This is a genomic window from Psychrobacter sp. A3 (assembly GCF_028823565.1).
Lineage (GTDB): Bacteria > Pseudomonadota > Gammaproteobacteria > Pseudomonadales > Moraxellaceae > Psychrobacter > Psychrobacter celer.
The window spans coordinates 57,672-101,286 of the sequence record NZ_JAPEHS010000002.1 but is presented as its reverse complement, the minus strand read 5'-3'; the positions used below and the strand labels follow the sequence as shown (position 1 = coordinate 101,286).

Genomic DNA, 43,615 nt, shown 5'->3' with positions numbered 1-43,615 from the left:
TTTATGGAAGATGATGACGCGTTGACCAAAGACGGCATTATTCGCACCATTTATGACCCCACAGCAGGGACGGGCGGCTTCCTATCCTCAGGTATGGAATACGTGCTAGAGCTGAACCCTGACGCCGTGATGCGTACCTATGGGCAAGAGCTAAACCCTGAGTCTTATGCCATCTGTAAAGCTGATATGCTGATCAAAGGGCAAGAGGTGAATAACATTAAGCTGGGTAATACTTTATCCAGTGATCAGCTGGCAGGTGAGCAGTTCGACTATATGCTGTCTAATCCGCCGTTTGGGGTGGACTGGAAAAAGATATCAGGTGAGATCAAAGACGAGCACGAACAAAAAGGCTTTGACGGTCGCTTTGGGGCTGGCCTGCCGCGCGTGTCTGATGGTTCGCTATTGTTCCTGATGCACTTACTGAGCAAGATGCGTCCGATTACTGGTGATGATAAAGCTACAGATAGCAGCAGCATTCAAAATAGCAATCAAGGCAGCCGTATCGGTATTATCTTAAACGGTTCACCGCTATTCACAGGCGGCGCGGGTAGTGGTGAAAGTGAGATTCGCCGTTATATCCTAGAAGCTGACTTACTAGAAGCCATCATCGCCTTGCCGACTGATATGTTCTATAACACGGGTATCGCGACCTATGTCTGGGTATTAAGCAATAAAAAAGCAGCCGCGCGCCGTGGCAAGGTGCAATTGATCGATGGTAGTAATCTATACAGCAAGATGCGTAAATCACTTGGCTCAAAGCGTAATGAGATGAGCGATGACGATATCAAAACCATTATCAAAAGCTTTGGTGACTTTGAAGTGGTCGATGCGCGTGTGCTAGATAAGCCTGATGAGGTGAAGTCTAACCGTGGCCGCCAGTCTGCCAATCCTAAAGCGGAACCTGCTAAGACCTTTGCCAGTAAGATATTTGCTACTCATGAGTTTGGCTATCGCCGTATCACGATTGAGCGGCCGCTACGTCTCTCAGCGCAGTTATCTGATGATGCTATAGAAACGCTACGTTATGCGCCCAAGCCGTTCGATATGGTCATGCCAGCGCTATATGAGGCATTTGGTGGTAATTGGACGACTGACAACTATGGTGACCTGTCAGCGGTTACGACTGAGGCGCGTGCGATGATTAAGGCGGACTTCTCTGAGCTAAAAGAAAAGCAAATCAAAGACGTACTTGATTCTAAGCTTTGGCAAGATCAGCTTGAGATCATGAATAAAGCCAAAGCTCTACAATCGGCTATCGGTGATAACCAATTCGATGACTTTAATGAGTTTGAAAAAGTGTTTAAGCAAGCATTAAAAGACGCTGATGTGAATTTGGACGCTAAAGAAAAGAAACAGCTGATGGATGCGATCACTTGGAAAAATCCTGACGCCGAACCCGTCATCAAAAAAGCGGTCAAGGCTGAAAGTCCGCTTTATGGTGCGTTTAGCTATAAGTCTAGTCAATCAGACAAGCCAGCCAAAATCGTCGAGTTCCAAACCGATAGCGACCTACGCGATTATGAAAACGTACCACTTAATCCTGAGGTGACGACCACGGAGCTGATTGAAAGTTACTTTGCCCGTGAAGTACAGCCGCATGTGGCTGATGCGTGGATCAATCCTGATAAAACAGATGCTATTGATGAAGAGGTTGGCATTGTGGGATTTGAGATACCGTTTAACCGTCATTTCTATGTGTATGAGCCACCACGTCCACTAGCTGAGATTGATGCGGACTTGGATGCGGTCAGTAGTGAAATTATGCAGTTATTGGGTGAGGTGCATTCGTAATGGCAAAGTATCAACAATATGCGGAATATAAGGATACTCAGGATAGCTGGCTTTCGTTGATTCCAAATAAATGGGAAGTAGTCCCACTAAAGTTTTTGTGTTTGAACCCAGTAAAAGATGGTCCTCATGAAACCCCAGTATTTATAGATGACGGAATACCATTTTTATCAGTTGATGGCATTCAAAATAATCAGTTGGTATTTAACGGCTGTCGTTATATTTCAGAAAAAGACCATGAAAAATATTCCAAAAAATGCGCTCCAGTTCATGGTGATATTTTGCTAGGTAAAGCGGCTTCAGTGGGTAAGGTTGCTTATGTAGATACTTCAATAGAGTTTAATGTTTGGTCTCCTTTAGCAGTTATAACTCCTAAAGATGCTCGGTTAGGAAAGTATATTTTTTATGCTTTCCAATCAACGATGCTACAAGCTCAATGCGAAGTCTATTCAAACTCAAATACTCAAAAAAACTTGGGAATGAATACTATTGATAATCTTCATTTACCATGTCCGAGCTATAAAGAGGCTGAAAAAATCGCCAACTTCCTCGACTATGAAACCGCCCAAATCGATACGCTAATCGAAAAACAGCAAACCCTTATCCAACTGCTAAAAGAAAAGCGCCAAGCGGTGATCAGTCATGCCGTGACCAAAGGCTTAAACCCTGATGCACCAATGAAAGATTCGGGCGTTGAATGGTTGGGGGAAGTGCCTGAGCATTGGGAGGTTTTAAAGTTAGGTAATTACGCGATTCCATTGAATGGTGACAGAGGAGCTAATTATCCCTCAGGTAATGATTTTGTAGATGAGGGTGTTTTATTTATATCTGCTACTCAAGTAATTGATGGACGCGTTGAAACCAGTAATGCTTCTAAAATAACGTTGAAAAAATATAATCAATTAGGTGGTTTAAAAATAAAGAAAGGAGATATTCTTTACTGTCTAAGAGGTGCTGGTGTTGGTAAAAGCGGCATTTGCACTTTTGCTGAAGGATCTATATCTTCTTCACTTATGGGTGTAAGAGCCACTTCGATAGATCCTTATTATCTAATGCTGTTATTGAATTCATCGGTTGAGCTGCAACAAAGATCAGTGTTAGTAACAGGCTCAGTATCTCCGAACTTATCTGCACAAAACGTAATGGATTATAAGTTTGCAATTCCAAAAGACTCAGAACAACTTGAAATTATTTCTCACGTGAAGAACTCACTAAAGAAAATTGATATTTTATTGAATAAAGCCGAGCAAGCCATCCAACTTATGCAAGAACGCCGTACCGCTTTAATCTCTGCTGCGGTTACGGGTAAGATTGATGTTCGGGGTTGGACTGCGCCTGATATTGAAGTAGGAACTTAATCACTAAACTAACTGTAATGATTTGCAAGAAGGTATAAGTAATGCTTGAGTCTTTAAAAGCCTTAAGGGTATTAAAAAAAATTAATAAATTCAATGCAAAAGGTGACCATGAAGCTGCTCTAAAGTTATGTAATGAAGGATACGCGACCTATGCTAGTAGCAAAAAATTAGCAACTCGTCTCCATGCGCAGGCTATTTTGGCAGCGAAAGGTACCACCTTACTTTATCTCGATAGAAATCTTGATGCGATTTCAAACTCCGATAGCATCATTAGGCTAATTGCTGAGAGGGTAGATAGTGATCTTTGGTCTGCCTATGACAGAGAAGCTCACTGGACTAAAATAAGAGGGCTATACGCCCTAAAAGATTATGAAAAAGTCGTTCAGCTTATAGATTCAATCAGTGATGAATATACAACCTATACTGACAGCGTGACAGAATGTATAACAGCTAGTATGTTACTGCTAAAAACTGAAGTTCTAAAGGTAGAAGGAGGGTTTAATGCTGAGCGATTTGAGATACTTCGAAAAATAGTTAGCCGCTATCATCCCAGTAGTGAACCCAATGTGATAGCACAAGTCATAACAGCAATTAGTGAGATGTTAGTTACTTGTATTCAAGAAGATCATTATGAACATGCTTTTCAAATGTACCAGCATGCGGTGTCTCTGTATGGACCACATAGAATAGAAGTACAGAGAATGGAAGCTGCTTTACAGCCATTCAAAGCGTATTTAGATGGGAATGAATAGTTTTGTAGCAAAAGTTATATGCACCTAAAAGCCGTAAAAAGAAAGTATTGCTTTGTTCAGCTTGTAATGAAAACCCTTTAGATAGCAGTTTTGCTATTATTGATTTTACTTAATTTGCTAAAAAGACTGGTAAGTTAAATACGTCTTTTACTTAAATAATATAACCACAAGGACCAAAGTTGTGAAAGTATTTACCCTAGTCGCTATAGTAGCTGCCATGACCGTAACCAATACCGCACAAGCCGAAACTTATAAATGGGAAGATGATTTTTGCAGTATGCAGGGTGACTTTGATAGTAAAAAATATACCGCTAAGCAAATCAAGAATTCACATTTAGTATTAGAAAGCTTAACCAGATCAAATCTAGATAGCTTTTTTTCGCCTATGAGTATTGAGGCGTTAGACAAGTTATCGATGAAAGACTTAGATATACTAACCGAAGAATACAAGCAAGTTAAGCGCAATGTAGAACGACTTGACGTTGTGCCTGAAGCAAAAGGTTATAAGCAAGAGTTGGTCAAATCTATTGACGGCGAATATAAACAAAATAAATTGACGATTTTGGGATATCTGAATCCCAGTGAGGCACTCAAGCAAAGCCCGCAAATGTGTAAAACTTATATTGAGCCGTTATTAAAGAATGAAACGGCTGTGCAAAATAGATGGAAGCAGTTTGTTGAAGAGCACATTCAAGAACAAGCAGATATCACAGACGATGGTGGCAAGTATTACCGCAGTTTGGCTACCAAGCGCTATCAGGAAGAAAAAGCCAGCAACCCTACTAAGTACGCCAAGATAAACTTGGTTAGTTTTGGCTTTGGTAATTGCGTGAATGAGCAGGTCTATCATGCTGACTCTGAAGTGGTATTTAAAAATCAGCAAAAGCTCAATAAAACCTTGTTTGGTAAAAGCTTTAAGCAGATGTGCGATGAGCCGTAAAACTTGGATTACGTTTTTTTAATGAAGCCGAATAAACCGCCCAACTCGTGCAAGAACACCGCACCGCTCTAATATCTGCTGCTGTTACGGGTAAGATTGATGTGAGGGGCTGGCGGTCGCCTGAACATAAAAAAAGAATAAATCTATGAAACTATTTGTCCCAATACGAAGCTTTACCTCTAAAGCAAAACTCTTAAACTTAATCTCTGCAAGCCTAATATTCATAAGCGCAGTATTTGGACTTTCGCAATTAGTGCAGGCAAGTGAGTCGGCTGCCAGTCAGGCACCAATCGATGACGGCTCTATCGCCGCTCAATATGAGATAGGCGCGATGTATGCCGCAGGTGAAAAAGTGCCTCAAGATTATGCCAAAGCTGCTGAATGGTTTCATAAAGCTGCCGACCAAGGGGATGCAACAGCACAATGGAATCTAGGTATTCTCTATAATTCAGGTCTAGGAGTAGCCCAAGATAGTTTTAAAGCGTTCCGATGGTTTGAGCAGGCTGCTAACCAAGGCGATCTGATGTCACAATATTACTTGGGGGCTATGCACGAATATGGTCGAGGTACCAAGCAGGATTATGATAAGGCTCACAAGTGGTATAAAAAAGCTGCAGTCCAATCAAAAGCGACTATTCAAAATAACTTTGACTATTATTATGACAACGAGACCGCAGTCGACCAAGCCAATATTGAAGCGCTCGAATTATTACAAAAGTCAGTCGATCAAAACAATCCAACCAGCCAAAACAATCTAGGTGTGAGGTACTTAAAAGGTAATGGCGTAGCGCAGGACTACAAAAAAGCGTTTGAGCTGATCCAGAAATCAGCGGTTCAAAATAACAGGTATGCCAAGCGTAACATGGGGATGCTTTATATGGGCGGTGATGGTGTTGATCAAGATCGCGAACAGGCCATGAAATGGTTTCACAAAGCATGCGGGAGTGACGATCCTATGAGCTGTGATCTTTATGAAGCTTTGTTTTTGATGGATTATGAAGTTATAGCTTCTTTAGTCATGTCACAAGAGAGTTGAAATATACGATGTGCGCTACTTAAGCTACTAACGATTTTATAATGAAGTCGTTATCACTATACAAAACCCATATCCAATTTAAGAATTTATAGCGCTTTCGATCTAATTTTTTACGCAAAATAATAAAACCAAACGGACTTAACATGACCAACGCTCACGACATCACCTACGAAACTGTCTTTCAATCCGATATCGTCAGCCAAATGCAAGCGCAAGGCTGGCAATTAGGCAGTCCTAGCGGCTATCAGGCAGAGACCGCACTATATGAGCAAGACGTGCTGGATTTTGTGCAGACTACCCAGCCGCAGGAGTGGAAGAAGTTCTGCCGTACTTTTCCTATCGATTCTGAGCGCCACTTTATTACCGCATTAGTCAAGCAGCTTAACAAAGCGGACGCGCACGCCACCGATAGAGCCTCGCGCACCTATGGCACCTTAGGTGTATTGCGTCATGGTCTAAAGATTCGTAACGCGCGCTTCTCACTTTGTCAGTTTAAGCCTGAGCATAGCTTGAACCCTGAGACCATGGCCCGCTATGAAGCCAATATTTGCCGCGTCGTACCTGAAGTAGTGTATAGCCCTTATACCAGTATTAAAGACGGCGCTGACGCTAATGGCAAGGTCGCTAAGCGTAACCGTATCGATATCGTGCTATTCGTCAATGGCTTGCCTGTCACTACAATGGAGCTAAAGTCGGAGTTTAAGCAAGCGGTACAAAACGCTATTACTCAGTATAAGCGCACCCGCCTGCCAAAAGACCCAGATACCAAGAAACCTGAGCCGCTGCTGACCTTTAAGCGCGGCGCATTGGTTCACTTTGCCGTCAGTCAGTATGAAGTCTATATGACGACAAGGCTGGCAGGTTACAGTACCTACTTCTTACCCTTTAACAAAGGCACTAGTGATGGCGGTGCGGGTAATGACGTGCCAGCGGATAGCAGTCGTTATGCCACCGATTACCTATGGAATGAAGTGCTGACGCCTGATAATTTGCTCGCCATCCTCGGCCACTTTATGCACTTGCAGATAGAGGAAGAAGAGGACGCTATTGGCCGTAAGTCCAAAAAAGAGACCATGATGTTCCCGCGCTATCATCAGTGGGACGTGGTGACCAAGCTGGTCGATGCGGCCATTACTGAGGGCGCGGGACAAAAGTATCTCATTCAGCATAGTGCGGGTTCGGGTAAGTCTAACTCTATCGCATGGACAGCGCATCAGCTCTCCACCTTATACAACAGCGACGGCGATAAGCAGTTTGACTCCGTGATCGTCATTACTGATCGCACCGTACTGGACGACCAACTACAAGACACCATTTATCAATTTGAACATGCTGATGGCGTAGTCGGTAAGATCAACCGTAAAGAAGGTGACGGCTCAAAGTCTGAGCAGCTTGCCGAAGCACTGGTCAAATCGCAGCCGATTATCATTGTCACCATTCAAACCTTTCCCTTTGTGCTCAAAGCTATCGAAGATTCTAGCGTTCTAAAGTCGCGCCGTTATGCCATTATTGCCGATGAAGCGCACTCCTCACAGACAGGCTCTACCGCACGCCAGCTCAAAGAAGTGCTGGTCTCAGGTGATATAGACAGTAATACAGATGATGATAAGCCGCTCTCTAGTGAAGATGTTTTAGACGCCACATTAGCTGCGCGCCGTAGCAGTCCGAATCTGAGTTATTACGCCTTTACCGCCACACCTAAGCCAAAAACCATCGAGCTGTTTGGCCGTCTGCCTAACCCTGACTTGCCAGCCTCTAGCGACAACCTGCCAGCCGCTTATCATGTCTATTCTATGCGCCAAGCGATCGAAGAAGGCTTTATCTTAGATGTGCTAAAGAACTACACCAACTACAAAGTGATGTATCAGCTCACTCAAAAGCTGGCTAGCGATGACGATGAGGTCGATGCCCGCCGCGCGAAGATTAAGCTGAATAACTGGGTGCGACTGCATGAGCACAATATCGCGCAGAAAGTTAAGATCATCATTGAGCACTTTAACGACAATATTAAAGGCTTACTCGGCGGGCAAGCAAAAGCGATGGTAGTGACAGGCTCACGTAAAGAAGCGGTACGCTATAAGCTGGCCTTTGATAAATATATTAGTGATTACAGTTACCGCGGCATCAATGCCATGGTCGCGTTCTCAGGGGAAGTCACCTTTAACGATAATGACCCTGACAGCAGCGCACTACTTGGTGAGAAGTTCACTGAGCATAATATGAATATCGGTCTCAAAGGCCGCGATATGCGTAAAGCTTTCGATAGTGACGACTATCAAGTGATGCTAGTGGCCAATAAGTTCCAGACAGGCTTTGACCAGCCGAAACTATGCGCCATGTACGTCGATAAGAAGCTGACAGGCGTGGACTGCGTACAGACCCTTTCACGGCTCAACCGTACCTATAAGGGTAAGGCTGAGAGCGGTACGTTTGTGCTCGACTTCTTTAATGATCCTGAAGACATCCTTGAGGCCTTCCAGCCGTACTATGAGACCGCCACTTTAGTGAATGTGTCTGACCCCGATCAGGTGTATGACCTGTATGAAAAGCTACGCGCCAGCGGTATCTTCTTATGGCATGAGGTCGAGCAGTTTGTTGAAGCTTTCTATAGCAAGAACAAGTCTAACGCTGCCATTAGTAACATCTGTAAGCCAGCGGTTGAGCGTTGGCAGAAGCGCTATAAGCTAGCACGCGAACAAGCCCAGCACGCTAAGGAAATGCTTGAGCGTACCAAAGCGACAGGCGATGTGGTGCTGATGACCAATGCCGAGAATGACTACAAAGGTTTTAAGGCTGATCAAGACGCGCTGGAGATCTTTAAAAAGGATTTAGGTACATTCACCCGTCAATATGAGTTTATGTCGCAAATCGTGGACTATGACGATAAAGAGTTGGAAAAGCTGAGCTTATACGCCCGTAACCTGCGGCCATTATTACGCGAAAGTGTGGACAATGAGGATGATATTGATCTAACCAACATCGCTATGAGTCATTACCGCGTCTCAAAGCTGCACCAGCAGGATCTAAAGCTAAAGGAGGGTAGTGGTGAGTTAGAAGCTGGCGGCGGTGGCGGTACAGCAAAGCCAAAGGATCAGAAAGAAGAGCTGTTATCAAAGGTCATTAATCGATTAAATGAGGTGTTCGCTGGCGAGGACTTTACCGATAAGGACATGATCAACTTTCAAAACACGATTTGGGATAAGGTCACAGAAAATGAGATCGTGGTAAAGCAGTTTACTAATAACAGTACCGATCAGATTATGCTCGGCGGTTATCCTGATGCAGCGATGGATGCATTATTTGAGAGCCAAGAAGCCTACGAAGGTATGACCATGCACTTACTATCTAACCCTGATCAGTTTAAGAAATTTATTAAATTGATGCTTGATACGAAGCTGGGTAATGAGGTTTCGGGGTAGGTTATACAGAAAATCCAAGGTAACAAGGGGGTGGTATTCATCTAGGTGGATAAAGCCCTCTTTTTTGCTTCCTCTTGCTTCCTTTTCCATTCCATGATTCCGCTGTACGTATTGTACAATAAGCTATTGATGTGATTTCAATATTTTACAAAAGTCGTTTCTTGCTTCCTAATTTTCTTGCTTCCATCGACCTTGGCTCTAGATATTTGATGGATCTACTAAGGATAGTAGAAGTATGAATAATTAATATTATGTACCTATTTACCTGCCAGCCTATTCTGTTGAATTAACCATATTGGCTCTAACCTAAGCCTGACAAAACTGACAAAACTGACAAAACTAATTAATAGGCAATAAAAAAGACGCTATATCTCAATAACGTCTAACTATTGCACTGACATAACTGACGAAACTATAAAAGCTCATTTAATCTTGAGTTGATATAGTAACGCTTTGTCGGCCTGCCTCCCTGCACTGTGCTTGGTATCTCCTGACAGCTTAACCAGTCATTTTCTACTAATATTTCAAGCGCGTTCAATACGTCACCAGTATCAGTTAACCCTTTCCAACTTTTGCGGGTCAGCTGCCTAGCCGCAAAGCCATGACTGATCCAATCGGTTTTGTCGGTTTTGTCAGCTCCTTTTTTGACCATTTTCATTACTTTATCGGCTAGATAAGACGCTTTGATATTGGCGTTGTCGGTAACTATGCTATAAATGCGTATCATGTGAGTTTCTAACATGTCATGCCATGCTAGAGCTGCATTAAGCGCTGTTATACTGACTGCGCCTAATGACGCGTCATGCTCGATGCAATCGACTAAATGAAATATAAGCGCTAATGATGCTACGGTTTTAGGATATTTAGTCATATGCTCAGCCATCACACTATGCTCACACTCATCAGCTTTTGCTTTGTTTTCATCGTACCAACTCATAAACTTTTTATAAGCGTCATCAGTGAAACGATAGTAAGGTCGCTTGTGATAGTCATCAATCGGGTTTGCACCATACTTGATGAAGTCGCCTAAGCTCATATTGTCGATGGTTTCAAATAAGTCATAAACGATTTGTCTTATTTCAGCGTTTGGCGCTATATCGCGCTCTTTTAGTCCTTTAGTATGGTCAGGATAAATGGCGAGCTGAAACCGTTGTATCAGTCCATCGTTGTCTAGCCCTTTAATCGTTTTTTCTAAGTAGCGCTCGAGCTTGTTTGGCTGTATGCCGCCAATAACAGACAAGCAATGATTCTCAATAAATATCGAGCCACGTATAACCCTATCCATCACATGACTGCCAGTACCGTTGTAAGCAGATAGATAAAACTCTCTAGCTTCTCCGTTGCTTTCACCGTCTATCGATACCAGTAACCCTGTAAGCTCATCACGTTCTACTAGCAAGCCGTTTTGTGTTTGACTGAGCGTTTCACCTAACTTTTGATAAGTGCTGTCGTTGGCTATGTAGCGCTTCATAATCGGCTCACTTGCATCAGCGTTCTGTACTTCGGCTATCGTTTGCGCTTTTGCTTTGAGGTCGTCATCAGTTATTTTATGCTCAGCATCATCAGCTTGCTGGGCTTGCTCTTTTGCGAGTTTTTGTAATTCACTCTTTATCGCTTTGGTCTTAAATTCGTTGATCTCTTTTTGAGCTGCAAAGTTTTTTTGTGATTGCTGATACTCAGTTTTTGCTTTGCACGTTAGGCTTTTAAGTGGTTTCATACCTGCATCAAGTGCTGGACTTTTTTTAGTCGATGGGTTGCCAATAATAGCTCCCCATAAGTTTGGTACGACTTCCCAGTCGTCGTCGTACATTTTTGGGTAGATACTAACCTTTGTACCAATAACGCTTGCTAACGCGGTTATCAAAGGTATGGCAATATATTCAGCTGGGGTGCTTAAACGCTCAGCATGGTTATTCACGTAGCGCTGTAAGCTGTCGGGTAACATTCCATCAGTTACACTCTTAACTGGTGGCAGTGTTTTGCTAATCGGTTTGGGCTTTGGTTTGCCTAATGTCTGTAAGTCGATAACCTCAGCATCAGCGATCAAGTTATTGTAATCAGCGTTAAGCTCAAGCGCGTCATAAATGAGCGTATGTTCACAGATAATCGCTTCAACATTCACGCCTTTGAGTGGTGTTATGACTTTGGCCTTATTCTGTGAGGTCGTCATAATGGTGACTTGCTGCACCTCTGCAAAGTGCTTCACCGTCCGATTAAACAAACTCGGTACAAGGCAAGTGAGTACCGTTGCATCAATGCCTTGCTTGCAATAAGCGTTATAACATCGCACTGCCTCAGCAAGATCAGCTATGACTATCCACTTACTATCACGACTCATTGAGCCAATGACAAAGGCGCTCGGTATATCAGTATCAGATATAAAGATACGTCCATTATTGTCAAGCGGCGTGCTGGCGAGTGTGACAATCTCAGCTTGATTATTAACTTTTAGTAGTCCTATAGTACCAGCGGTGTCGAGTTGCTTCTCTCCTGCAAGCGCTCCTGTAAATATGGTAATATCTCTATCTAGATAGATAACTGAGTTTAACGTTCCATTGCTTAGTAAGCTTTCTAATGCGTCATGACCTGCAACATCTGCAAATGTAGCTAGTCTAAAATCTGCGATATGTTGTGACAAGCCTGTGCTAATAGCATGGGCTTTGTTATCTTTATCGGTTGTCATTGCTGCCCCCATCACCATGTGTTATGCGCTTTGCTTCCTGTTTATAGTGTGGGTAGTGATAAGCGCGTCTGTCTTTACGCTTTTGAGCTTTACCGTGTTTTGATTTGGCAAAAACTAATTGCGCGTCCATAAAAGTTTGTGATTTATCGCTGCTCATGGGTCACCTCGCTATACTGTACGGTACAAAACATTGGTGACAGTAGTAAGCCGATGACGACTACCCATACCATAAATTCTAGTAGCTTTGATGGTAGGCTGCGCTTGCCAGCTCGTACTTCATGCTGGGGCTGTAGGTTATCTTTAGGATTATTGCTGCTCATAGGGGTTCACCTCCAATTCAGGCATCAAGATCAGCTGGGTCATGATGCTTTCGCTCAAACCAATAGCGCTTTCATTAATACTCACCAAAGCCGCCCTTACTGCTATTATCACGCCTTTGCTGGCTGGGTCGCTAACTTCTATCATATTGAGCGCATAAGCTAGGCTTTCACAGTCCTCAGCGTAGCTTTGTATATAATCATCTACTAATGACAATTCATGACTATCTACTGCTACTATGCGCGGCTCTAATATGTCGTTTGATTGGCTCATGCGGCCACCTCGCTGTTAGATAACTCACTTTTAACTAAGGTTGGTTCATCGAGCCAATAGACTGCGAACCATTTATTGTTATGCTTGACCATTTCACTTTGAATAATCAGTCCTTCCGCTCGTAAGTCATATATGCGAGGGGCTAGACTTGTAATTCTGTAAAGACGGATAGATTCCCAAATAGTGATAGTCGCGCCTGTCATTAGGTGCACCCTGATTATCACTATTTGGGTCTTAGGAGCTTGCTCGTTGGTCACTGGGGCGGCGGCTGTAGTAGTCATGGTCTATACCTCCTCTTTTGAGTGGGCATGACTGTCTAGCCAGCTATTGATTTCAGACAAACGCCATAGACTAGCCCGTCCGATTTTTACGGGTGCTGGGAACTTGCCTTCATTGATTAGATGATAAATGTGTTTGGCGCTAAAGCCTGTGATGCCGCGTGTGGCGGCTTTGGCAGTGACGGTGCGCTGTTGGCCTGATCTAGTGGTATAAGTCTTGGCTTTACGCTCAGGTTGATTGGCAAGGTCTGCCATTCTTAGATATTGATCGACTAAGGTCATAATCATTTACTCCATAGCGGTTAAAGGAATGGGCGGTAATGCCCTGTTATGAAGTGAATGATAGGGGGTGCTATCGGCTATCACGCAAGCACTTTTGATATGATGTTATGGCAATAATATTGCTATCATGGCAATAAAAAACCCTTGATAGACAAGGGCTGATAGCTGTTATAGCAATAATTTAAAAATACGCCTATCTTTTATATTTTCCTCCACTTCTTGCTTCGCTATGACGGCAAACTTTATCAATATTTAATGCTAAAGCTTTTGATACACCATCAAAATTACCTGTTATCCATCTGACAATAATCTCTTGCTTTGGTGCTGATTGATTAGGATTGTAATCAAGCCAAAATTCGGTGATGACTTTATCCATGATGTTCATGGCCGGGGTCGTATAGGAACGTCTATCAGTCGTGGATTGTTCTAACTGGCTTTTGAGTCTGGCTATTTGGTCGTTAGCGGCTTCCAGTTCATTGATCAACTGCTCGTTGGTCTCAGATTCGCTATAAGTTACTGTTGGCGCTCCCATTGAGAAACTACCAGTATTTTTTGCGTCTTCTATTTCTTGTTCAAGTTCAGCTATACGCTCTTTATCAGTTTTTTTATTTCCTTGCTTTAACGCTAATTTTTCAGTTACATGGTTCACAGTAGCTTGCTGCTTCTCATAATTAGGCTTAAGGTTTAACACTTTTATATGCTCAGCATTAAAAATATCGTCTTTCAAAAAATATAATTTTGAGAAATCGTCATTTTTTTCTAATTCAGCCATAGTACGTAATGGGTAATCTTCTTCTTTATTATCACTGTTGATGATAAAGTCTCCTAAATAAGACTCTGTAAAATAACTACTATAAGAAGGTTTATCATAAATTGGCGTGTCGTAGTTACAAAGTCCACAATACCTACCTAAGTAAGTTATAACTTCATCATTAGTATTACCAGTATGATTAGCAACTAACCTGATAAAGTCACCAATACTTATATATTTATTATCCTCGTCTTTTATCAAGTCTATCAAGTTCATCATTCGCACCCTCACACCCTTAAATAAAAAAGGAGCAAGGCGCTGACAGAAGGGTGCGGTTACTGTCGTTCGGGTAATTAGTCCTAGCCTTGCAATCGGTTATAACAGCGTTTGACGCTATCAATATCGGCTTGCCAGCCCAATGCTGGCGATAATTAGTAAAGCGGTGTTGTTAAATGTTGTTAAAGCTGCTCGGCAAGTTTGGCCAGTACCTCAGACGATACACCTTGTGCCTGTAGGCTCTTTATCAATATGTCCTTATCATGCAGCGCAATATCAGTCGCTTGCTCATTGCGACTATCCATCTCTTTAGCGAGTTTATCAGGGGTTAGTAAGTCAAAGCTCACCGCCTTGCCAGCTCGTAGATCATCAAGGTGGTCTGCCCATTTATTCATCATCACCTGCCGTTCGGCTAAGTGTGCTGATAAGTCATAACGCTTTTTGACGCTCGACTGTTCAAGGTGCGCTAGCTGTATCTCGATCAAATTATCATTAAATTGCAGTTCATATAGCCCCGTGCTGGCAAGCTGTCTAAAGCCGTGACCTGTCATCTTAGGGTAGGGGTCACCCGTATAACCCATGCGCTTGAGTGCTTGATTGAACCATACCTCACTGTAGGGCTGGCTGCGTTCAAAGTTATAGAAGACATAACCCGTCTGCTCCGTTAGTGGACGCATACGCTCAATAATAGCCATAGCTTGCGGTGATAGTGGAATTATGTGATCTTGACGCATCTTCATCTTATGCGCAGGTATGCGCCATACGTTTTTATGATAATCAATCTCTGACCATTCAAAGAACCTAAGCTCTTTCGTTCTGACAAAGCAAAGCGCCATAAGTTGCATACCTGCCACAGTTTGGTCATGCCCGTTTGGATTGTCTTTACTGTAGTTGTCAATATTGTGTAATAGGTCGGGGAATTGGTGCTGTTCTACCGCCTTCATGCGTTCGGCTTTGTGTGGTCTAAGCGCCTTACTGCGTCCAAAAGCTACATTGATTATATCGTAGCCCAAGGTATTGATAGCATATTCAAACACTGATGTTATAAACGCCACGCTCTTGTGAGCGGTGTCTGATGTCCATTTACCTTGCTTTTCGAAGTAGGTTTGAACGGCTAATCCTGTTTTGATCACATCTTGAGCCGTGATAGCTTGAATAGGGTAGTCACCAATATGCGGCGATACATGCTTATCAAGGTAGGTTTGAAGTTTTTGTACGTTTTTAGGGGTGGTGTCCGACTTATCATTGATATAGCTTTGTGCTATTACCTTAAATAGGTCTTTTTGCTCAACACTGCTTTTATGCTGGTTCTTATTGACAGAAGGGTCAATACCATCATCTAGCAGCTTTTTAGCTCTATCACGCTCAGCTCGCGCTTGTTTAAGAGTAACATCAGGCTTGAACACGGTATCAACATCTTGCTTAGATGATCTGTATGTCCCAATGTGAAAGGTCTTCTGTTTGGGCTTGATATCTTTGTCTGACTGATAACGGTAAGTCATTACCCAGTACAGCGAACCCTTTGGATCATGAACTAGATAAAGGCTATTGCCATCGCTATATCTTTTGCGCTTAGCTGGTGGGTCAAGCTTAGCAATAGCTTTTACGCCATTGACACTTAATAGGTAGTTTTTGCGCTCAGCCATTGTCACACCTCAATTAGCTACGATTGATAATTACCGTGTACAACAGTGATGATATTTATGTACAACAAGATAATGGTAATTTCATATATGTACATCGGTATGTACAACATTGTAGAGGTGCTAGTAGGTAATGACAAGTATTTAATAAAGACTGAGAACTAGGTATGACATGGGTTTAAAGGACTTGAGGTAATGCGAGGTTATGTCTAAATACAATGATTGGCGCGCCCACCAAGACTCGAACTCGGATCGGTCGCTTAGGAGGCAACTGCTCTATCCTGTTGAGCTATAGGCGCGTTGTGGAGAGACATTGTAGAAAAAAGCCGCGCCAAAAGCAATGAGCAATCTACAAATAGACAGATTATCTTTATTTGCCATTACTGAGCGCGTCGGCGACGTCTACGGGGTTTTCACTTGAGGCTTGTTTGGCGCGTGACGTTGGATTAAATAAATCATCTACGCTGTTTTTATAGCCATCGATATTATCATAATCGTATTTTTTTAATATATCCTGTCCTGCGCTCGATAGCAAAAAGTTACGAAAGCTGATGGCAACGCTATTATCGGACAAAATCACCCCGTCTAAGCTTTCTTCATCTGTTAATGCATAGCTAAATGCATTTAAACTGCGCGCTTCTTGATTGTCTGTTTTGGCTTTATTGGCAGTTTGCCCCATCTCTGTATCTGCCGCTTGGTCATGAGAGGCGGTACTGGCTTGCTTTTTATTAAACGCATTTTGCATCAGCGTTAGCTGGGCTTGCAAAGGCTCAAGGCGTTTGGCTGTCAAGCTACCGTGGGCGATGATGATGTCTGTACCGATGTTTGAGGCAGGATGCTCGGCGGCCATGTCGCTATCTGCTAATTGCAAGAACGCATGAGGGGGCACATAATTGGCCAAAACTTGTACGTGCGGATAGCGAGACTCAAAGCTGACAATCACATCATCCAAAGGCACTTGTAGGCGCTCTTCTGCTTGTACATACAGGGTGGAGGTTGATATATCGTCCTCTTCACTCTCTGCCGTTATGGCTGACGCTTCATTATTGCTTGCCATAATCGGCAAGGGGTCTATATTTTTACGGTTACTGATCCACAGCCACATAAAAATGGCGATAAAAACGATGAGCAATAGTAAAATTAGCCCAGCCAGTAGCAGCTTGTAGTCTTTCATATATGACTGCTCTTCTTATAATCGGTAGTGAATGGTCAAGGTGGTACTCAGATAACGCAAAAAATCAGACTTCGATATCAGAGTGCGCCCTAAGAGCTGCTGCTATCAGGTTATTATCCCTAAAGCGACTGATGCAGCACTTCCTCTGCCAAATCTGCCAGCATGTTTGCAAAGATATCCGTCGTGGCAGCGGTATTTATGGCCGAATCGTTGCCGCTTGGACTGTTGGTTTTTAGGCGGCTGGGCGCGCTGGTATCATCGTTTTTGCTCGCCGCTGCTGGATGATAGTGTGAAGGGGAAGTGGGTTTGTTGTCAATGGTTTTTACTTGATGAGCGGCAAGCGGCGACTCACCTGTTGATAGCTTGTCTTTGAGCCATTTAAAGCCATGCGCCTGCCACCATGCTTCAAAACGTGACAGTGAGCTACCGTGGACGGCGGCGGGGAGGTTTAGAGTACGAAGCTTTTGTGCCAGTATCGGATCGCTGATGGCTTGATGAATGCTCAAGTAGAGTCCGCTACTATCGTCGGTATAAGGCTTTCGGTTTTGCCAGGCGTTATCGTTGATTCGCATACGTGGCAGTTGCCAGAGCTCGCCGCGATAATAGACGACGTACAGCCGTTTTTTTGGATGGACGAAAATGGCATCAATAGGGCGCAGGGGCATAGTAGTTGTTTATCTCGTTGACAAAAGAGTTAAGGTAAAAACTTAACGACATCCATTGTCGCAGGCTGTCTTACTGAGTAGATGATATACTGGCAAACCGCCATAAACAATGGCACACTGATCGGCAAGTGACGCATCTTGCGCTTTTTATCGTTATCAAGCTGCTTTATCATGCATTCTGATATTGACATTATGCTAGCAGAAATGTAACAAGCGAACGACCATCAAACATGAATTGATGAGTGTCGTCGGCAGTATTGCTATTATGCTTTGCACCATGACAGACTATGTTTGCACGTTACTGTACCTGATCGTACCTAGCATGCTTCCGTCGCTTCGTTATTTTATTGTCACTCCAATTAGATCGCCTTTATGTTTAAAATCATTCAGTCCCACCGTACCGAGCTGTTGGTTGAGCAGTTGTTAGCTGCCTATAAGTCCAAAAACCAACCCGTCTTTGAGAAGTTTGTGGTCATTGTACCGTCCATGGTGCTTGGTGATTGGCTAGATAAGTCTATTGCAAGCCAAGCGGGTATCAGCACCTTAGTGACGACGACGTTTTGGGGGCAGTATCAGTGGACATTGATGCAAGATGTGTTGAGCCGTCACAATGCCTATTTGCTAGAACAAAACCCTGATGCGGCCACATTGAATGTACCTGAGGTGGCAGTGCTGTCACCAACGGTGATGCAGTGGCGCTTGTTTGGTTATTTGACTTATTATCAAGAAGCCATTGTCGCTGATGAAAAACATCCCGTTTATCCACTGCTGGCATCTTTGATTGATGAGCCGCAAGAAGAAGTGCAGCAGGATAAGGCACAGCAAGACGCGCGCATTTGGCAGCTGGCAAGTGATTTGGCAAGGGTGTTTAACCGTTACTTGACTCATCGTGAGGATTGGCTGGCGCTATGGTCGGACAATAAGCCACTTGATGTAGACAAGCTAATCGCAGATAAAGATGCACTCTCACTACGGTTTGATAAGTATGCGCGAGGCACCCCTGATTGGTTGGTGGTGCATTATGTAGAGCTAGAGATCGCGCAGCGTTTCTTATGGTCGCATTTGTTTGCTGATGTGCATCAGCACCGGGTGGCGCTTGAGGATACCTTTTGGTCAGCCTTAAAAGAAAACAAGGCAAATGAACGCGCGCAATTGCCCAAAGTGCTGCGCATTTTTACCATTCAGCAATTGCCACAGACCGAGCTCGACTTTTTGCAGCGCTTATCGCAATACATGGATATTACGCTACTACATTATAACCCGTCTAAGCTGTTTTGGGCGGATATCGTGGACAAGTCGTGGCTACAGCGTCAGCAGATTATCAACCCTGAAAGCGTGTTTTTGCGTGATTATGGGCACAGTTTGCTATCGCGTTTGGGCAAGCAGTCGCGCGATACTTTTGCGATGCTTGCGAATTTATCGGGTAATGAGCAGTACCAAGACGCACTCGTCGAATGGCAGGATATCTTTGATGAGGGCGATGATAGCAATAAGGGTTTGAGCGATGCGTTCGGTATTGATTCTGATGACAGTGGGCAACAGCTACAAGACAGCCCAAGCTTATTAAAGCGTTTGCAAAATGATTTATTGATGCTAGATGAGCAGTCTACCCAGCAAGCGACCGCAGCCAAAGTCTCGCAAGCAGTCAGTGAGCAAATAGAGCTGTCTTTTGAGCAAGTTGATCAAAAGCCGCAAGAATCGGCGTGGTATGACGATGAAGTATTAGAAAACAAGCGCTTTGAGAAGGAGCGTTTGTGGGCGATGTCTGCACAAGACAATAGCCTCAGCATTCACTCATGCCATAGCCTACAGCGTCAGCTAGAAGTGCTGCGTATCATGATTGGGCGCTGGCTCAATGAACCCTTAGCATCTGGTGAGAAAAAACGCCATATATCCGATATTGTCGTGTTGCTGCCCGATGTTGAGCGGCATCATGCGCTGATCAGCTCTATATTTGTCAGTGGTAAAGGTCAAGATGGTTTAACCCTGCCAGCAAAGGTGACGGGGGTGGTTGATGCCGATATTCGTCAGCTATGGGAGGCTATTATTGGTTTTTATAAGTTGTTAGGCAGTCATAGCGCCCGCTTTGAAGCGGCTGAGGTGCTTGATTGGCTGATGCTGCCACCGCTGTATGAAAACTTCGGCTTAACCCATGAGCAGATGAGCCGTGGTTGTGATCTGCTGATCGAGGCAGGCTTTATTCGCGGTTTTGATGAATGGCATCTTAAACAAACCCTAGATAGCCACGACTATGATTACCGATTTACCTTTGCTCAAGCGTTAGATAGATTGACGCTTGGTCTGGTGATGCCAGAGGCCAGTTTGAGCGATTGCTTATACCCTTTGGCACAGGAGGACTGGCCAAGCACCGCCTTGCCAGAGATGACTCTGCCGCTGCCGCAAGTGAGCCTAAATGATGCGATGATTGTTGAAGCGCTTTGCCGTATTTATGCAGGCTTGACTGCGCGCCGTGATGACCATACAAAAAAACTCAAAGCCGAGGACTGGCTGGCGCAGATTGAGACACAAGTGATTCATCGCTACTTCGGTGATGTCGATCAGACACGTACGATGCGCGCCATCTATAATGCCATGAATGGCTTTAAATCAAGCCTGAGGGCCAATCGCCACTATCGACAGTATGCCAGTAGTGATAGTGCCAACAGGGAGGTAGAACACAGGCTGGCAGGTGTCGAGCAGTTGCCGCTTAAGCTGAGCTTTATGCTGGACAGTATCGAGGCGGAGCTTGAGAGTCAGCAGGTCAGTGCTGAGCCGACTGGAGTGATTACTTTTGGTCGATTTGGAGCGCTCAGAAACGTGCCTTTTGATTTGGTGGTGATGCTCAATATGGATCTGTCTGAGTTCCCTGGGCGTGACCGTGATAATCGCTATGATTTGATGAAAGCTGCCAATGCTCGCCGCGGTGATAGAGTTAGTGAAGATGACGATAATGGTGCGTTCTTAGACGCACTACTGTGCGCGCGCAGTGCGTGCTGGATATTTTATAATGGTCAAAGTCTGACAGATACCCACGAGCACCTGCCTGCCAACCCAGTCAGTGAGCTGTTGCAGTTTTTGCAAGGCGAGGTACAGTGGCAGGTCAACTCGCTTGAAGCCTTAGATACCTTAGACGCATTGCCTGAGAGTGTTGACTCTACCACCGAGAGTCTTAAGCGTTATTTACCTAAATTGATTAAGCAGTGGCTGGTGACGGAGCATCCGGCACTGCCTTTTCACGAGAGCTTGTTTGAAATAAATAGTGAAGAGGCGGATGCTTTTGAGCAAGCATCTGATACGTCTACGACTCATTCAACCCTTCATCCCAACCAGAGTGAGAGCGTCGATAAAGACAAGACAGATGCGCTGGATGCTATTTTGCATACCGCCATGCGCAAAACCAAGCTTGCGCAACAACGCCAATTTCCGCCCGCGCCGCTGTGGCAAGCGGTGTTTCATACCTTAAAGGATAGTGCATCTTATGAGCAGACAGCGCTGGTTGGTTTGCCGACTAAGTCCCAGTATGAAGCCATCGCTCAGCTGCTTGGACACTCTCTAGGTCAATTGGGGCAAGTAGACAATCAAACCTTAGCGGCATTGGCTGAGATGCTATCACTAGACGCAGAGTCTGGTATAGACACTATTAATATCGACGCTATGTTTGATACGGTGTTCAATATTGAGGAGATAGACGTTGAAGGCGCATTGGCCTATCAAGTGCGTCATCCTGCCAAGGCGTTTTTGCGTACTCAAAAGGTGCATGTGGTGCAAGGCGAGGAAGCGATGGCTAATCAAGAGCCACTATTCCTAGACAATCTGACGACTTATCAGATCAAAGCGCATTTGATTCATGAACTGGCAAGCGATGCCGCTAATAACCATGTCGAGACTACAGACAAGCAAGACCACCCAATTTTAATGTATCAAAAAATCATGCCAGCAGGGGTGGCGCGCCAAACGACCTTGCCCAATCAGCAGCAAAAACTGCAGCAGCAATGTCAGGAGTTTAAAGAGCAGCTAGTTGCTAATGGCTTGGACAATGATTTGGATAATGCCCAGCTAGTTGATGGAAATGGTATAAGTGGTTTGCAGCTACTGACCCCAACGATCGAGCATCCCGTGCAGCTAGCGCTAGCATCTGTGCTAACTGATGCTAGTAATGAGGCTGATGATACGTCATTACTAAAACTATTACCTAAAGTGGTTAAAATAAAAGGCTCAGTACCAACATCAGTACCGATAGATGCTAATAATCCTCGTGCTACCCTACAGGCTGGCATGTCCTATGCCGAGCAATCCCCCAAGCAGTGGTTAAATATACTGCCCAATTCTGCTAGCCCCAAGCATTTAATCAAGTTTTGGTTGTCACATCTGTATTGGCAAGTCGCCAGACGCACAACTGCCGAGCAAGTCGCAGCAGATGATGGCGTGAGTATTTGGCGCTTTAATAAGCCAAGCTCGCAAGTTGGTAAATATAAAGATGTAATTGCATTTAAGCTCAGCCCTATTGTGTATGAAGATGCGTTGGTCGAGCTGATAAAATGGGCAATTTTTGGCAAGCTAGTCGGTCAAGTGCCGATTACCTTATTGCCAGAATATGCGCTCAGTTATCTTGATAAGTGCGCAAAAGCGGCAGAGAGTGAAGACGAGAGCGGCAGCTATTGGACAAAACGCGCAGACTTCTCAGATTGGTTAAGACCTAACTATCATGTAGACACGGTATACGATACCTGCTCGCAGCATGCCATTTGGCAATATGTACTGCGTGATCAAGATGCCTTTAACGCCTTATCAGCAGCCTTAACGACGTTAGCGCAGCCGCTGTATGAGCCGATGTATAAAGCCCTGCAAGGTCTAGATAGTTAGCTGGCTAGTTGTTTACTTACTAGTTGTTTACTTATTATTTAACACGGTTCGTTTTTTTTACCCTTTGGTATGACAAATAATAAAAAGTGTATGCCCCTATGACAGAATTTATCACTGATACACCGATATCACCGAGTTTTGACGATGAATTGTACCAATCCTCTTCTCAAAGTGTAGACGTTGCAGAGCCCAAGGCTGAGGTGATACCAGCGATTGAGGTGGCATTGACAGGTCGGCATCTTATCGAAGCATCAGCTGGTACGGGTAAGACTTGGACACTTACGGGTATCGTACTGCGCTTGCTCATTGAAGCACGGCGCGCGCCAGAGCAAATCATTGCAACGACCTTTACTCGCGCTGCGGCAGCCGAGATGCGTCAGCGCATTCATGATCGTTTGGTGGATTTTTATCAGCTGCTGCAATGGGTGAGTAGCCTGAGTGCCAGCCCTGCAAATAAAGAGCATTTATATCCATCCATCCTACAAGTGACGCCAGACAACGATAAAGATAAGGAGAATAGTCAGGTAAGTCAGCATGCAGACACGGATGCGACTGCTGAAAAAGGCGCTGATGAACTCAACCAAGACATTCAAGACATTGACTATGACTATGATAAAGCCCATGACAAAAAAGCCGCGGCCAAAAAGCGTGTACAAGCAAAACAAACTCGTGAAAAATGGCTAGTCGCGCAGGCAAAAGGTGCGCGCTTAGATGACATCATGCAAGATCCTATCAATCTGCATCTGGTTGGCTACTTGCTTGATCATGTATATAGCTATCCTATGACAGAGGCGATTCGCCGTACGGCATTGGTGTTGACGACCTTGGACAAGCTGTTTGTCGGTACCCTCGATAGCTTGGCACAAAAGTGGCTTACAGAATACAGTAGCGAGACAGGCCACCAGCAAGGCATGGCCATTATTGACGACAGTAGTATCGAGCAAGTGACGGACAGTACCATTCATGATGAACTGCGTCAGTTTCAAAGCCGACTGTACCATGAGCAGCCCAAGCTTTATGCATTGATGGATCAGCAAGGCAAGCTGACGGCGGTGGGCGACCACAAAGGCTTTGTCACGCGCTCCCTGAATTTTATCTCTGCGCCGATTGATGAGGTAAGGCTAGCAGATTTTGATTTTAGTCTATATGAGCAGCTATTGCATGAGTTTGCGACATTAGATTTGGCAGATATTCAGCCGTATTTAAACCCTGATTATCGAAAGTCTCAAGGGTTTCATGGTGGTTCCAATTTATTCAAGCAATTTGATGCCATTATTGAGGTGCATCAAAAAATAGCGGAACATCAGCTGGCGTTTACCAGTTATTTAAATGAACGTGAAAATAAGATTCTTACCTCATTGCAGGATTCTAGATATCCCAATGAAGAAGGTAAAATTAAGAATTTTAATAAGAATAGAGAAAAAGAGCATGAAGCGTTTTTCGCGTTAGAAACCATCAGTAAATTAATGGCTATCTTGGATATGGTTGATGGTTTAAATCAGCATATTGTGATGTTGTTAGCCAATCTCAATCGCCATATCGTGCTGGCGGTGCGTGACAGACTGCCGGTTATCTTAGAAGAGCGCGGTGAGACCACCTTTAGCTTGCAGATGGTACGCTTAAACCAAGCATTGACCGGTCGGCAAGGAGAGAAGCTAGCGCGTTATATTCGTCATCATTATCCAGTGGCATTGATTGATGAGTCGCAAGACATCAATGGCGAGCAAGCCATTATGATTGAAAGCATCTATTTGCCGAAGCGTAAACCGTCGGCCAATGACAAGCAGGCTACGGGTAATAAAGCGAGCAATAAAGCCAACCATGAATTTTTGCTATTGGTTGGTGATCCTAAGCAGGCCATTTATGGGTTTCGCGGCGGTGATGTCGCCAACTACAATTATATGAAAGCCCAGTTTGACAAAAGCAGCCTATGGACGCTCGATACTAACCGTCGTTCAAACGCCAGTGTGATTAACGCTCTAAACTGTTGGTTCGGTATGCCTGCGCCAGTGACTCAAGAGAATAGGCTGGCACAGTTAGGTAGTGGTATTTATTACCAGCACATCAAAGCTGAAAAGCAAGAAAATCAGCTGTCTTGGTTTCGTCAGCCAGACATGCCAAACAGCGACCAAAATAGTGACTCGGTAGATGACTTAGTAAATGACGTGCTCTCTGCTCAGCCCGTGAGTGTGTTGCACCTGCCTTATGATAAGGCGCTTGAGTACGACGAGTTTGAAATCACAGCCCGTCATATTGCCACCTTGCTGAGCAGCCATCAGACACTTAAAGGCAAGCCGATTCAACCGAGCGATATTGGTGTGCTGGCACGTGCAAAAAAAGACTTAAAGCAAGTCGAAGACGAGCTTGTCAAGCTTGGTGTGCCGACCTTGACCACCAGTGATGTCAGTATCTTTGAAACCATCATGGCAGAGGATGTGGCAGCGCTGCTGAGCGCCATGCTATACCCGTATCGTCACGATATGATCAATCGGGTGCTGACCAGTCATTTGTATGGCCTGAGCATCAGGGATGTCAAAGCCATGATGACGGACCATAAGTCAGGGGTTGTAGATTTAAATAGCGCTAATACACAAGCCATTGATAATAAGAAAAGCTATCAAGATTTTATTAGCTATTTAAAAGAAGGCGGCCAGCGTTGGCAGCACTTTGGCATATTATCGGCCATGCATTACTTGTTGGACAAAAGCCCTGTACAGCCGCAAGGCGTGTGGCAAGCACTAGCCGCGCATCCAGAAGGTGCGCGTCATATTATGGATTTGCGCCATGTGATGGATATCTTGGCGCAGTATGGTATCGGCATGGGTGAGTATGAGCTGCTAGCGTGGTTTAGACAGAACATAGATAGCGCGCCGAGCAGTGAGTGGGCTAAGCAATATCCGCTACCGACAGAGTCTGGCGTGCAGCTAATGACCATTCATAAGTCTAAAGGACTAGAGTTTCCCATTGTCTATGTACTGGGTATGGACGATGCCAGTAGAAAATCAGGTAATAAAGAAGACTATGGGTTGTATCTCTATAATGCGCAACAAAACCCTAGCCAGCAATATGCTACTCAACAAGACGTTTCTCAACAAAATCAGTCAGCGTTGGCGCAGCAATCGACAGGCAATCAGCGCCGATTCTCACCCTTGCAAGGCTCAGCCACTAAAGCAGACTATTACACTGAGTTTGAAACCCAAGAAGGTTTTGATGAGCTACGTCGCCTGGGCTACGTCGCCTTTACTCGTGCTAGTGAGCAGCTTTATGTGGTCTTGAAAGATGCTCATAGTAATACGAATGCGTGCTTGAGACCAGTCTGCTATTGGCTAGACGTACCGGCTAAGAATATTGAATTGCCAGATAGGCTCAAAGGCACCATAGGCATGATTAGAGGGCATAAGGTCGATGCGTTTTATCGTGATAACTGCGTGACAGCAATAAGCGCATTAACGAATAATGGCGCGCTTGCCTCGACTAAGCCCAAAACCGAGCCTATTCAGTATGATGATTTTTCAGAGGTTATGAAAATCAATTATTTTTATGGTTGGGCCAAGACCAGTTTTACCGCCTTGGCTCGTCAGCTAGATGAGTCGGCGCAGACAATGGCTGTGATGGATGAGCGTATAGATGATGCGGTAGATATTGATGTTGATATCAATATCACCGAAACGTCAGTTTCACCGTCACTGGGTGGTCATGAACCAGATAGTCATGAGTCTGCCGCGCAAGTCGGTCAGGCAAGTCTCAAGTTAGAGGATGATATTCGTTTTACCTTTGTCAAAGGTGCCAATGCGGGTACGTTTTTGCATGAGATATTTGAAAAAATTGATTTTGGCAATAAATCGCAGTGGCCACAGGTTATCGATAGGGCTGTCAGTAGCTATCAGCTGCCGCTGGTGTATAGCAGTGCTGAGGTCCAAAGCCGTCGCCTACAAGCAAAAACGCAAGACAAAGGTGGTAGTGCGTCATTAAATACTGATTTATTGGATTCGGAGGCGATCGATGTTGGTAAGCATGAAGCGCTCATTGGCTGGATAGAAGAGGTGCTACATACGCCACTCTTAGCGTCTAATCAGCCGTTACATGCTATTGATGCAGGCCATAGGTTTGCCGAATTAGAGTTCAATATGGGGCTATCAGAGCGTTTTAAAGCACAGGATATCAATCAGCTTTTTGAGAAGTACCTACCAGATGAGACCGACAAGCACATCAATCTGGTTTCGCAAAACAAAGCGCATTTATATCGTTATTTACGTGGTGAAATCGATTTAGTATATGAGCATGCTGGCAAGTATTATGTCGTCGATTATAAAAGTAACTTTTTAGGAAATAGCCTAAGCGATTATGACGAAACTACGCTCAAGCGAGCAATGTCGAAAGCAGGATATTGGTTACAAGCCGCCATTTATCAAGTAGCATTGCATCGGTTTTTGTCGATGCGAATTGCTGATTATATAGGCAATGAAGATAAATATTTGGGCGCGGTGGAGTATGTCTTTTTACGAGGTGTATATGATCCAGCCTCTCAGTTGGCGACTAAGGCAAAAGAGGCGAACACACTGAGCGGCGGCGACTCAACAGCCAGTAAGACAATGCCTGATAAGCCAATAAGCAATGTCCGCTACGGACTGGTGACTTGGGATATACCCATTGGTTTTATTAAGGCTTTAGACACGTTGTTTGGCATACCAAATTAGCAGTTTATAGTTTATCAAATCTAAGGATAACATAGTGCTGCTAGGATACTTTTTTAAAGCCCTAAATTGAACTGATTATATAAATATAGAGAAGAACACATCATGAGTAATAATAACAATAAAAGTAAGGCTGATATCAGCTCACAAGAAAGCTGGGCCAGTAATATTAGCGATTATATTTTGCTACGTCGTCAGCAAACGCATGTAGCCTATAGCAGGGCCGATGCAACGGCTAAGGAGAGTAGTGCAAAAGTAGACTCAGCATCAGATAACGGCTTATTTACCGCTCTATTTACTATGTTGGCTGCGCATTTAGAAGAGGGGCATACTGTACTCAGCATTCAGGAAACTGAGCATGAAGCGCCGCATAGTGGTCGGGTTGGTGGCGAGACAGTGACACTATATGAGTGGCAACAGCAGCTGTTAGAGATGCTAGCAATGCCACTGATTGCCTTGATTGACACTCAAATAGCGGTTCAATCAGAGGTTGATATTACGGCAGAGGCATCAATATTTGTGTTGCTGGAGAATTTGTTTGCTAAGCAAGACCAGTTATGGGCGCAGCTGGCACTTAGCAATCATGAAAAAGAGATGTTGGTTAAAAGGCTTGATGCAGTAGCGGCACTCTACCAGTTATTGAAAAATAGTAACTTAACGTTTTTTGCTAAGTTAATCGATGAGCACACTTTGTTCGCTGACGTTAATGCAAACGCAAACCATAATGAAAATAAAAATAGCCTAAGCAAAAATAATCAACCTATCATTTATCAGCACATTAACGGCAAGGAGCATGATAAACAAAACGCAGCAATCACGTTTTGGTTACACCGAGCGTGGCAAGCAGAATTTAACTTAGCGGCACGCATCAATACTATTTTAGACCAACAAGTAACGCCGCTTAAGATAGCAATACCTGACAACCTTCACGAAAATCAGATAAAGGCGATTGATATCGCCAATAAAAATGCCTTTAGTATCATTACAGGCGGCCCAGGCACGGGCAAGACTTACACCGTGGCGCAGCTGGTGATGGCATTGCAGCAAGCGACAGAGAGTAGGGGGGCGGCACATGAAAAAATCAAGTTTAGTACAGACAGTGCTAGCCTAGCGTTAGCCGCGCCAACGGGTAAAGCGGCACAGCGTATGCAAGAGTCTTTGCAAGCTGCGTTAGACGCTGCGAATGTCGAACTACAATTACAAGAAGCCAAAACCATTCATCGCTTGCTAGGTATCGGACGTACGGGCAGACCGCGTTATGATGCCAATAATCCACTTGGCGAGGATATCATTATCGTCGATGAAGCATCGATGCTAGGGGTGGAGCTGGCAAATTACCTTGTCAGTGCAGTAAAGCCTGGGGCGCGACTGATATTGTTGGGTGATGCCAACCAGTTGGCTGCGGTAGATGCAGGGGCGGTATTGGCTGATTTATGCCGTATTCCGCGCTTGCAGGCGATTCATGCGGAGCTCACAGAGAGTCGCCGATTTACCGCTGACTCTGGTATTGGTAAACTTGCTTATCAAATAAATAAAATAGAAACCGACACGCAGGCTATTTGGCAGTTGTTAAAATATGATGAGGCACTGAGCTTTGAGTATATAAACAATATCAATAGCTTACCAACTTCATCAGCTAATGATAATGCTATAATAAATAGCCTAAGCGATAAAGAAAGAATATTAAAAGCAACTAAACATTATAACTCATACTTAAATAAAATCAAGAATCTTCTGCAAAACCCAATAGAAAAATCCATGCCAAAGTTAGTCAAAACAACCATTACTTCGCTAATGAACACCTTCAATCAGTTTCGAATATTAACTGCCGGCCACAATGGTGAATGGGGTGATCATTACATCAATAACTATTTTACACAGTGGCATCTTGCTGAGCTGAAGCTGCCTTTGGGTCAAAACACTTGGTTTCATGGCCGCCCTGTCATGATTCTACAAAACAACTATGAGTTAGGGTTGTTTAATGGCGATATTGGTTTTTGTTTGCAGACTAGCGATGATCGTAGCCGTCTCGAGGTGTTTTTTGAAAATAAGGAGCAGGGGATTGCTGTTAATTTGCTCAATGAAGAGGTCATTGCCACCGCTTATGCGATGACTATTCATAAATCCCAAGGATCAGAGTTTGATCATGTGATCATTACTTTTGACAATAGTCACGCAAGGCTGCTGAGTAAAGAACTGATTTACACCGCTGTGACACGTGCCAAAAAACAAGTGACCATATATAGTACAAAACACGCACTAGAAAAAGCCGTTCAAACGCCCACTGAGCGCCATACAGGGTTAGCCTTACAGTTTTAGAGTCACTACTAAACCTATAAGCAAAAAAAAGCATCCGATTAGGATGCTTTTAAAAATGCCCGCTTAAATAAAGCGCTTACGCTTCTTCTTTAATGGCATAAATACCTGGCAGGTGACGTAGATAACCATGGAAATCCATGCCACAACCATAGACATAACGGTCTGCAACGTTGATACCGACAAAATCCACATCAAAGTCAGGAACTTTGCGATCATGTTCTTTATTTAGCAGCACGCAGCATTCGATAGACAGCGGTTTTTCTTTACCAAGTTGTTCTACGACGGCTTTTAGGGTGATGCCTTCGTCAAAAATATCATCGATCAGCAGTACGTGCTCACCTTCGATACTGACATCAGGCTTAAATTTCCAGTCTAGCTCATTGGTACCTTCGTTATCACGGTAGCGTGAGGCATGGATATAATGCATACGATGATAAAAAGTCAAATGGGTCAGTAGTTGACCAGCTGGAATCAATCCGCCGTTCATCACGACCATGACGATAGGATTTAGGCCAGCGTAGTGCAGGTTGAGCTGAGCGGCCAGACGCTCATAAGCTGCGGCAACTTCGATACTGCTAATAAGGCACTCTGAGTTGCGTAGGGTTTTTTCGATTTCTTGGTTACTAATTTGGGTCATGGGTTGCGCCTTTGATAAAAGTGCCGCCTATTTTAGCAAATTTTACTAAATTTGCCCAACATTCCAGTCTTAATAAAAATATAATATTCGCTATTCTGGCTTTTTTACGATAAAGGGGCGGTAATAATTGGCCAAACGGTTTAAGGAAGTATCTGGCAAATCGGGCAATAGCTTGTTTAATGCCATAGACATGCCTTTGTCGATGGTCGCTTTGGCAACGGGCACAGATTTGCGTTTGATCATGCCAAGCTTCAAGGTTTCAGCATAGCGGCTGACAAAGTGTGTCAACGTTTCCTCGTTCATGGTTTCAAGCGCGGTTTTAAAGGTTTTCATATCTGTATGCTCAGGCGTAATCGCTGCAAAGCCTTTGTCGATGGTCATGGCGTCTTTATCAGACAGCTGAAAACCAATGCGCTTGATACCATCATTATCGATAAATGTCGCTCGATCTCTTAAAAAATGAAAGCTGGGTAGCACTTCTTCGTTGTTTTCTTTACCCAGTAGGATGTTTAATAGCGTGTCCGTCGCTTTTTCAACGGTGCCGACCACTTTGCGCATGGCTGCTTGACGCTCAGGGTTTGGAATGATATCCACTAAGCCGACGAGTAGGTTGTCAATCAGGTCACGCGCGGTTTGGTGAGTCAACGCGTCGCGATAAGGGTAGTAATCTACTGACTCATTTGATTCAACCACTTGCTCTGCTTCAGTAATAAGCGCTTTTAATTTGTCTGAAGGAACGAATCCAAAATAATGTGCCATGCTAACTCCTTTATTTGTTGTTTTTAACGTCTTACTACTGTTGTAACCTTTGTAACCTTCAATAAATCAGTTACCATCTAAGGCATGTCTTTTATCAAAACATACAGGAAGTGAAGACATGCTTATAGATAGACAAAGAAAAATTCATCAAAATTTGTGTTCATTTACCAAGCGTTTTAATCTTACAATACCATATGAAAAATCGGTGCTATCAATCAAATCAATGATCAGCTGCTATGTCTTTGATAGCAATGTTCTGAGGCTTTCATCGCTCACTAATTTAGCATACTTTTTTGATTTTGATTTAAAAAGCTTGAACTCATAAGGCCATCTAATACTTGTCTAGGGAGAGATAAGATGAATAGTGCTATTGTACTGCTAATTGCAGTTGCTGCCATGCTCTGCGGTTATGTGTTTTATTCAAAATTTATCGCCACAAAAATTCTGGCATTGGACAACAGTCGTCCCACGCCAGCTCATACGATGAAAGATGGGATTGATTACGTCCCTACCAATAAGTATGTATTGTGGGGACATCATTTTACCTCAGTGGCAGGGGCGGCACCGATCATCGGTCCAGCTATTGCAGTGATTTGGGGCTGGGTGCCTGCCATCATTTGGGTGGTGTTGGGGACTATTTTTATGGCGGGTGTCCACGATATGTCCGCTATTTGGGCGAGTATGCGCAATCGCGGTCAGTCGATTGGCTCTATCGCGGGTACGGTCATGGGCACACGTGTGCGCAGCTTGATGATGGTCGTAATATTTTTATTGTTATTGATGGTCAATGCGGTGTTTGGTGTTGCTATCGCCAATATGATGATAAAAACGCCGTCTGCTGTACTACCAGTGTGGGGCGCGTTAGTGGTGGCCTTTATCATCGGTCAGTGTATCTATCGCTATAAGATGAATCTGGTTTGGGTGTCTATCATTGGCGTCACTGCTTTATATGGGCTGATTTATCTTGGCCCTATGTTCCCTGTGGTGTTACCTGAGACCTTTATGGGTCTTCCTGATAATGCCCTGTGGATCATTATCTTATTTACTTATGCGGCGATTGCATCGTTATTGCCGGTGTGGATGCTATTGCAGCCGCGCGATTATATCAATGGTTTGCAGTTATTTGTCGGTTTGGTTTTATTATACGCGGCAGTATTTATCGCAACGCCAAACATCGTCGCCCCAGCCGTCAATACCGCACTGCCAGTCGGTACGCCTTCGCTGCTACCTTTGCTATTTGTGACCATTGCCTGTGGTGCTATTTCAGGGTTTCATGGATTGGTGGCGACTGGGACGACCTCCAAGCAGATCGACAAAGAAGAAGATGTGCGCTTTGTCGGGTATTTTGGTGCACTGGGTGAGGGAATGCTGGCGCTCGGTGCCATTCTTGCGGCCACTGCCGGCTTTGCCAGCTTAGGGGATTGGCAAGCGGTTTATCAAAAATTTGGTGACGGCTCTGTGGGGGCCTTCATCGATGGCGGTGCCACCATACTCAACGCCGGTGTGGGTATCGATATCGTGCTATCCCAGACCATGCTTACCGTGATGGCAGCTTTGTTTGCTGGTACTACGATGGATACTGGTGTTCGCTTGCAGCGCTATATATTTCAAGAGTTTGGTGAGATTTACAAGCTACCTGTACTGAGTAAAAGCGTCGTGGCTACCTTGCTTGCCGTAGGAAGCTGTTTGCTATTGGCATTTGGCGCTGGTGGTATAGATGGCGCTGGTGGTATGATTATCTGGCCACTATTTGGTACGACCAACCAGCTCATGGCAGCCTTAACCTTGATGATCGTCACAGTTATCTTACTGCGTAAAGGTAAGCCTGTCTGGTATACCTTAGCGCCTTTATCATTTTTACTGATCATGACCATCTTTGCATTATTAATTCAGCTAAAAACGTTCTTTAATGATGGTAATTGGCTACTCATTATTATGGATATTGTCATTTTAATCGCCACGATTTTAGTGATGTTTGAGAGTCTGTCGGTACTGCGTAAAGAATGGACATCGCATAAAGCTAAAACGGACTCCTAGTTGAGGTTAGAACCTATCACCCATATCTTTATAAAAAACGCTAGCAGCAATTGCTGGCGTTTTTTGTATGAGGTAGGCATCATAGGTATGATAAATAAGCAAAATGCGAGTAAATCATGGAAGATAACAAGACACCAAATAACCTAGAAAACATGCCAGACCGTCTAAAAGATAACCAATCGTGGTGGCAACGGCTTGTGGCAGGACTCAATGAGTTTTATCATGCACCATATCGTCAAACGATGGCACGGGCAGCGCGTGACGAAGAAGATTTTTTTATGCTGATGATGTTTGCAGAGAGCCTCGGTATTGATAATCCTGCCAGCTTTTATACCTTAGAGTTACAGCCGTTATTTTTAGAAAACTTTCACGAATGGCACACGCGCATGGGTATGTATAGATGCCCATTTGACCATGTTGGCTGCTGCTAATCGTTTATTTATGATTGAAAAATAAAAATAATATAAGAAATGAGATAAAAATATGGCATTACATCCTCTACATACATTAGTAGAACAACTAAAAGCACAACCGATTATATTTATCGGCGGTAAGGGCGGTGTGGGCAAGACCACTACTGCCGCCGCCCTTGCCAGTTATTACGCAAGCCAGCAGCAAAAAACGCTGATTGTCTCAACCGATCCGGCCCATAGCTTGGGTGATGTGCTTAATATGCGGTTAAGTAACGAGAAAACAGCGGTAACGCCTTATCTTGATGCTATCGAGCTAAATCCTGACGTCATCGTCGATGCGCATTTTGCTCAAGTGGAGCGCACAATCAGTGCTTATGCCAATCCCGATATGATGCCCAAAATTCGTGAGCACCTGCGTCTATCTAAGTCGGCACCCGGTGCACAAGAAGCAGCGATGCTCGAATCCATGTGTCAGCATTTAGTCGAAGCGGCTGATGCAGGCTATGAGCATATTATCTTTGATACTGCACCGACAGGGCATACGCTACGGTTGCTAGTACTACCAGAAATGATGGGCGCATGGACAGATGGATTATTGGCACAGCAAAGGCGGCAAGCCAAATTGCGCTCGGTGGCGAACCATTTAGACAGTCACAAGCAAACGCGTGGTAGTGGTGGTCAAAAAAACAGCGATCATGATGTGCCAAATCCATTTGCTGCAAAAAAATCGGATCGCTGGGAGCAAGCGGTAGCAGTACTAGAAAAACGCAAAGCACTGTTTCGTCAAGCAGGCCTACTGCTGCATGACCGTGGCCAAACGGCGATTGTCTTGGTAATGACCGCCGACGTGTTACCACTGGCTGAGACCAAACGCGCTGTCTCACAATTAGAGGACAGTAAACTGCCGCCAGCAGCGATAGTAATCAATCAACTAATCAAACCGACGCAGGCGGATGCATTTTGGCAGCATCGCGCCGAGCGCCAGCAACAGCTACTGCAAGATATTGAAAGCAGTTTTCCCAATTATTCGCTATACCCAATCTATTTGCAAAAAACAGACGTACGCGGTACAGATGCATTAAGTACCTTGCTAGAGGCTTCATTCTAGCTGGTCACTCAGACTCACGTGATTGTAATTTGCTCGCCAGCGACCACGCCATATCGGCACGTAATAGCTGAGCCTGCTCGGATTTACCGCTACTAAGCGATGACCACTGCGGTTTGCCGCGCGCTTTTTTGAGCTCGCTTGGTAGTTTGTGTGTCGGCCATGGCGTGACGGTATGGCCGTCGTCATCTAACGCTTGCTCAGTATTGGTTTTTTCCCCTTTATACAGCAATTGCGTGGCATCAGTTGCTGCATGACCGCGATGGCGCAGGGCGGTAAGCAAATCTATCGCACGCGTGGCGAGTAAGGTTAGAGTGGCAGGGTCGATATATAAGCGCTTTACGCCAGTGATTTTATCAGCGATGCTACTGGTATTAGACAATAACCCACCTGCGATACCACCGATGGCAGCGCCCAATCCCAACGTCGTGCCAAGGGCCGCCGCATCAATACCCAAGCCTAATAGTGCACCTGCTGCCGCGCCCGACGTGGTGCGAATACCATAGCTTTTGAGCAGCTCAGGGTCAAAAGGATCTTGCTGGTACGCTTGCAATTCAAGCGGGGTGGCTGCTACCGCATTATCATAAAACTTATATAAATTGAGCAAATTGTGCTGCATCGCCCGTTCGCTTTGCCTCACCGCTTCTTGCATTTGTGCAAGTATGGGCATTGGGTCATCATCTTCATTGATTTCATAAACGAAAGCGGCGACATTTAATAAAAAGTCGGCAATGATGATATTGGCCTCATCATACAGCTGTGCCCAGTTCTCTGTTCGACGCGTCATCAGTTGCTCAAGCATCTCCGAGTGAGTGAGCATGGTGGCGAGATTTTGCCATAGGCGCATCTCGTCTTCAAATTCAAAGGCGACGGAATCAAAGCGCGTCGATATATGCAGATTGCGTCTTGCCAGCATCGTTTGCCACTCATCGATATTGGCACCCTGACTGTCGGTAAAATTAAATACTGGCATCACTGGTATCGCCGCCCACGATAAAATAGCCAACTCGTCTTTGTATTTACCGAGTACCGGCTCACGCGCATCGACGACATAAATGGCCATATCGCTTGCCAGCAGCTGCCGAATCACTTTGGCTTCTTGGCTATAGTCGTCATTGCCGCCACTGCTCGTTAGGGCATCACCACCTTGGGCAATATCTGCGGCCAAAAACTCCTGCAAACGCTCAATACCATCACGGCGACTGGCCGTATTGTCTTCTAGCCAATCCATCAGTCCTGAAGCGTCCTCTAGGCCAGGGGTATCATATAGTATGACCAAGTCTTCACCGGTTTGGCTATCTGTGAGTTTGGCTTGCTCCACATGACGCGTGGTGGCCGCCTCATTTTTGACTTCACCAAAATAAACATCACGTAATAGTGTGCGCAGGATAGAGGTTTTACCTGTGTTGGTATGGCCAACGACTGCCAGTTTCAGCGCTTCGCCACTGGCGATGGTTGTTTTTTTGCCAGCGTGCGCTGTCAAGTCGTTTGATTCTTCAGTGGCATGAGTCTGCGTAGATGCTGTTGGCGCGGCCTTTACATACCCTACATGGGTCTCGTCTTTTAGAGCTTTGTCGGCAAATAGGCCGACGGGCTGACCATTGGTTTTATTATTATCCATTTTATGTTTCCGTATTATTCATATATATATAAACGCTAGAGCTTTTGTGCAAATACCAAAAAACGTGACTAACTGTCCACTAGACCAATGTTTCGCGCCGCAAGCGCGGTTTGCCACTGTTGATAGCGAGTGTCTTGGTTTGCTATCGTCTGCACCGAGCCTTTTGCCAAAGTGCCATCACTAAGCAGCTGGATAATAAGCCCGTCTGCCGCATGCTCTGCGATACGATCGATTTTACGCAGGGTGCCGCGATCAGGCAGCGCATTACTATGAACGCCTAATAATACTTGCACGGGGTGCTTATCAAGATAGCTTGTCAAGCGCTCCATATCCTCGCGGTCATCAACGATACCGAAATCCTCTATCTCACTATTATCATTAATATCGGCATCAAGACCCCCATGCCACCAGTTGTCTTGCTTTGCTGGATACTCGAGTAGGGCCACCAGTTTTTTACCAGTGCTGACCGTCGCTTTTGGCGCGACAGGAGCGGGTGCTTCTTTAAAATCATCAGCATCCACCACATGACGCTGCCAAAAATTCAAAATTTTTTGATAATAAGGCTGCTTGATATCTAGGCGCATTTTTTTGCGGCGAAACATCAACGCACAAAACGCCCAAGCGATTGCTCTAGGTACGATACCATACATCAGCAAGCTTCCTACCAGCAGCCCCGCCCATTGCCGCGCGGCAGACAGCGGCATCGCCTCAGTCACCATGCGGCTTTGGGCGATAGCGGTACTGTCTGGCACGTCAAACCCTACCAAGCTTGGCAGCCAGCCGAGTATCTGAGTCAACGTGATAAGCGCCTGATCAGACAGTAAGGTCGACTCCCAGCTAAAGCTGTACTGACGCACGATCAATAAAAACACAATGGCCAGCAGCATACCCGTCAAGGTAGCGAGCCATAATTGATGGCTAAAACGCCCCAAATACCAGCGCATACCGCTGTGCTGTAGTTGACGCTCGTACAAGTTCACGGCTGCTTTGGTCACATCGTCTTTACCACGAATAAGATAGCTGGGACTGACAAAACTGGCAAACCAATTGGACGACTGTTTGCCTTGATTGATGAGCGTCATCGCAAGCCAGCCTAAGAGCATAATGGTATGAAAGCCAAGCAAGCAGACCAGCACATAAAAGAAATTAACCACATTGGTCTGAAGTAGGGTAAACAGTCCTAGAAACCCTGAGATGCACCACACCACACTCATGACTATCATGATACCCTTGATGCGGCCATCAATCTTGCCGAGCACCCCTGCCAGCGCACCGTTACTATCAATACGTGAGGCGCGGCGGTGCAGTTTTTGGATAGGTTTTCCATCCTCACCTTGCAGCTTTTCGGTGATAAGTAGTGGGTCGGTTGCAAAGACATGCTGCTGTGTCTCAAGCGTGCGCACCAGCTCAGTCAGTTGGTCTTGGGGTGATAGCATAAGATATCCGTATAAAAGCGTTGATCAACAATCATCAGTTTGATTGTGTGAATGATTATTGTAGCCTATATCGTATGGCGGTGACTTCGGTTATTTTTAGCGTTTTTTCATAGTATATGTAAAATAAATGCGCCAAAATAAATGGAGAAATAAAGATAAGCAGCAGCCTATAATACAGATAACCATAAGGGCGATATTATGAAACAAAAAAATTATTTGGTCATTGGTGGCACCGGTGGTATCGGTCAGGCGATGGTGCAAGCACTCCTGCAGCGGCAACATCTGGCTAATGAGCAAAGCGATACTGATACAGCACATACCAAGATATATGCCACTTATCACAAAAGTCAGCCTGACTTTATGGCAGATCATTTGTATTGGATATCGATGGATGTGAGCGATGAGGATAGTATCGAACAAGCCATTGCTGATATTAAGCAACAAACCACTCATATTGATTGGGTGATTAACTGTGTCGGCTTATTACATACGCCACACAATCAGCCAGAAAAAGCGCTACGACAACTGGAGACGAACTTTTTTTTGCAGAGTATGCAGATTAATGCCTTAGCCAGTCTACTGATTGCCAAGCATATCAAGCCATTACTCGCAAAATCTGAACGTAGTGCGGACCACCCTGCCATTTTTGCGACCATATCGGCGCGTGTGGGCAGTATCAGTGATAATAGACTTGGCGGTTGGTACAGCTACCGTATAAGTAAAGCGGCGCTAAATATGGGTATGAAGAATTTGAGCATTGAATGGAGGCGGTCACTAAAGGATGTCTGCGTGGTGGTCATGCAGCCAGGTACGGTTGATACCCAACTGTCTTCACCTTTTCAGGGCAATGTGGCGGACAAAAAGCTGTTCACGCCTGCTTATAGTGCGGCGCGTTTACTCGCCGTGCTTGATTCGATGAGCGCTGCCCAATCTGGTGGTTTTGTCGATTGGGCAGGTGAGTCGATCCCTTGGTAAAAGATAGGTAAAACGGGTGATTGATAAAAACGTCAAATCATTAATCGGAGACAAATAAATCCATAAATTCATTGACCGGTGTTTGCTCTAAGCGGCTTTGGTCATCACATAGCGCAAAGATATCGGCACAGTGACTGTCAATAAAACGTGTGGCCAAACTGGCGCGAAACTTGGCTTTTAGCACTGGAACGCCTTCTTTGCGGCGACGTTTATGGCCGATAGGATACTCGACAGCTTAGATTCAACAAATGGCTATCTTATGTCATCAAATAAATCAGACCTGCGACAAACATCAGGCTAAAGAGTAAAAGCAGCACACCCAAAACCTTACTTGCCACCCCCGAGCCTCCTGACGGCGGTTTTTTAACTTTGCTCTTTTTGGCCACTCGCAGCACCATCTTTACATGCTCGATATTATCCTCAAGGTAGTAATCTCCTTCAGGAACAAACCCTAAGGTCTGATAAAAGCTGAGCAAATAAGTCTGTGCGGAGATAATAATAGGACGCTTTTTGCCATATTTTTTGCGGCAATGAGCGATAGCTTGAATCATCATCTGCCTTGCTATACCTTGACCGCGATGCTCTGATAATACCAGTACGCGACCAATAGCTGACATAGCGGTATTAAGCGAATCGGTATCGGCGGCGCTCAAGTTAGATCTGAGCCTGTTGTATTCAGGTGGAATAATACGGCAATAACCAACGAGCGCTTCGTTTTGATGCGCGACGAGATGTAAGCAGTCAAAGTCAAGCTCATCCATATCTTGATAAGCGCAGTTTTGCTCCACCACAAACACCTGCGAGCGCGCTCTTAGAATATGGTAGATATCGACGGAGGTTAACTCATCAAAGGTTTTGATAGAAAATTGGGTGGTCATAATATTTTGGCTTTTGCAAATGAGATGATAATAATGCGTTTGAATGAAGGCATATTTTTAATGCTTTTGGGTTTATGGTGCTAGGCTAAAAGCACCAGCCTACGACGTCGCTTAGATTATTATCAAAACGTACTTTTTGCAATAATCTATAAGACATTAACCCTGAATCGTCTGACTGATCTTATCTAGATTTAAACTATCGGACATCGCGCTAAAGATCTCGTAATACTTACCGCCTTTATCGTACAGCTCCTCATGGCTACCGGTTTCCACCACTTGGCCATTTTCTATTACTACTAAATCATCAGCGTCAATGATCTGCGCGATGTTATGCGAGACCATAATTACCGTTCTATCTTTTTTGATAAGATCTAAGCTTTTTTTGACCTGTTGACTGGCGATGGCATCAAGGCTCGCCGTTGGCTCATCCAAAAATACAATCGGTGGATCTTTTAAGAACATACGTGCCAGCGCAATACGCTGCTGCTGACCGCCCGATAGCGATTTGGCCGTACTCTCGTAACCGTCTGCTAATTGCATCACTTGCTCATGAATCGAAGCCTTTTTTGCTGCGACTATAATGTCATCCATAGTCGCATTCATATTGCCATAACGGATGTTTTCACTAATAGTGCCTGAGAAGATATGATTACTTTGTAATACCAGACCAATATTCTGACGTAAATCATGAGTATCGCAGTCTTTTAAATTATGACCATCTAAGCAAATCATACCAGCATCTGGTTCATAAAATTTGACCAATAGATTGATAATGGTGCTCTTGCCCGCGCCGCTAAGCCCCACAAGCGCAGTGATACGGTTAGGGCGAATCTCAAAGCTGACATCTTTTAGCGCTTGGGTACCGTTGGGATAAGTAAAGTCGACGTTTTTTAACTCGATGTGGCCTTGTAGGTTTTTACTACTGATGCCATCGATATTTTCAATTTGCTTATCATCTTCTAAGATATCAAAAAAGCCTTCAGCATAAGTTAAAGCATTATTAATCTGATCATAGATACGGTGCAGCTGGCGAATAGGGGCGGCGACGTTTTGAAATAGCATAACGTGAAATAAAATCATGCCAATGGTCATTTGACCCTGCAACACAAAGTAAGAGGTCAGCAAGATGATGACCACCACGCCGATTTGTTCAATAAAGGTCTTAATCGCGTCATAGATAAAGCCAATACTGCGAATACGCAGCTGATTATCGGTCATCTCTTTTTGAATCTTTAGATGCTTTTGCGCTTCAATAGGCTCGCGGACAAAGGATTTGACCACACTGATTGAGTTGATAAGCGAGATAACCAGTCCGCTTTTGGCTTCTCGAAAGCTACGCATCTGCCGACGAAACCCTTGTAGACGTCTGGCTTGTTTTTGACTAATAAAGAAGTAAATCGGAATAATAAACAGCCCAACCAGACCAATCCAAAAGTTGGTCGAGAACATAATAATAAGCGAGACAATGGCACTGGCAAACAGCGGTAGCATATCGATAAAGAAGTTTTGCACCAAACTTGTTAGGCTACTAACCCCATAATCAATACGAGTTTGTAGTTTACCGCTATCGTTTTCACTACTGGTATAAAACGCCATGCGATAAGTCAAAATACGCTCGATAATCTTTTGTGATAAATCCCGCGAGAGATTGATGCGAATCTTCTCGCCATAAAAGCGCTGCCCAAATGAGATAAATATCGACAGTATCTCTTTGGTCAGTAGTACCGCACTGATAATGCCAAGCATACGTACGCCCGCTTCCCAAGGCTCGGCAAGTGTGGCAATCTCAGTCAAAGTATCGACAGCATAACGCAACACAAAAGCATTGACCTGCGCGGTAAAGGAACCAAGTACGGTCAAGATCAGCGTGGCAATGATTAAAAGCTTATAAGGCGCGGCAAACACCGCCAGCTTTTTGAGGATATTCCACAATAAAGCGCGCCGCTCAGTCTTTTTGACTGGCGGCTTTTTGTCTAAGGGTACGCGGCGGGGTTGGGGAGAGGTTTGCATAATTGGCTTACACTTTTTGTCTAAGGGTACGCGGCGGGGTTGGGGAGAGGTTTGCATAATTGGCTTACATATTATTAGATAATATAAAAAATTAATCTCTACTAAAGCTATATTTGATTTATTTTTTTAAATTATTCGTAATGGCATTAGAGTAATCACTGTGAGCCATTATTACTGACTTATATGAAATATAAGGTTCAAGATTTAATTCAACAGAAGGTCTAAAGCCTTTATAATCAAAAATATCTTCCCCCATTCGTTGTGCTAGTCTAGCCATCGCTACGATAAACATTTCTCCGTATTGACGACCAAAAGGTGTCATCTTGTTCATATATCGTTGCTTGGCTGAAGGGTTAGAGTCTACATGAGCACCGCCACCTTTATCAGCTATATTCTTAATAACATCTCTGACTTGTAGAGTCGTAGGATGATGAGTTAAATACTGTTCAACCCACGTTGGTATATCTAACATTTTTTTCTGCTTAGCGAATATAAAATTTGGAATTACCAATCCGTTTTTATATTGCATTAATTCGAAAGGCATAGTAGCAATTCTGCTAGTATTGTCAGGATTTTGAATTATTTGTACAGAAGAGCTTTCATTATCATCCCAGATTATATTCTCCAAAGCGTTTAATTCTATATTTGGAAAAACTCTTGGAAGCAGAGAGTTATCCCTTCTTTTTTTATTTGAATCACAAAATAAAATCCGTAATTGACCGGCAAGAGGCTTATACATATATGGTTCATTTTCATAATAAGATTTTAAACAAGAGTCAATAATAAGGAATGACTCTTTGAGTTGTTCCTTCAAATATATATCTTCAATCATATTAAGCTTCCCGATCAGTTAAAACGCATCCGCTGGTACAAAAACTTCTCCAACCATAATACGGCGGGCTGAGCGGCTCATCGACACTTTTTTGGCTTGCCAGCGGCCGTCGACTTGTTCGGTCTTACCGCCGACCAGTAGCGTCCCTGATGGATGACCAAAACGCACCTCGGACAGCTCGCCACCGCCAGCCGCCTCATTGACCAATGTCCCTTGCGTGGTGGCCGCTGCCGCAATGGCGACCGCTGCGGTACCCATCATCGCATGATGCAGCTGCCCCATACTCATCGCGCGTACCACTAAATCGATATCATTTGCATTAACTTCTTTACCACTTGACGAGGTATAGCTTTGTGCTGGTGCTACCCACGCAATTTTGGGGATATGTTGGCTCGCTTGTGCCTCACTCTCATCTTTAAACAATCCCATCGCCACGCCGCCACGCGCACGTATTTTTTCTAACTTGGCTAATAGTTCGTCATTACTATTAATATCGCCTTGTAATTCTGTACCGCTAAAGCCTAAGTCTTCCGCTTTCATAAAGATAGTTGGGATACCAGCGCTGATAAAGGTGGCTTTGACGTTGTCTTTATCGAGGCTACAACCAGAGACATCAAAGTCATCGACGAGGTTGTTGGTCGGGAACATATCACTGGATGAGTCGACCGGATCGATAAATTCAATTTTGACCTCAGCAGCGGGGAAGGTGACGCCGTCCAATTCAAAGTCGCCTGTCTCTTGAACCTGTACTTTGTCATTTGCATCTTTATAGACTGGCACATGAGCAATGATGGTTTTGCCAATATTTTCTTGCCAGATACGCACTTCACAAATACCGCTGTCCGCGTCTTTATCAATACTACTAGCTATCTTGTCTGCATCAACTAAACCCATATTAATGGCACAAGCACCCACGGCGGCGGTTAAGTTACCACAGTTACCCGCCCAATCAATCATGGGCTTTGCGATATTAACTTGTCCAAATAAATAATTGACACCGTTTTTGATGTGCTAGAGCTGCCATTACCTAAACCGTCGATTTGCTTACCATAAGGATCTGGGCTACCAATGACACGTAGTAAGAAGTTATCTCGCGGCGAGCCTGCAACTTGGCAACGCTCAGGTAAGTCGGATAATTTAAAAAACGTGCCTTTTGACGTGCCGCCACGCATATAGGTGGCAGGGACGGAGATTTGCGGGGCGAATTTTGGTTTGGTCATTTTTGAGAGTCCTTTATATATTTATGACTTGTTTATAGTTTTATTGGTAGTATAGTTCGGCAAAAATTAATCAGATAATGCAAGATAACCCTGATTTGTCTTATGAGTTCATACGTCAATTATTAATCGCTCAAGATGAAGTCGAGACTGATAGAGTTGAACCATTTTATTTTAGATAGG

31 protein-coding genes, 1 tRNA gene and 1 pseudogene are annotated in these 43,615 nt (G+C 44.4%); 13 read left to right on the top strand and 20 right to left on the bottom strand.

Going from position 1 to position 43,615, the window contains the following annotated elements:
• From NK638_RS01025 to NK638_RS01000, 6 genes are all read left to right on the top strand, one after another.
• On the top strand, positions 1-1,791 hold a 1,791-nt coding region (locus NK638_RS01025), incomplete at its 5' end, for an HsdM family class I SAM-dependent methyltransferase (RefSeq protein ID WP_274631577.1).
• Positions 1,791-3,146: a restriction endonuclease subunit S gene (locus NK638_RS01020; protein WP_274631576.1), complete on the top strand. Its 1,356-nt coding sequence runs from the start codon at positions 1,791-1,793 to the stop codon at positions 3,144-3,146. The genes NK638_RS01025 and NK638_RS01020, both read left to right, overlap by 1 nt.
• A gap of 41 nt (positions 3,147-3,187) precedes the next feature.
• Positions 3,188-3,898, top strand: a complete 711-nt coding sequence (locus tag NK638_RS01015) for a hypothetical protein (protein ID WP_274631575.1) — start codon at positions 3,188-3,190, stop codon at positions 3,896-3,898.
• 181 nt (positions 3,899-4,079) lie between these two features.
• Entirely contained in the window at positions 4,080-4,838 is a 759-nt protein-coding gene (locus tag NK638_RS01010; protein ID WP_274631574.1) for a hypothetical protein, read from the top strand.
• Positions 4,839-4,983: 145 nt separating this feature from the next.
• The gene (locus NK638_RS01005) at positions 4,984-5,874 is read left to right on the top strand and encodes a tetratricopeptide repeat protein (protein ID WP_274631573.1); all 891 of its coding nucleotides are present in this window, start codon (positions 4,984-4,986) and stop codon (positions 5,872-5,874) included.
• 143 nt (positions 5,875-6,017) lie between these two features.
• The gene (locus NK638_RS01000; RefSeq protein ID WP_274631572.1) at positions 6,018-9,293 is read left to right on the top strand and encodes a type I restriction endonuclease subunit R; all 3,276 of its coding nucleotides are present in this window, start codon (positions 6,018-6,020) and stop codon (positions 9,291-9,293) included.
• 412 nt (positions 9,294-9,705) lie between these two features.
• On the opposite strand, the gene NK638_RS00995 is transcribed toward NK638_RS01000, so the two are convergent.
• From NK638_RS00995 to NK638_RS00950, 11 genes are all read right to left on the bottom strand, one after another.
• On the bottom strand, positions 9,706-11,976 hold the full coding sequence (locus NK638_RS00995) for a YfjI family protein (protein WP_274631571.1): 2,271 nt from the start codon (positions 11,974-11,976) through the stop codon (positions 9,706-9,708).
• Entirely contained in the window at positions 11,963-12,133 is a 171-nt protein-coding gene (locus NK638_RS00990; protein WP_274631570.1) for a hypothetical protein, read from the bottom strand. The genes NK638_RS00995 and NK638_RS00990 overlap by 14 nt, the downstream gene beginning before the upstream one ends.
• Positions 12,120-12,296, bottom strand: a complete 177-nt coding sequence (locus tag NK638_RS00985) for a hypothetical protein (RefSeq protein ID WP_274631569.1) — start codon at positions 12,294-12,296, stop codon at positions 12,120-12,122. Before NK638_RS00985 ends, NK638_RS00990 begins: the two co-directional genes overlap by 14 nt.
• On the bottom strand, positions 12,283-12,567 hold the full coding sequence (locus NK638_RS00980) for a hypothetical protein (protein WP_274631568.1): 285 nt from the start codon (positions 12,565-12,567) through the stop codon (positions 12,283-12,285). The genes NK638_RS00985 and NK638_RS00980 overlap by 14 nt, the downstream gene beginning before the upstream one ends.
• Positions 12,564-12,848, bottom strand: coding sequence for a helix-turn-helix domain-containing protein (locus NK638_RS12480; protein WP_446739791.1), 285 nt, complete (start codon positions 12,846-12,848; stop codon positions 12,564-12,566). Before NK638_RS12480 ends, NK638_RS00980 begins: the two co-directional genes overlap by 4 nt.
• Before the next feature lie 3 nt (positions 12,849-12,851).
• Entirely contained in the window at positions 12,852-13,127 is a 276-nt protein-coding gene (locus NK638_RS00975; protein WP_274631567.1) for a helix-turn-helix transcriptional regulator, read from the bottom strand.
• Between the two features lie 193 nt (positions 13,128-13,320).
• Complete coding sequence (locus NK638_RS00970) at positions 13,321-14,157, bottom strand: hypothetical protein (RefSeq protein ID WP_274631566.1); 837 nt, start codon at positions 14,155-14,157, stop codon at positions 13,321-13,323.
• Positions 14,158-14,336: 179 nt separating this feature from the next.
• Positions 14,337-15,800, bottom strand: coding sequence for a tyrosine-type recombinase/integrase (locus NK638_RS00965; RefSeq protein ID WP_274631565.1), 1,464 nt, complete (start codon positions 15,798-15,800; stop codon positions 14,337-14,339).
• Positions 15,801-16,020: 220 nt separating this feature from the next.
• A tRNA-Arg gene (locus NK638_RS00960) sits at positions 16,021-16,096 on the bottom strand.
• A gap of 71 nt (positions 16,097-16,167) precedes the next feature.
• Positions 16,168-16,971, bottom strand: a complete 804-nt coding sequence (locus NK638_RS00955) for a hypothetical protein (protein ID WP_274631564.1) — start codon at positions 16,969-16,971, stop codon at positions 16,168-16,170.
• A gap of 119 nt (positions 16,972-17,090) precedes the next feature.
• Positions 17,091-17,636: a hypothetical protein gene (locus tag NK638_RS00950; RefSeq protein ID WP_192995037.1), complete on the bottom strand. Its 546-nt coding sequence runs from the start codon at positions 17,634-17,636 to the stop codon at positions 17,091-17,093.
• Between the two features lie 372 nt (positions 17,637-18,008).
• Here NK638_RS00950 and NK638_RS00945 point away from each other — a divergent pair, with 372 nt between their 5' ends.
• From NK638_RS00945 to recD, 3 genes are all read left to right on the top strand, one after another.
• The gene (locus NK638_RS00945) at positions 18,009-22,499 is read left to right on the top strand and encodes an exodeoxyribonuclease V subunit gamma (RefSeq protein ID WP_274631563.1); all 4,491 of its coding nucleotides are present in this window, start codon (positions 18,009-18,011) and stop codon (positions 22,497-22,499) included.
• 98 nt (positions 22,500-22,597) lie between these two features.
• The gene (locus tag NK638_RS00940; RefSeq protein WP_274631562.1) at positions 22,598-27,196 is read left to right on the top strand and encodes a UvrD-helicase domain-containing protein; all 4,599 of its coding nucleotides are present in this window, start codon (positions 22,598-22,600) and stop codon (positions 27,194-27,196) included.
• Positions 27,197-27,298: 102 nt separating this feature from the next.
• On the top strand, positions 27,299-29,512 hold the full coding sequence (gene recD / locus NK638_RS00935) for an exodeoxyribonuclease V subunit alpha (RefSeq protein ID WP_274631561.1): 2,214 nt from the start codon (positions 27,299-27,301) through the stop codon (positions 29,510-29,512).
• 76 nt (positions 29,513-29,588) lie between these two features.
• On the opposite strand, the gene NK638_RS00930 is transcribed toward recD, so the two are convergent.
• Positions 29,589-30,149, bottom strand: a complete 561-nt coding sequence (locus NK638_RS00930) for a hypoxanthine-guanine phosphoribosyltransferase (protein ID WP_274631560.1) — start codon at positions 30,147-30,149, stop codon at positions 29,589-29,591.
• Positions 30,150-30,239: 90 nt separating this feature from the next.
• Positions 30,240-30,908 carry a hypothetical protein gene (locus NK638_RS00925; protein ID WP_274631559.1) on the bottom strand — a complete coding sequence of 223 codons (669 nt, stop codon included), beginning with the start codon at positions 30,906-30,908 and terminating at the stop codon, positions 30,240-30,242.
• Between the two features lie 357 nt (positions 30,909-31,265).
• On the opposite strand from NK638_RS00925, the gene NK638_RS00920 reads away from it, so the two are divergent.
• The 3 genes from NK638_RS00920 to NK638_RS00910 all read left to right on the top strand — a co-directional run bounded on the left by NK638_RS00920 (position 31,266) and on the right by NK638_RS00910 (position 34,466).
• Entirely contained in the window at positions 31,266-32,945 is a 1,680-nt protein-coding gene (locus NK638_RS00920; RefSeq protein ID WP_274631558.1) for a carbon starvation CstA family protein, read from the top strand.
• 116 nt (positions 32,946-33,061) lie between these two features.
• Positions 33,062-33,376 carry a cory-CC-star protein gene (locus NK638_RS00915; RefSeq protein ID WP_274631557.1) on the top strand — a complete coding sequence of 105 codons (315 nt, stop codon included), beginning with the start codon at positions 33,062-33,064 and terminating at the stop codon, positions 33,374-33,376.
• 52 nt (positions 33,377-33,428) lie between these two features.
• A complete protein-coding gene (locus NK638_RS00910) occupies positions 33,429-34,466 on the top strand; it encodes an ArsA family ATPase (protein ID WP_274631556.1) in 1,038 nt (345 codons plus the stop codon).
• A 4-nt stretch (positions 34,467-34,470) separates the two neighbouring features.
• Here the strand turns inward: NK638_RS00910 and NK638_RS00905 are convergent, their stop codons facing one another.
• Both NK638_RS00905 and NK638_RS00900 read right to left on the bottom strand, forming a co-directional pair.
• The gene (locus tag NK638_RS00905; protein WP_274631555.1) at positions 34,471-36,084 is read right to left on the bottom strand and encodes a GTPase/DUF3482 domain-containing protein; all 1,614 of its coding nucleotides are present in this window, start codon (positions 36,082-36,084) and stop codon (positions 34,471-34,473) included.
• Positions 36,085-36,152: 68 nt separating this feature from the next.
• Entirely contained in the window at positions 36,153-37,520 is a 1,368-nt protein-coding gene (locus tag NK638_RS00900) for a DUF2868 domain-containing protein (protein WP_274631554.1), read from the bottom strand.
• Positions 37,521-37,718: 198 nt separating this feature from the next.
• On the opposite strand from NK638_RS00900, the gene NK638_RS00895 reads away from it, so the two are divergent.
• On the top strand, positions 37,719-38,495 hold the full coding sequence (locus NK638_RS00895) for an SDR family oxidoreductase (RefSeq protein WP_274631553.1): 777 nt from the start codon (positions 37,719-37,721) through the stop codon (positions 38,493-38,495).
• A 40-nt stretch (positions 38,496-38,535) separates the two neighbouring features.
• On the opposite strand, the gene NK638_RS00890 is transcribed toward NK638_RS00895, so the two are convergent.
• The 5 genes and pseudogenes from NK638_RS00890 to prpF form a co-directional block, all read right to left on the bottom strand.
• Entirely contained in the window at positions 38,536-38,679 is a 144-nt protein-coding gene (locus NK638_RS00890) for a hypothetical protein (protein ID WP_274631552.1), read from the bottom strand.
• Between the two features lie 73 nt (positions 38,680-38,752).
• Positions 38,753-39,373, bottom strand: coding sequence for a GNAT family N-acetyltransferase (locus NK638_RS00885; RefSeq protein ID WP_274631551.1), 621 nt, complete (start codon positions 39,371-39,373; stop codon positions 38,753-38,755).
• A gap of 156 nt (positions 39,374-39,529) precedes the next feature.
• Positions 39,530-41,383: an ABC transporter ATP-binding protein gene (locus NK638_RS00880; RefSeq protein ID WP_274631550.1), complete on the bottom strand. Its 1,854-nt coding sequence runs from the start codon at positions 41,381-41,383 to the stop codon at positions 39,530-39,532.
• A 118-nt stretch (positions 41,384-41,501) separates the two neighbouring features.
• A complete protein-coding gene (locus tag NK638_RS00875; RefSeq protein WP_274631549.1) occupies positions 41,502-42,215 on the bottom strand; it encodes a hypothetical protein in 714 nt (237 codons plus the stop codon).
• 18 nt (positions 42,216-42,233) lie between these two features.
• Positions 42,234-43,435 (bottom strand): annotated as a pseudogene (gene prpF, locus NK638_RS00870) (2-methylaconitate cis-trans isomerase PrpF).
• Between the last annotated feature and the right edge of the window lie 180 nt (positions 43,436-43,615).

Coding starts and splice junctions, on each gene's coding strand:
- NK638_RS00930 (WP_274631560.1), bottom strand. CDS start 30,149: ATGACCCAAATTAGTAACCAAGAAATCGAAAAAACCCTACGCAACTCA.
- NK638_RS01000 (WP_274631572.1), top strand. CDS start 6,018: ATGACCAACGCTCACGACATCACCTACGAAACTGTCTTTCAATCCGAT.
- NK638_RS01020 (WP_274631576.1), top strand. CDS start 1,791: ATGGCAAAGTATCAACAATATGCGGAATATAAGGATACTCAGGATAGC.
- NK638_RS00990 (WP_274631570.1), bottom strand. CDS start 12,133: ATGAGCAGCGATAAATCACAAACTTTTATGGACGCGCAATTAGTTTTT.
- NK638_RS00905 (WP_274631555.1), bottom strand. CDS start 36,084: ATGGATAATAATAAAACCAATGGTCAGCCCGTCGGCCTATTTGCCGAC.
- NK638_RS00900 (WP_274631554.1), bottom strand. CDS start 37,520: ATGCTATCACCCCAAGACCAACTGACTGAGCTGGTGCGCACGCTTGAG.
- NK638_RS00875 (WP_274631549.1), bottom strand. CDS start 42,215: ATGATTGAAGATATATATTTGAAGGAACAACTCAAAGAGTCATTCCTT.
- NK638_RS00970 (WP_274631566.1), bottom strand. CDS start 14,157: ATGATGAACTTGATAGACTTGATAAAAGACGAGGATAATAAATATATA.
- NK638_RS01015 (WP_274631575.1), top strand. CDS start 3,188: ATGCTTGAGTCTTTAAAAGCCTTAAGGGTATTAAAAAAAATTAATAAA.
- NK638_RS01005 (WP_274631573.1), top strand. CDS start 4,984: ATGAAACTATTTGTCCCAATACGAAGCTTTACCTCTAAAGCAAAACTC.
- NK638_RS00915 (WP_274631557.1), top strand. CDS start 33,062: ATGGAAGATAACAAGACACCAAATAACCTAGAAAACATGCCAGACCGT.
- NK638_RS00985 (WP_274631569.1), bottom strand. CDS start 12,296: ATGAGCAGCAATAATCCTAAAGATAACCTACAGCCCCAGCATGAAGTA.
- NK638_RS00895 (WP_274631553.1), top strand. CDS start 37,719: ATGAAACAAAAAAATTATTTGGTCATTGGTGGCACCGGTGGTATCGGT.
- NK638_RS00980 (WP_274631568.1), bottom strand. CDS start 12,567: ATGAGCCAATCAAACGACATATTAGAGCCGCGCATAGTAGCAGTAGAT.
- NK638_RS00920 (WP_274631558.1), top strand. CDS start 31,266: ATGAATAGTGCTATTGTACTGCTAATTGCAGTTGCTGCCATGCTCTGC.
- NK638_RS00910 (WP_274631556.1), top strand. CDS start 33,429: ATGGCATTACATCCTCTACATACATTAGTAGAACAACTAAAAGCACAA.
- NK638_RS00975 (WP_274631567.1), bottom strand. CDS start 13,127: ATGACCTTAGTCGATCAATATCTAAGAATGGCAGACCTTGCCAATCAA.
- NK638_RS00955 (WP_274631564.1), bottom strand. CDS start 16,971: ATGAAAGACTACAAGCTGCTACTGGCTGGGCTAATTTTACTATTGCTC.
- NK638_RS00885 (WP_274631551.1), bottom strand. CDS start 39,373: ATGACCACCCAATTTTCTATCAAAACCTTTGATGAGTTAACCTCCGTC.
- NK638_RS00945 (WP_274631563.1), top strand. CDS start 18,009: ATGTTTAAAATCATTCAGTCCCACCGTACCGAGCTGTTGGTTGAGCAG.
- NK638_RS00940 (WP_274631562.1), top strand. CDS start 22,598: ATGACAGAATTTATCACTGATACACCGATATCACCGAGTTTTGACGAT.
- NK638_RS00965 (WP_274631565.1), bottom strand. CDS start 15,800: ATGGCTGAGCGCAAAAACTACCTATTAAGTGTCAATGGCGTAAAAGCT.
- NK638_RS00880 (WP_274631550.1), bottom strand. CDS start 41,383: ATGCAAACCTCTCCCCAACCCCGCCGCGTACCCTTAGACAAAAAGCCG.
- NK638_RS00995 (WP_274631571.1), bottom strand. CDS start 11,976: ATGACAACCGATAAAGATAACAAAGCCCATGCTATTAGCACAGGCTTG.
- NK638_RS00950 (WP_192995037.1), bottom strand. CDS start 17,636: ATGCCCCTGCGCCCTATTGATGCCATTTTCGTCCATCCAAAAAAACGG.
- NK638_RS12480 (WP_446739791.1), bottom strand. CDS start 12,848: ATGACTACTACAGCCGCCGCCCCAGTGACCAACGAGCAAGCTCCTAAG.
- NK638_RS00925 (WP_274631559.1), bottom strand. CDS start 30,908: ATGGCACATTATTTTGGATTCGTTCCTTCAGACAAATTAAAAGCGCTT.
- recD (WP_274631561.1), top strand. CDS start 27,299: ATGAGTAATAATAACAATAAAAGTAAGGCTGATATCAGCTCACAAGAA.